The sequence below is a fragment of the Klebsiella sp. JN_Kp127 genome, from assembly GCF_040062505.1.
Taxonomy (GTDB): Bacteria; Pseudomonadota; Gammaproteobacteria; order Enterobacterales; family Enterobacteriaceae; genus Klebsiella; species Klebsiella quasipneumoniae.
In genome coordinates, this window is the sequence record NZ_JBEAHS010000008.1 from 57,318 (window position 1) to 114,327 (window position 57,010).

51 protein-coding genes and 1 riboswitch (1 of these 52 running past the window's edge) are annotated in these 57,010 nt (G+C 57.5%); of the genes, 26 read left to right on the forward strand and 25 right to left on the reverse strand.

Annotated elements, in window-relative coordinates; genetic code table 11:
• Positions 1-251 precede the first annotated feature (251 nt).
• Positions 252-2,510, reverse strand: a complete 2,259-nt coding sequence (locus ABLV04_RS05685; protein WP_023291640.1) for a TonB-dependent siderophore receptor — start codon at positions 2,508-2,510, stop codon at positions 252-254.
• 588 nt (positions 2,511-3,098) lie between these two features.
• Between ABLV04_RS05685 and ABLV04_RS05690 the strand changes: the two genes are divergently transcribed.
• Positions 3,099-4,679, forward strand: coding sequence for a lytic transglycosylase F (locus ABLV04_RS05690; protein WP_180266238.1), 1,581 nt, complete (start codon positions 3,099-3,101; stop codon positions 4,677-4,679).
• A 128-nt stretch (positions 4,680-4,807) separates the two neighbouring features.
• On the opposite strand, the gene ssb1 is transcribed toward ABLV04_RS05690, so the two are convergent.
• Entirely contained in the window at positions 4,808-5,332 is a 525-nt protein-coding gene (gene ssb1 / locus ABLV04_RS05695; protein WP_004151744.1) for a single-stranded DNA-binding protein SSB1, read from the reverse strand.
• A 254-nt stretch (positions 5,333-5,586) separates the two neighbouring features.
• Here ssb1 and uvrA point away from each other — a divergent pair, with 254 nt between their 5' ends.
• Complete coding sequence (uvrA, locus tag ABLV04_RS05700; protein WP_023291635.1) at positions 5,587-8,412, forward strand: excinuclease ABC subunit UvrA; 2,826 nt, start codon at positions 5,587-5,589, stop codon at positions 8,410-8,412.
• On the opposite strand, the gene ABLV04_RS05705 is transcribed toward uvrA, so the two are convergent.
• From ABLV04_RS05705 to dnaB, 6 genes are all read right to left on the reverse strand, one after another.
• Complete coding sequence (locus ABLV04_RS05705; RefSeq protein ID WP_023291634.1) at positions 8,413-8,769, reverse strand: MmcQ/YjbR family DNA-binding protein; 357 nt, start codon at positions 8,767-8,769, stop codon at positions 8,413-8,415.
• A gap of 3 nt (positions 8,770-8,772) precedes the next feature.
• Positions 8,773-9,189, reverse strand: coding sequence for a secondary thiamine-phosphate synthase enzyme YjbQ (locus ABLV04_RS05710; protein ID WP_004206303.1), 417 nt, complete (start codon positions 9,187-9,189; stop codon positions 8,773-8,775).
• 131 nt (positions 9,190-9,320) lie between these two features.
• Complete coding sequence (gene aphA, locus ABLV04_RS05715; RefSeq protein ID WP_004151745.1) at positions 9,321-10,034, reverse strand: acid phosphatase AphA; 714 nt, start codon at positions 10,032-10,034, stop codon at positions 9,321-9,323.
• 191 nt (positions 10,035-10,225) lie between these two features.
• Positions 10,226-11,419 carry an aromatic amino acid transaminase gene (gene tyrB, locus ABLV04_RS05720; RefSeq protein WP_048296433.1) on the reverse strand — a complete coding sequence of 398 codons (1,194 nt, stop codon included), beginning with the start codon at positions 11,417-11,419 and terminating at the stop codon, positions 10,226-10,228.
• A gap of 177 nt (positions 11,420-11,596) precedes the next feature.
• Positions 11,597-12,676 (reverse strand): alanine racemase, encoded by a 1,080-nt coding sequence (alr, locus tag ABLV04_RS05725; RefSeq protein ID WP_023291631.1) that lies wholly within the window; start codon positions 12,674-12,676, stop codon positions 11,597-11,599.
• Between the two features lie 31 nt (positions 12,677-12,707).
• The gene (dnaB, locus tag ABLV04_RS05730) at positions 12,708-14,123 is read right to left on the reverse strand and encodes a replicative DNA helicase (protein ID WP_002884942.1); all 1,416 of its coding nucleotides are present in this window, start codon (positions 14,121-14,123) and stop codon (positions 12,708-12,710) included.
• A 169-nt stretch (positions 14,124-14,292) separates the two neighbouring features.
• On the opposite strand from dnaB, the gene ABLV04_RS05735 reads away from it, so the two are divergent.
• On the forward strand, positions 14,293-15,276 hold the full coding sequence (locus ABLV04_RS05735; protein WP_023291630.1) for a quinone oxidoreductase: 984 nt from the start codon (positions 14,293-14,295) through the stop codon (positions 15,274-15,276).
• Positions 15,277-15,457: 181 nt separating this feature from the next.
• Here the strand turns inward: ABLV04_RS05735 and pspG are convergent, their stop codons facing one another.
• The 3 genes from pspG to ABLV04_RS05750 all read right to left on the reverse strand — a co-directional run bounded on the left by pspG (position 15,458) and on the right by ABLV04_RS05750 (position 17,428).
• The gene (gene pspG, locus ABLV04_RS05740) at positions 15,458-15,700 is read right to left on the reverse strand and encodes an envelope stress response protein PspG (RefSeq protein WP_004206297.1); all 243 of its coding nucleotides are present in this window, start codon (positions 15,698-15,700) and stop codon (positions 15,458-15,460) included.
• A 140-nt stretch (positions 15,701-15,840) separates the two neighbouring features.
• Positions 15,841-16,839: a tRNA dihydrouridine(20/20a) synthase DusA gene (dusA, locus tag ABLV04_RS05745; RefSeq protein WP_089503746.1), complete on the reverse strand. Its 999-nt coding sequence runs from the start codon at positions 16,837-16,839 to the stop codon at positions 15,841-15,843.
• 100 nt (positions 16,840-16,939) lie between these two features.
• Complete coding sequence (locus ABLV04_RS05750) at positions 16,940-17,428, reverse strand: cupin domain-containing protein (protein WP_023291628.1); 489 nt, start codon at positions 17,426-17,428, stop codon at positions 16,940-16,942.
• Between the two features lie 248 nt (positions 17,429-17,676).
• On the opposite strand from ABLV04_RS05750, the gene zur reads away from it, so the two are divergent.
• Positions 17,677-18,192 (forward strand): zinc uptake transcriptional repressor Zur, encoded by a 516-nt coding sequence (gene zur, locus ABLV04_RS05755; protein ID WP_023291627.1) that lies wholly within the window; start codon positions 17,677-17,679, stop codon positions 18,190-18,192.
• Positions 18,193-18,287: 95 nt separating this feature from the next.
• Here the strand turns inward: zur and ABLV04_RS05760 are convergent, their stop codons facing one another.
• The 4 genes from ABLV04_RS05760 to ABLV04_RS05775 form a co-directional block, all read right to left on the reverse strand.
• Positions 18,288-18,497: a CsbD family protein gene (locus ABLV04_RS05760; RefSeq protein WP_023291626.1), complete on the reverse strand. Its 210-nt coding sequence runs from the start codon at positions 18,495-18,497 to the stop codon at positions 18,288-18,290.
• A 237-nt stretch (positions 18,498-18,734) separates the two neighbouring features.
• A complete protein-coding gene (gene dinF / locus ABLV04_RS05765; protein WP_044525128.1) occupies positions 18,735-20,051 on the reverse strand; it encodes an MATE family efflux transporter DinF in 1,317 nt (438 codons plus the stop codon).
• A gap of 69 nt (positions 20,052-20,120) precedes the next feature.
• A complete protein-coding gene (gene lexA, locus ABLV04_RS05770) occupies positions 20,121-20,729 on the reverse strand; it encodes a transcriptional repressor LexA (RefSeq protein WP_004206291.1) in 609 nt (202 codons plus the stop codon).
• Between the two features lie 122 nt (positions 20,730-20,851).
• Positions 20,852-21,220, reverse strand: coding sequence for a diacylglycerol kinase (locus ABLV04_RS05775; RefSeq protein ID WP_004206290.1), 369 nt, complete (start codon positions 21,218-21,220; stop codon positions 20,852-20,854).
• 128 nt (positions 21,221-21,348) lie between these two features.
• Here ABLV04_RS05775 and plsB point away from each other — a divergent pair, with 128 nt between their 5' ends.
• Complete coding sequence (plsB, locus tag ABLV04_RS05780) at positions 21,349-23,772, forward strand: glycerol-3-phosphate 1-O-acyltransferase PlsB (RefSeq protein WP_017900122.1); 2,424 nt, start codon at positions 21,349-21,351, stop codon at positions 23,770-23,772.
• 63 nt (positions 23,773-23,835) lie between these two features.
• Here plsB and ubiA read toward each other — a convergent pair whose 3' ends face one another.
• The 5 genes from ubiA to malK form a co-directional block, all read right to left on the reverse strand.
• Complete coding sequence (ubiA, locus tag ABLV04_RS05785; RefSeq protein WP_002884808.1) at positions 23,836-24,702, reverse strand: 4-hydroxybenzoate octaprenyltransferase; 867 nt, start codon at positions 24,700-24,702, stop codon at positions 23,836-23,838.
• A 12-nt stretch (positions 24,703-24,714) separates the two neighbouring features.
• Positions 24,715-25,212: a chorismate lyase gene (ubiC, locus tag ABLV04_RS05790; RefSeq protein WP_017900123.1), complete on the reverse strand. Its 498-nt coding sequence runs from the start codon at positions 25,210-25,212 to the stop codon at positions 24,715-24,717.
• Positions 25,213-25,399: 187 nt separating this feature from the next.
• The gene (malM, locus tag ABLV04_RS05795; protein ID WP_147733931.1) at positions 25,400-26,329 is read right to left on the reverse strand and encodes a maltose operon protein MalM; all 930 of its coding nucleotides are present in this window, start codon (positions 26,327-26,329) and stop codon (positions 25,400-25,402) included.
• Positions 26,330-26,443: 114 nt separating this feature from the next.
• Positions 26,444-27,733 carry a maltoporin gene (locus ABLV04_RS05800; RefSeq protein WP_002884747.1) on the reverse strand — a complete coding sequence of 430 codons (1,290 nt, stop codon included), beginning with the start codon at positions 27,731-27,733 and terminating at the stop codon, positions 26,444-26,446.
• A gap of 85 nt (positions 27,734-27,818) precedes the next feature.
• A complete protein-coding gene (gene malK, locus ABLV04_RS05805; RefSeq protein ID WP_002884743.1) occupies positions 27,819-28,928 on the reverse strand; it encodes a maltose/maltodextrin ABC transporter ATP-binding protein MalK in 1,110 nt (369 codons plus the stop codon).
• Between the two features lie 370 nt (positions 28,929-29,298).
• On the opposite strand from malK, the gene malE reads away from it, so the two are divergent.
• The 3 genes from malE (at position 29,299) to malG (ending at position 33,068) form a co-directional block, all read left to right on the forward strand.
• Positions 29,299-30,489 carry a maltose/maltodextrin ABC transporter substrate-binding protein MalE gene (gene malE / locus ABLV04_RS05810; protein ID WP_004206285.1) on the forward strand — a complete coding sequence of 397 codons (1,191 nt, stop codon included), beginning with the start codon at positions 29,299-29,301 and terminating at the stop codon, positions 30,487-30,489.
• Positions 30,490-30,618: 129 nt separating this feature from the next.
• Entirely contained in the window at positions 30,619-32,163 is a 1,545-nt protein-coding gene (gene malF, locus ABLV04_RS05815) for a maltose ABC transporter permease MalF (protein WP_023291623.1), read from the forward strand.
• A gap of 14 nt (positions 32,164-32,177) precedes the next feature.
• Positions 32,178-33,068 carry a maltose ABC transporter permease MalG gene (malG, locus tag ABLV04_RS05820; protein ID WP_002884725.1) on the forward strand — a complete coding sequence of 297 codons (891 nt, stop codon included), beginning with the start codon at positions 32,178-32,180 and terminating at the stop codon, positions 33,066-33,068.
• 193 nt (positions 33,069-33,261) lie between these two features.
• On the opposite strand, the gene psiE is transcribed toward malG, so the two are convergent.
• Positions 33,262-33,672 (reverse strand): phosphate-starvation-inducible protein PsiE, encoded by a 411-nt coding sequence (gene psiE / locus ABLV04_RS05825; RefSeq protein ID WP_004206282.1) that lies wholly within the window; start codon positions 33,670-33,672, stop codon positions 33,262-33,264.
• Positions 33,673-34,042: 370 nt separating this feature from the next.
• Between psiE and ABLV04_RS05830 the strand changes: the two genes are divergently transcribed.
• The 6 genes from ABLV04_RS05830 (at position 34,043) to ABLV04_RS05855 (ending at position 37,920) form a co-directional block, all read left to right on the forward strand.
• The gene (locus ABLV04_RS05830) at positions 34,043-35,320 is read left to right on the forward strand and encodes an L-serine ammonia-lyase, iron-sulfur-dependent, subunit alpha (protein WP_087826880.1); all 1,278 of its coding nucleotides are present in this window, start codon (positions 34,043-34,045) and stop codon (positions 35,318-35,320) included.
• Between the two features lie 62 nt (positions 35,321-35,382).
• Complete coding sequence (locus tag ABLV04_RS05835) at positions 35,383-36,123, forward strand: AzlC family ABC transporter permease (protein WP_180266237.1); 741 nt, start codon at positions 35,383-35,385, stop codon at positions 36,121-36,123.
• Complete coding sequence (locus tag ABLV04_RS05840; protein ID WP_180266236.1) at positions 36,116-36,436, forward strand: AzlD domain-containing protein; 321 nt, start codon at positions 36,116-36,118, stop codon at positions 36,434-36,436. Before ABLV04_RS05835 ends, ABLV04_RS05840 begins: the two co-directional genes overlap by 8 nt.
• 20 nt (positions 36,437-36,456) lie before the next feature.
• Positions 36,457-36,837 (forward strand): Rid family detoxifying hydrolase, encoded by a 381-nt coding sequence (locus ABLV04_RS05845; protein ID WP_047718378.1) that lies wholly within the window; start codon positions 36,457-36,459, stop codon positions 36,835-36,837.
• A gap of 109 nt (positions 36,838-36,946) precedes the next feature.
• Positions 36,947-37,456 (forward strand): GNAT family N-acetyltransferase, encoded by a 510-nt coding sequence (locus ABLV04_RS05850; protein WP_101977424.1) that lies wholly within the window; start codon positions 36,947-36,949, stop codon positions 37,454-37,456.
• A gap of 8 nt (positions 37,457-37,464) precedes the next feature.
• Positions 37,465-37,920 carry an acyltransferase gene (locus tag ABLV04_RS05855; RefSeq protein WP_023291618.1) on the forward strand — a complete coding sequence of 152 codons (456 nt, stop codon included), beginning with the start codon at positions 37,465-37,467 and terminating at the stop codon, positions 37,918-37,920.
• Between the two features lie 48 nt (positions 37,921-37,968).
• Here ABLV04_RS05855 and pgi read toward each other — a convergent pair whose 3' ends face one another.
• The gene (gene pgi, locus ABLV04_RS05860) at positions 37,969-39,618 is read right to left on the reverse strand and encodes a glucose-6-phosphate isomerase (protein ID WP_023291617.1); all 1,650 of its coding nucleotides are present in this window, start codon (positions 39,616-39,618) and stop codon (positions 37,969-37,971) included.
• A gap of 348 nt (positions 39,619-39,966) precedes the next feature.
• A riboswitch (Lysine riboswitch) is annotated at positions 39,967-40,202 on the forward strand.
• A gap of 179 nt (positions 40,203-40,381) precedes the next feature.
• On the opposite strand from pgi, the gene lysC reads away from it, so the two are divergent.
• From lysC to ABLV04_RS05875, 3 genes are all read left to right on the forward strand, one after another.
• Complete coding sequence (lysC, locus tag ABLV04_RS05865; protein ID WP_032454552.1) at positions 40,382-41,731, forward strand: lysine-sensitive aspartokinase 3; 1,350 nt, start codon at positions 40,382-40,384, stop codon at positions 41,729-41,731.
• Positions 41,732-41,869: 138 nt separating this feature from the next.
• Positions 41,870-42,799, forward strand: a complete 930-nt coding sequence (gene panS, locus ABLV04_RS05870; protein WP_023291615.1) for a ketopantoate/pantoate/pantothenate transporter PanS — start codon at positions 41,870-41,872, stop codon at positions 42,797-42,799.
• A 116-nt stretch (positions 42,800-42,915) separates the two neighbouring features.
• Positions 42,916-43,188 (forward strand): DUF3811 domain-containing protein, encoded by a 273-nt coding sequence (locus tag ABLV04_RS05875; protein ID WP_004177859.1) that lies wholly within the window; start codon positions 42,916-42,918, stop codon positions 43,186-43,188.
• Here the strand turns inward: ABLV04_RS05875 and rluF are convergent.
• Entirely contained in the window at positions 43,185-44,060 is an 876-nt protein-coding gene (gene rluF, locus ABLV04_RS05880) for a 23S rRNA pseudouridine(2604) synthase RluF (protein WP_023291614.1), read from the reverse strand. The genes ABLV04_RS05875 and rluF overlap by 4 nt on opposite strands.
• 349 nt (positions 44,061-44,409) lie before the next feature.
• Here rluF and ABLV04_RS05885 point away from each other — a divergent pair, with 349 nt between their 5' ends.
• From ABLV04_RS05885 to ABLV04_RS05920, 8 genes are all read left to right on the forward strand, one after another.
• Positions 44,410-45,357, forward strand: a complete 948-nt coding sequence (locus ABLV04_RS05885) for a sugar-binding transcriptional regulator (protein ID WP_002884616.1) — start codon at positions 44,410-44,412, stop codon at positions 45,355-45,357.
• 70 nt (positions 45,358-45,427) lie between these two features.
• Entirely contained in the window at positions 45,428-46,231 is an 804-nt protein-coding gene (locus ABLV04_RS05890; RefSeq protein WP_044525122.1) for an SDR family oxidoreductase, read from the forward strand.
• Positions 46,232-46,240: 9 nt separating this feature from the next.
• Positions 46,241-46,648, forward strand: coding sequence for a mannose/fructose/sorbose PTS transporter subunit IIA (locus ABLV04_RS05895; RefSeq protein ID WP_072413974.1), 408 nt, complete (start codon positions 46,241-46,243; stop codon positions 46,646-46,648).
• Positions 46,648-47,142 (forward strand): mannose/fructose/sorbose PTS transporter subunit IIB, encoded by a 495-nt coding sequence (locus ABLV04_RS05900; RefSeq protein ID WP_044525120.1) that lies wholly within the window; start codon positions 46,648-46,650, stop codon positions 47,140-47,142. The genes ABLV04_RS05895 and ABLV04_RS05900 overlap by 1 nt, the downstream gene beginning before the upstream one ends.
• A 65-nt stretch (positions 47,143-47,207) precedes the next feature.
• A complete protein-coding gene (locus ABLV04_RS05905) occupies positions 47,208-48,017 on the forward strand; it encodes a PTS mannose/fructose/sorbose transporter subunit IIC (protein WP_032436572.1) in 810 nt (269 codons plus the stop codon).
• 11 nt (positions 48,018-48,028) lie between these two features.
• Positions 48,029-48,853: a PTS system mannose/fructose/sorbose family transporter subunit IID gene (locus ABLV04_RS05910; protein ID WP_002884590.1), complete on the forward strand. Its 825-nt coding sequence runs from the start codon at positions 48,029-48,031 to the stop codon at positions 48,851-48,853.
• Between the two features lie 72 nt (positions 48,854-48,925).
• Complete coding sequence (gene sorE / locus ABLV04_RS05915; protein ID WP_180266235.1) at positions 48,926-50,158, forward strand: L-sorbose 1-phosphate reductase; 1,233 nt, start codon at positions 48,926-48,928, stop codon at positions 50,156-50,158.
• Positions 50,151-50,960 carry a shikimate 5-dehydrogenase gene (locus tag ABLV04_RS05920; protein ID WP_044525118.1) on the forward strand — a complete coding sequence of 270 codons (810 nt, stop codon included), beginning with the start codon at positions 50,151-50,153 and terminating at the stop codon, positions 50,958-50,960. Before sorE ends, ABLV04_RS05920 begins: the two co-directional genes overlap by 8 nt.
• Before the next feature lie 87 nt (positions 50,961-51,047).
• On the opposite strand, the gene ABLV04_RS05925 is transcribed toward ABLV04_RS05920, so the two are convergent.
• Together ABLV04_RS05925 and metH are read right to left on the reverse strand one after the other, a co-directional pair.
• On the reverse strand, positions 51,048-52,679 hold the full coding sequence (locus tag ABLV04_RS05925; protein WP_348815472.1) for a Na/Pi cotransporter family protein: 1,632 nt from the start codon (positions 52,677-52,679) through the stop codon (positions 51,048-51,050).
• Between the two features lie 129 nt (positions 52,680-52,808).
• Positions 52,809-56,492: a methionine synthase gene (gene metH / locus ABLV04_RS05930; RefSeq protein WP_180266234.1), complete on the reverse strand. Its 3,684-nt coding sequence runs from the start codon at positions 56,490-56,492 to the stop codon at positions 52,809-52,811.
• A gap of 194 nt (positions 56,493-56,686) precedes the next feature.
• On the opposite strand from metH, the gene iclR reads away from it, so the two are divergent.
• Positions 56,687-57,010 carry the beginning of a glyoxylate bypass operon transcriptional repressor IclR gene (gene iclR, locus ABLV04_RS05935; protein ID WP_180266233.1) on the forward strand. Its footprint extends 507 nt past the window's final position, so 324 of the gene's 831 nt are visible here — the first part of the coding sequence; the start codon lies at positions 56,687-56,689; its stop codon lies off the right edge, out of view.

The following is a 57,010-nucleotide window of genomic DNA, read 5'->3' on the forward strand; positions in this document are numbered from 1 at the left end:
CTCCGCATCGCTGCGGTTGGGAATGGAAGGGGGACAGGGGGGTATTGCAGAAGGGAAATAGCAGGATGCTATTATCGAGCCCGGTCGGGATCAACGACCTTGCGCGACGGAAATCAGTATAAAAGGATATTTTGAGCTAATAATGTAGAGGGCGTGAAGATTTTGTCACCATTTATAACCGCTTCCACCACTTTTATCTGAAATAAAAAAACCGGGCCGCGCTGCACCCGGTTTCATTCTCATCAGCACCATTAGAAATGAGTATTTACGCTCATAAAGAAGGTTCGCCCCGACTCGTTATAGGTCTCAGCACCCGCACCGTAAAGGTAAGCCCCCGTCGTCGCGTTTCCAGTCGTTTGCGCATTCCCTGCCCGATAGTGGCGGATATCAAACAGGTTATCTATCCCACTGGTGAAGCTCAGATTTTTGTTCACATCCCAGGTCGCGCTGAGGCCGACAATGCTGTATGGGCTGACTTCGTTTAGTTCGCTGCCGCTGACCGCCTCGCCCTTATAATTAAAGCGTTTTGGTTTCTGACGGCCATACCAGGTAAAGGTGCTCTGCAGAGAGAGATCTTCACGAACCTGCCAGCTCAAAGTCGAGTTCAGGGTAAACTGCGGGATCACTGACAGCCGGTCGCCTGTCGTCTTATTCTTGCTCTGCAGCATCCATGTCAGGTTATTGCTCCAGTTAACCGTCTCCCCCACTGGAAGATTCAGCGTTCCTTCCAGGCCTTCCACTAACGCTTTTGGTACGTTTTCCCACTGATAGATATTGGTGGTACCGTTGCTGGCAGTGCCCACCGCCGCATACCCTGACTCAATCTTGTTGTGATAGTCGTTACGGAACCAGGTAATTCCCGCCTGATAGCCATCATGCTTGTACTCAATACCGATCTCTTTATTGACGCTGGTCTCCGCTTTCAGGTCGCTATTTCCCATCAGATAGCAGGCGGAACTACTGGCGTAACAGCCTTGACCATTGCTGTAGAGAATATAGTTCGGGTTCAACTGGTAGAGGTTAGGCGCCTTGTAAGCGCGGGCAATGCCCAGCTTAAGCGTCCAGTCATCCGTCAGTTCCTGGGACAGATTCAGCGACGGGCTCCAGTTATTACCGACGATGCTGTGGTGATCGAAGCGCAGAGCGGGTGTCAGCATGGTACTGTCCGTTAGCGCCATATTATCTTCGGTAAACAGCGAGAAAATCTCAGCGCTGGAGTACGGGCTACGATCGGTAGCCGATACACCGTCGATCGCCCCGTAAGAGAGCGCCTGGGCTGTCGACACGCCGTCTTTCATCCGCTGCTGGTTCCATTCGGTGCCCAGCGTCAGATTCTGATCGACCCCCAGCGTAAACGGAATATTCACTTCGCTATGTAGCAGAACATCGGCCAGATCGATATCTGAAAACTCGTTACTGGAGAAGATCCCTTCCGTACCGCCCGCCAGCCCTTCATTCATTCGCGAGTTGCGGGTGTGTTCGTACTGGGCATAGCTGTTGCTGGTCACGCCATTATCCCAGCCGCCGGTCCATGTTACGCCGTAAGTTTGCCGGTAGAGACGGTTAGTCTCTTTCCCGTACATACTCTTCACCAGCGTACTGGTATTGGTGTTTTGTGTGTCGCCGGCATAGAGGTTGCCCTGGCGGCTGTAGCCGGCCTCAAACTCCAGGGCCTGCATCGGGGCGAATTCCCAGCGCAGCTTACTGTGAATATCTTTGTTCACTACCCCTTCACGTCCGGCTGGATAAGAGCCTGCGTAGGAACCGGTACGCTCAGCTTCATGCCCGGCGTTAATGTCCTGAGCATCGGCCTGGGTTTTACTCAGATTACCCCAGAGATTGAAGCTAACACTGTCTGACAGCGGACCATTGAGGCTAAAGTTGGTACGTTTCGTCGACCCTTCTTTACGGTGCTGCGGAGCATTGATATAGGTATTCCACGACCCATGCCATTCAGGCGTGGTCGGTTTGGTTACGATGTTGACGACCCCGCCCATCGCGCCATTACCATAGCGCGCCGCCGCCGGGCCGCGGATCACATCGATATGATCGATCATCTCTGCCGGCACCCAGTTGGTATCGCCACGGGAATCACGATCGCCGCGCCAGCCATATCGTACCGAGTTACGGCTGGTGACCGGTTTTCCATCGACCAGCACCAGCGTATTCTCTGGCCCCATGCCACGGATATCAATTTGCCGGTTGTTGCCGCGCTGACCGCTAGTGGAGTTACCGGTCAGGTTGACCCCGGGTTGCGTGCGAATTAACTCCGACACATCGCGGGCGGGGGGATGTTTGCGAATCTCCTCTGCGGTAATGGTCGACACGCCCGGTGCCTGCAGGTTCTGCCTGGCAGCGGTCACCACCATCGTTTCCTCCTGGTTTTCGGCCGTTGGGGTGCTCTCGTCACGAGTCGATTGTTCAGTAATATTCTCTGCCGCCTGCAGCTGCACGCTACAGGCGAGCAAAGGAATGACGATCCCCAGCGGGAAGTGAGACGTGTATTTCATAGAATATGCCCTGTTTTCTGTTGCTGTCGGGCATAACGCCTTCCCCAATTGAAAAAACAAGGGGATAAAATACTCGCCTCAGCGCCTCGCCAGATTTTGGCGTAGGTCAGCCCCTTCCCGATAGTCATGGGAATAAGAAAACAGCATGAGGCATAATAAAATTAAGTGCCCTGTTTCATCATTAGAGAAAAAGCGCTTCGCGCTATTCTTTGATAGCGTAATCCAGACAGCGAATAATAAGAGTAATGTGCTGTGCTACGGTAATAAAAATGAGATTCATTATCAAGGTGATAATGATCAATATCGGATAAAAATAAAATAAACACTAATAATCAAAAGGTTAATACAAAACAGATGAGGAAGCATAAAATAAAAACATTATCATTACTTTCTATTTATCATTAAAAAAACACATTTCCGCCATATTATCTCCATAGTTAAAGTAAAGATAAAAGCACATTAATAGTAAGCGATAAAATGGGAGAAAATGATTTGTCAGCATCGTTATGTTTTTTACGCCCTTGTCGTGCCCGGCTAACGGCGGCCGTTCTGCTAAAATAAACACATCCCCCTGCGGAGTGTTCCTCCATGAACGCCAACTTGCTATCACGCCTGTTTATCGCCTGGCTCACCTGCCTCGCGATGCTGTTATTCGCCCCTATCCTGCTTGCGGCGGAGGCGGAAAAAGCGCCGCCGGTGGCAACCGAAGACAACACGCTGTCGATCCATATCGACGACATGCTGCAGCCGTGGAAAGGCGATCTGCCTGGCATGCTTGATCGGCGCACCATCCGGGTATTAACCACCTACAGCAAAACCTTCTTTTTTATTGATAAGGGAACCCAACGCGGAGCGACGCACGACATTTTCATGGCGCTGGAAAACGATCTGAATAAACAGCTGGCGAAAGATAAAAAGCTGAAACAGCGCCACCTGAAGCTGCATATCGTTTTCGTGCCGGTCAGCCGGGATAATCTCTTCACCGCGCTCAACGAAGGTAAAGGGGATATCGTCGCCGCCAACCTGACCATCACTTCGTCGCGGGAAGCCCAGGCCGCTTTCGCTCAGCCGCTCTACAGCGGCGTCAAAGAGTTGCTGATCTCCGGCCCGGCGTCGTCAAAGGTCGACAGCCTGGAGCAGCTCTCCGGTCAAACGGTCTTTGTTCGCCGCTCCTCCAGCTATTACGACAGTCTGCAAGCGCTGAACGCCCGATTTGCCAGTGAGTCAAGACCGCCGGTTACCCTGGAAGCGGCGCCGGAAGCGCTGGAGGATGAAGATCTGCTGGAAATGCTCAACGCCGGGCTGGTGCCGTTGATCGTCGTCGATCAGCATAAAGCTGTTTTCTGGAAACAGGTGTTTCCGAAAATCCAGGTCCATGACAACGTGGTGCTGCGTGACGGCGGCAACATTGCGTGGGCGGTACGCCAGGACAGTCCGCAGCTGCTGGCGCTGCTGAACAACTTTGTGAAAAAGAATCGTCAGGGCACCACGCTGGGCAATACTCTCCTGCTGCGTTACCTGAAAAACGCTAAATATGTCAAAAATGCCGCAGCGAGTCAGGAACGGCGCAAGTTCCTCGCCATGGTGGACGTCTTCCGCAAATATGGCGATCGCTACGATGTCGACTGGCTGCTGATGGCGGCCCAGGGATACCAGGAGTCGCGGCTGAACCAGTCGGTTCGAAGCCACGTCGGCGCCGTCGGGGTGATGCAGGTGATGCCCAGCACCGGAAGAGAGCTGAAGGTGGGCGATATTAAACAGCTGGATCCCAACATTCATGCTGGCGTGAAATATATGCGCTGGATGATAGATCGATACTATGCTGATGAGCCCATGACCCGGCTGGATAAAGCGCTATTTACCTTTGCTTCCTACAACGCCGGTCCAGCGCGTATCGCCCGCCTGCGCACCATGACCAAACAGCGCGGGTTTGATCCAAACGTCTGGTTCGGTAATGTCGAAAATCTGGCGGCAGAAAAAATCGGCGCGGAAACGGTGACCTACGTCAGCAATATCTATAAGTATTACATCGCCTATCGGCTGATCGTCGATGACATGGCCCGCAAACAGAAAGCGACGGCCGCGCCGCGGCAAAGGCCAGCGACACAGCCCGCCGCACCGCAGCCAGGCGTGGCGACGCCCGCAACCGCTCAGGTGCCCGCGGCCTGAAGCGCTCGCGATCCGCGATCAGTGGTCAAAACGACTCCTGAGGCGGTGGTGGAATAATCATAAAAAAAGCCCCGGCGAAACCGGGGCTTTCTGTTTTAACTACGCGGATATTGCGTCTAAGGCAAGCCTTAGAACGGAATATCGTCGTCGAAGTCCATCGGCGGTTCGTTGGAAGGCGCTGCCGGAGCCTGCTGCTGCGGACGGGACTGCGCGCCGCCGCTGAACTGGTTGCCGCCCTGCGGCTGCTGAGGCTGACCCCAACCGCCCTGCTGCTGGCCGCCGCCTGCCGGTGCGCCGCCGCCCTGACGGCCGCCCAGCATCTGCATGGTGCCGCCAACGTTCACCACCACTTCAGTGGTGTATTTGTCCTGACCGGATTGATCGGTCCACTTGCGGGTACGCAGCTGGCCCTCAATGTACACCTGAGAGCCTTTACGCAGGTACTCACCAGCGACTTCCGCCAGTTTGCCGAACAGCACAACGCGGTGCCATTCAGTCTGCTCTTTCATTTCGCCGGTCTGCTTGTCACGCCAGGATTCGGAAGTTGCCAGCGTGAAGTTGGCGACTGCGCCGCCACTTGGCATGTAGCGTACTTCCGGGTCCTGCCCCAGATTACCGACGAGAATCACCTTGTTTACGCCTCTGCTGGCCATGATCGAATCTCCTGAATAATACGTTTTGTATAAGTGTAAACCGGGAATTCTAACACCACAAAGGGACAATTTGATAGCTGCTAAGCCAATTCCAGAAAACATGCCGCCGCTATGCAAATTTTCACACGCTTCCCGCAGCGCCATTCCAATACTGTATATCCAGACAGGTTAAATTGTGTCATAATTAGCCGTTTCTGCCGTTTGTACTTCAAGCAAACCAGGCAATCCGTGTATCTACCTACCGGGAAAGGTGAATGGATAAGATCGAAGTTCGGGGCGCCCGCACCCATAATCTCAAAAACATCAACCTCGTTATCCCGCGCGACAAACTCATTGTCGTCACCGGGCTTTCCGGGTCTGGCAAATCTTCACTGGCTTTCGACACCCTGTATGCCGAAGGCCAGCGTCGCTACGTCGAATCGCTCTCCGCCTATGCGCGACAGTTCCTGTCGCTGATGGAGAAGCCGGACGTCGACCATATCGAAGGGCTGTCGCCGGCGATTTCCATCGAACAGAAATCAACCTCTCACAACCCCCGTTCGACGGTGGGTACTATTACCGAAATTCACGACTACCTGCGTCTGCTGTACGCCCGCGTCGGCGAGCCGCGCTGTCCGGACCACGACGTGCCGCTGGCGGCGCAGACCGTCAGCCAGATGGTCGATAACGTCCTCGCCCAGCCGGAAGGCCTGCGTCTGATGCTGCTGGCGCCCATTATTAAAGAGCGTAAGGGCGAGCACACCAAAACCCTGGAAAACCTCGCCAGCCAGGGCTATATCCGCGCACGGATCGACGGCGAAGTCTGCGATCTCTCGGATCCGCCGAAGCTGGAGCTGCAGAAGAAACACACCATCGAGGTGGTAATTGACCGCTTCAAGGTGCGCGACGATCTGGCGCAACGTCTGGCCGAGTCGTTTGAAACCGCGCTGGAGCTCTCCGGCGGTACCGCCATCGTGGCCAATATGGATGATGAGAAAGCGGAAGAACTGCTGTTTTCCGCCAACTTCGCCTGCCCGATCTGCGGCTACAGCATGCGCGAGCTGGAGCCGCGTCTATTCTCCTTCAACAACCCGGCGGGCGCCTGCCCGACCTGCGACGGCCTCGGCGTGCAGCAATATTTCGACCCCGATCGCGTGGTGCAAAATCCGGAGCTGTCGCTGGCGGGCGGCGCCATCCGCGGCTGGGATCGACGTAACTTCTACTACTTCCAGATGCTGAAGTCGCTAGCGGAGCACTACAAGTTCGACGTCGAAGCGCCGTGGGGCACTCTCAGCGCCAGCGTGCAGAAAGTGGTCCTGTACGGTTCCGGTAAAGAGAATATTGAATTCAAATACATGAACGACCGCGGCGACACCTCGGTACGCCGCCATCCGTTCGAAGGCGTGCTGCATAACATGGAGCGCCGCTACAAAGAGACGGAATCCAGCGCGGTGCGCGAAGAGCTGGCGAAGTTCATCAGCAATCGCCCGTGCGCCAGCTGCGACGGTACGCGTCTGCGCCGCGAGGCGCGCCACGTGTTTGTGGAAAACACCCCGCTGCCGACCATTTCCGATATGAGCATCGGCCACGCGATGGACTTCTTCAACAATCTGAAACTCTCCGGCCAGCGGGCGAAAATCGCCGAAAAAGTGCTGAAAGAGATTGGCGATCGCCTGAAGTTCCTCGTCAACGTCGGCCTCAACTACCTGACGCTCTCCCGTTCGGCGGAAACGCTCTCCGGCGGCGAGGCCCAGCGTATCCGTCTGGCGAGCCAGATTGGCGCCGGACTGGTTGGCGTGATGTACGTCCTGGATGAGCCCTCCATCGGCCTGCACCAGCGCGATAACGAGCGCCTGCTCGGGACCCTGATCCACCTGCGTAATTTAGGCAACACGGTGATCGTCGTTGAGCATGACGAAGACGCCATTCGCGCCGCCGACCATGTGATCGATATCGGCCCTGGGGCTGGGGTCCACGGCGGCCAGGTGGTGGCGGAAGGGCCGCTGGAGGCCATTATGGCCGTCCCGGAATCCCTGACCGGCCAGTTCATGAGCGGCAAGCGCAAAATTGAAGTGCCGAAGCAGCGCGTGCCCGCCGATCCGGAGAAAGTCCTCAAACTGACCGGCGCGCGCGGCAACAACCTGAAAGACGTGACGCTGACTCTGCCGGTGGGCCTGTTTACCTGCATTACCGGCGTCTCCGGCTCGGGTAAATCAACGCTGATCAACGATACCCTGTTCCCGATTGCCCAGCGTCAGCTTAACGGGGCGACCATCGCCGAACCGGCGCCGTATCGCGATATTCAGGGGCTGGAGCACTTCGATAAAGTCATCGATATCGACCAGAGCCCGATCGGCCGTACGCCGCGCTCCAATCCCGCGACCTATACCGGGGTGTTTACGCCGGTGCGCGAGCTCTTCGCCGGGGTGCCGGAATCACGTTCCCGCGGCTATACGCCGGGTCGTTTCAGTTTTAACGTCCGCGGCGGTCGCTGCGAAGCCTGCCAGGGCGACGGAGTGATCAAGGTCGAAATGCACTTCCTGCCGGATATCTACGTACCGTGCGACCAGTGCAAAGGTAAGCGTTATAACCGCGAAACGCTGGAGATTAAGTACAAAGGCAAAACCATCCACGAAGTGCTGGATATGACCATTGAAGAAGCGCGCGAGTTCTTTGATGCCGTACCGGCGCTGGCGCGTAAGCTGCAAACCCTGATGGATGTCGGCCTGACCTATATCCGTCTCGGCCAGTCGGCGACGACGCTGTCCGGCGGCGAGGCGCAGCGCGTGAAGCTGGCGCGCGAGCTGTCCAAGCGCGGTACCGGCCAGACGCTGTATATCCTCGATGAGCCGACCACCGGTCTGCACTTCGCCGATATCCAGCAGCTGCTGGAAGTGCTGCACCAGCTGCGCGATCAGGGCAATACCATCGTGGTGATTGAGCACAACCTCGACGTGATAAAAACTGCCGACTGGATTGTCGATCTCGGCCCGGAAGGCGGCAGCGGCGGCGGCGAAATTCTGGTTTCCGGTACGCCGGAAACCGTCGCTGAGTGCGAAGCCTCGCACACCGCGCGCTTCCTGAAGCCGATGCTGAAATAATTAGCGGGAAAGCTGCTGCCGGACCGGCTCCGGCAGCATTTTCACCGCCTGCTGGTAAGACGCATCGACCAGGTAGTAGATTTGCGAATCCGGCAGCGAGCCATCCAGAAAGACGGTGCTCCAGTGCGCTTTATTGAGATGCTTGCTGGGCCGGACGTCGCGATGCTGCTGCCGCAGGAGCTCCGCCAGCTCCGGACTCGCCTTCAACGCAACCGCCGGCCGCTGGTCTTCGACCTCCTTCACCATGGCAAACAGCACGTCCGAGACCTTAATCTGCGTGGCTTTCCAGTCGCTGTGGACGCTCTGCTCTGCTCCCGGCTTCGCCATGCAGTACTGCAATAACTCCGAAATTGTCATCTTTTATTCCCCCATGAGCGTCGCAACGATGTGCCGCGAACCGCCGTGTATCCGATGCTCCCCCAGCCAGATGCCCTGCCAGGTCCCCAGCCTGACGCGTCCGTCCTCGACCGGCAGCATCAGCGACACGCCAAGCATCGATGATTTGATGTGCGACGGCATATCGTCAGGGCCTTCATAATCATGTTCGTACGGCGCATTGTCCGGCACGGCGTTAAGAAAATACTGCTCCATGTCATACCGGACGGTGGGATCGCAGTTTTCGTTGAGCGTCAGGGAAGCGGAAGTATGCTGGAGCAGGAGGTGTAGCAGGCCGACCTTCACCCCGGACAGCCCGCGGATCTGGCCGAGGATTTCGTCGGTGACCAGATGAAAACCACGGGATTTGGGCCCAAGCGTCAGGGTTTGCTGATACCACATCATCGACTCCTTTTTGCGAATGAATCCCTCTAAGTGTGCAGCAATACGTGAAAAGGTAAAACCTTCCACCCCGGATTTTGCATAAAAAAACGGCAGCGTCACCGCTGCCGTTTATCCCGTTCAGGCGCCCATCAGTATTCGGAATTGACGATCACTTCTTCGCCCAGCGCGCCGGCCATCGGCAGCGGCTTGTAGGAGGAGTTGGCGGCGCGCAGCACGCGGATCCCGCGGGCGCCCGCCTCGCGGGCAGCGGTAATGTCGTTATCCGAGTCGCCATAGAAAACCTTTATCTGCTTCGCCTGCAGCCACTGGGTCTTGGTGTTCTGACCCGGCTTATCGCCAGCGAAAATCACCGGGTTCATATTGGCGGCCGGGATGAGGAAATCATCCTGCAGGGTTTTAGAAACGGTTTCTGTTTTGGTCTGGCTGCGGCCGGTGACGAACCAGATGCTGTCGCCACGCTTCACATGCATGGCAATCAGCTGGCGCGCCACCTCTTTTGGCATACTGAATTCGTCCCAGCCGTTGTTCATTTTTTCCCAGAACTGCGGGTTTTTCAGGTAATCCTCACTGCCGGGGGAGAAGGTTTTTTGCCCGCGCCAGAAACCGGGACTGGAGAAGAGGACGGTATCATCGATATCAAAACCGACGGCCATCGGCGGACGCCCCAGCAGGCTGTTCTCAATTTGCGCCACCGAAACCCAGTGGATCGGCGCCTGCTCGGCCAGCTGGGCCACGTTGGTACCGACCCACAGCGGCTGCGGCGTGGAGGCGCGCGCCACGACGGCGCTGTTCAGCGTGAACAGGAGAGAGGCCGCCGCAAGGGCGAGAGTAAGTTTGCGCATATTTATCCCTAAATCTATCAATCATTATTGTTTTCAATAATGTGCATGCTTAGTAACGTCCCGACCTTACCCGCAGGCGGCAGGGATGAAAAGCCTTTTTCGCGCAGATGTCATAGAAAAAGAGGATGATCACAATCAGAGGGGGTTGCCCCTGCCCGTTGACCGGCAGAGACAACCTGCTGGAGAGCGGCTTACATTACCGCGGCAAAGGCTTTCGCTACCTGCTGAACATTACGTGAGTTTAACCCCGCCACGCACATACGTCCGCTGGCAATCAGGTAGACGCCAAACTCGTCGCGCAGGCGATCCACCTGCGCCGCGCTGAAGCCGGTGTAGCTGAACATCCCGCGCTGCTTGAGCAGATAATCCACTTTGCTGCCCGGAGCAACCTGCTGCAGCGCGTCGACCAGCGCCTGACGCATGGTCAGGATATGCGCGCGCATGGCGTCCACTTCCGCCTGCCAGGTGGCTTTCAGCCCGGCATCGTTCAGCACCGTCGCCACCACCTGCGCGCCAAAGCTCGGCGGGCTGGAGTAGTTGCGGCGCACGGTGGCCTTCAGCTGGCCCAGCACGCGGCCTGCGGTTTCACTGTCTTCACAGACCACCGACAGGCCGCCGACGCGCTCCCCGTACAGGGAGAAAATTTTGGAGAAAGAGTTGCTGACCAGCATCGGCATCCCGGCGCTGGCGATGGCGCGAATGGCGTAGGCATCCTCTTCCAGCCCTGCGCCAAAGCCCTGGTAGGCGATATCGAGGAACGGGATCAGCTGACGCGCTTTCAGGATCTCCACCACACGATCCCACTGTTCCGGCGTCAGGTCGGCGCCGGTCGGGTTGTGGCAGCAGGGGTGCAGCAGCACAATGTCGCGCGCCGGCAGCGTTTGCAGCGTCGCCAGCAGCGCTTCAAAGCGCACGCCGTTGGTGGCTTTATCAAACCAGGGGTAAGTACTTACTTCGAAGCCAGCCCCTTCAAATATGGCGATGTGGTTTTCCCAGGTCGGGTCACTGACCCAGACATGAGACTCAGGAAAGTAGCGTTTGAGGAAGTCGGCCCCGACCTTCAGCGCGCCCGAACCGCCGACCGTCTGAATGGAGGCGATGCGGTTTTGCTTAAGCGCGGTATGCTCTGCGCCAAACAGCAGCGGGGCAATCGCCTGGCGGTAGCCGCTCAGCCCTTCCATCGGCAGATACAGCGAGGCGCCGTGCGGCTCGGCGTTCAGGCGCGCTTCCGCTTCCGCCACCGCCTGCAGCTGCGGGATAATGCCGTCATCGTTGTAATACAGCCCGATACTCAGGTTGACTTTGTCGCTTCGCGGGTCTTCTTTGAAGCGTTCCATCAGAGAAAGAATTGGGTCGCCGGCGTAGGCGTCAACTTTTTGAAACACGCGATGTATCTCCAGGTTTACATAGGGCAGGTTCTTACACAATAAACCGGATATGACGGCAGGTCGAGAGGATGTTGAGGGGAAAGTGACTGCGCAGCGGTATAAACCGCTTTTTTGTCCGCGGCTATACCGATTGCGTACCGGACCAGCGTCTGAGCTATCCGGTACGAACGAGGCTTAGTCGAGGTATTTCATGGCTACGCGGGAGGTCAGTCGCGTAATAAGTTCGTAAGCGCTCACTTTCGTTATCTCGGCGATGCGCTCTACCGGGAGTCCCTCTCCCCACAGCACCACCGCGTCGCCGGCTTTATCCTCGGCCTGCGGGCCGAGGTCAACACAGATCATATCCATCGCCACCCGGCCGACAATCGGCACTTCGCGGCCATTGACCAGCACTGGGGTGCCCGACGGCGCGGCGCGCGGATAACCGTCGCCATAGCCCATCGCGACCACGCCGAGCCGAGTGTCGCGTTCGCTGATCCAGGTGCCGCCGTAGCCGACGGGCTCCCCTGCTTTATGCTCGCGCACGGCAATCAGGCTGGACGTCAGGGTCATCACCGGCTGACAGCCAAAATCTTTCCCGGTGGAGCGATCGTCCAGCGGCGACACGCCATACAGGATAATGCCCGGACGCACCCAGTCATAATGCGACTGCGGCCACAGCAGGATGCCACCCGAGGCGGCAATAGAGCGCCATCCCGGCTTGCCATCGGTAAAGGTGGTGAAGATATCCAGCTGCCGTTCGGTGGCGCCGCAGGTCGGCTCATCGGCGCGGGCGAAGTGGCTCACCACGTTGACCGGCTGGCGGACGTTTTTGCACTGGCTCAGACGCTGATAAAACGCCTCAGCTTCCTCCGGGCGCACCCCTAAGCGATGCATACCGGTATCCAGTTTCATCCACACGGTCACCGGCTCGGGGAGGTCGGCTTGCTCCAGCGCCGCCAGCTGTTCGGGGCTATGCACCGCCGTATGCAGACGCTGAGCGGCGATCACCGCCAGGTCTTCCGCCGCAAAAAAGCCTTCCAGCAGGAGGATCGGCTGGGCGATCCCCCCCGCTCGCAGGCGCAGCGCCTCTTCCAGGCGGGCGACGCCAAAAGCGTCGGCGTCGGTCAGCGTTCGCGCGGTCTCAAGAAGACCGTGTCCGTAGGCGTTCGCTTTCACCACCGCAACCAGTTTGCTGGCAGGCGCCAGTTCACGCAGACGTTGCAGGTTGTGTCGCAGAGCGCGGCGGTTGATAACTACAGTTGCCGCTTGCATTTGAATTCCTTAATTAAAGAAGGAGGAAGGGTTACTCATCATCATACTGAGGGCCAGCATAATTATCGAAACGCGACCACTGGCCGTTGAAGGTCAGTCGCACGGTGCCGATCGGGCCGTTACGTTGTTTACCAATGATAATTTCCGCGATGCCCTTCAGATCGCTGTTCTCGTGATAGACCTCATCACGGTAAATGAACATGATTAAGTCGGCATCCTGTTCGATAGAGCCGGACTCACGCAGGTCGGAGTTGACCGGGCGTTTATCGGCACGTTGCTCCAGCGAGCGGTTCAGCTGCGACAGCGCCACCACCGGCACCTGCAGCTCTTTGGCCAGCGCCTTCAGCGAGCGGGAGATTTCGGCGATCTCGAGGGTACGGTTGTCGGAGAGCGACGGCACGCGCATCAGCTGCAGGTAGTCGATCATAATCAGCCCGATGCCGCCGTGCTCGCGAGCGATACGCCGCGCGCGGGAACGCACTTCCGTCGGCGTCAGGCCGGAGGAGTCATCGATATAGATGTTACGTTTTTCCAGCAGAATGCCCATGGTGCCGGAGATCCGCGCCCAGTCCTCATCGTCCAGCTGACCGGTACGAATGCGGGTCTGATCGACGCGCGACAGCGAGGCCAGAGAACGCATCATGATCTGTTCCGAGGGCATCTCGAGACTGAAGATGAGTACCGGCTTGTCCTGCAGCATCGCTGCGTTTTCCACGAGGTTCATGGCGAAGGTCGTTTTACCCATCGACGGACGGGCGGCGACGATAATCAGATCCGACGGCTGCAGGCCGGCGGTCTTTTTGTTGAGGTCGTCGTAGCCGGTGTTGACCCCGGTAACGCCGTCGTGGGGCTGCTGGAACAGCTGTTCGATACGGGCGACGGTGGCGTCGAGGACATCGGCGATGTTTTTCGGCCCTTCGTCTTTATTGGCCCGGCTTTCAGCGATTTTAAAGACGCGGGACTCGGCGAGGTCGAGCAGATCTTCGCTGGTTCGCCCCTGCGGGTCGAAACCGGCCTCGGCGATCTCATTGGCCACCGAGATCATCTCGCGCACGACCGCGCGTTCGCGCACGATGTCGGCATAGGCGCTGATGTTTGCCGCGCTGGGGGTATTTTTGGACAGTTCAGCCAGATAGGCGAAGCCGCCCACGCTGTCCAGCTGTCCCTGACGCTCCAGCGACTCCGCAAGGGTGATCAGGTCAATCGGGCTGCCCGACTCCTGCAGGCGCGCCATCTCGGTAAAGATATGACGATGCGGACGGGTATAAAAGTCGTCGGCAACGACGCGTTCGGCGACGTCGTCCCAGCGCTCGTTATCCAGCATTAAACCGCCCAACACCGACTGCTCCGCTTCAATCGAGTGCGGCGGGACTTTCAGCCCGGCGAGCTGCGGATCGCGTTCGCGGGTTTCTGTCTGTGGTTTGTTGAAGGGTTTATTTCCTGCCATAGCCTAACGTTTCACCGATACGGAAAAGAGCGTGACAGTATAGCGAGAAAGCCATTGCCGCTAAAGAACCCATTCAGCGTGACTGGCCTGAGGCGGGTAAGAAAATCCGTCGCCGCCGCCGCAGGCTGTTAAGCTTACTGGATAATCTCAGAACAACACAGGAGCGAACATGGCAACACGCATCGAATTTTCAAAACACGGGGGGCCGGAGGTGCTTCAGGCGGTTGAATTCACGCCCCGCGATCCCGCTGAGCATGAAATTCAGGTCGAAAACAAAGCCATCGGTATCAATTATATCGACACCTATGTTCGTGGCGGCCTCTATCCGCCGCCCTCGCTGCCGAGCGGCCTCGGCACCGAAGCGGCCGGCGTCGTCAGTAAAGTTGGCCATGGGGTATCGCACATTAAGGTAGGCGATCGGGTGGTGTATGCCCAGTCGGCGCTCGGCGCCTACAGCACGGTGCACAATGTGCTGGCCGACAAAGCGGCGGTCCTCCCGGACGCCATCTCTTTCGAACAGGCCGCCGCGTCATTCCTCAAGGGATTAACGGTCTGGTATCTGCTGCGCAAAACCTATGAAATTAAGCCTGATGAGATGTTCCTGTTTCACGCGGCCGCCGGCGGCGTGGGGCTGATAGCCTGTCAGTGGGCGAAAGCGCTGGGGGCGAAACTTATCGGCACCGTCGGCAGCGCGCAGAAGGCGCAGCGCGCCAAAGCGGCGGGCGCCTGGCAGGTGATTAACTATCGCGAAGAACCTATCGCGGAGCGGCTCAAAGCGCTCACCGACGGTAAGAAAGTCGCCGTGGTCTATGACTCGGTAGGGAAAGATACCTGGGAAGCCTCTCTGGACTGTCTGCAACGCCGCGGCCTGATGGTCAGCTTTGGCAACTCCTCCGGCCCGGTAACCGGCGTTAATCTGGGGATCCTGAACCAGAAAGGTTCTCTGTACGTCACCCGCCCATCGCTGCAGGGCTATATCACCAACCGGGAAGAGCTGGCGGAAGCCTGTAGTGAGCTGTTTTCGCTGATCGCCAGCGGCGTGATTAAAGTGGACGTGCCCGAGAGTCAGACCTATCCGCTGACCGAAGCGCGACGGGCGCATGAAGTTCTGGAGAGCCGGGTGACACAGGGGTCGAGTCTGCTGCTGCCGTAAGCGGACAAAGGGACAAAAGTTTAGGGCTTCCACCTGGGAAGCCCTTACTTTTTTTTAGTTCGGCTGTATGTAGGGTACAGCGCGATGAATTCGTTAACGCGCTAATAGTGACAGATTTGCGCAGTAATGCCTACGCGGTTCTGTGCAAAATTGTTCAGGTTGTGACATACCCCTCAATACCTTAGTAACGCCAACGGTTATTGTCGCGAAAAGCGTTTCCGTCCGGGGTTTTCAGTGCCCGAATAACCCACACCACCACCACCGCCAACAGCAGCCACGGCAGCAATTTAATCATTAAAGCAAACAAACCGCCGACGAACATCAGCGCCGTAGCCACCACGATGGCGGCGATAATCCCCAACAGCGATACGCCGGTGACCAGCAGCATGACAAAAAATCCGATGACAAATAACAGTTCCAGCATGGCTCTCTCCCCACAGTCATTAATACGTCGCTCTGCAGGTATTACAAAAAACATGCCAACAATAAATAATTGAATTTAAAAGAAAACGCCCCGCAATGGTGTGCGGGGCGTGGTCAATTTCACCAGGTTTTGGTGAGAAACTAACGCTTATCGGCCACCAGCTTCAGGGCCTGCTCCAGCACCGCAATGTCGGCGCCGGCTTTATGCGCATTCTCGCTCAGGTAGCGACGCCACTGGCGGGCGCCCGGGATACCCTGAAACAGTCCCAGCATATGACGGGTGATATGGCCCAGATAAGTACCCTTGCTGAGCTCGCGCTCAATATACGGGTACATGGCCCGCACGACGGCCACGGGATCGGCATCCGCACCGGCGACGCCGAAAATCTCCCGGTCGACCGAAGCCAGAATGCCCGGATTCTGATAGGCCTCACGCCCGACCATCACCCCATCCATATGCTCAAGCTGTGCTCTGACTTCATCCAGCGATTTGATGCCGCCGTTAATCGCCATCGTCAGATGGGGGAAGTCGCGCTTCAGCTGCCAGACGCGGGGGTAATCCAGCGGCGGGATCTCGCGGTTCTCTTTCGGGCTCAGACCGGAGAGCCAGGCTTTGCGGGCGTGAATAATAAACATCTCACATTCGCCCTTGCCGGAGACCGTCTCAATGAAATCGCAAAGGAATTCATAGCTATCCTGGTCGTCGATGCCGATACGGGTCTTCACCGTGACCGGGATCGACACCACATCGCGCATCGCTTTGATACAGTCGGCCACCAGCTGGGCATTCCCCATCAGACAGGCGCCAAACATCCCGTTCTGCACCCGATCGGAGGGGCAGCCGACGTTGAGATTGATCTCATCATAGCCGCGCGCCTCGGCCAGCTTCGCGCACTGCGCCAGGGCCTGCGGATCGCTGCCGCCGAGCTGCAGAGCAACCGGGTGTTCTTCTTCGCTATAGGCCAGATAGTCCCCTTTGCCGTGAATAATCGCCCCGGTGGTCACCATTTCGGTATACAGCAGCGTATGCCGCGACAGCAGCCGCAGGAAGTAGCGGCAATGCCGGTCAGTCCAGTCGAGCATCGGCGCGATGGAGAGGCGGTGAGCAGGAAAAACAGGTGACGTTGATTCAGGCATCATGGCGAATAAATAAGCATCCGGGTAAAAAGGGGCGCTACTATAGCATAAAGATAAACCACAGGCGCGTAGTGCGCCGCGCTTCGCCCCTTCCCGGTGTCGATTACTTTATCCGCGGTTTGCCATCATGTGGGCCAAAGAACTGCGGCGGATGATCAACCCAGCGATCCTGGCGCGTCGCGGCATAGCCGGGATTGAGCGGGTAGTAAATTCGGTTGTACTTTTTGTTGGCCTCACCCACCACCAACAGACGAACCTCCTGCTCGGTGTTATTGAGAAAGGTGTGGCAAACGCCGGTGCCGGCGGGGAAACCTACGCTATCGCCCGGCTCCAGCTTCCAGAGATAGCCGTTTATCCACACTTCCGGATAGCCCTCCAGCACATAGATGAACTCTTCCTCATCGCTCTCCGCGTGCGGGTAAGAGGTGCGCCGCCCGGGCGGCAGTCTCTCGTGGTGGATCCCCAGCCGGTTGAGGCGTAAACCGCGCCCCAGCGGCGCGCCAATGGAAAAACGCTCCGGGCTGTCGGGATAAGTGGCATCGTCGGGCCCTTCCAGTTCGCGCCAGTGGCGAATGCAATCAGGTCGTTTCATCGTTTTCTCCCGAAAATGAGACACTTCAGATATAGCATACCCTGGGTCAGGCGTGTTGCGATTAAATCGGGCATGACGATTTTAGCGACCGGCTAAGGCGCAGCCTCCACGAGCGTCAGCGGCCAGCGCCAGGGAGTGGACTGGCGCCGACAATCTGAAGTATGACCCGCATCACCCGTCGGGTCTCGGCGTTTTCCGCGGAACGTGATAAAGTAACAGATTCAATTTCACGCAACCTGAGGATGCTCATGGATAAGTCCCCTTCGCAAGAGATGTTAGCGCATGCTGAAAAGCTGTGTGCGCAACGCGGCGTACGCCTGACCCCACAGCGTCTGGAAGTGTTGCGCCTGATGAGCCTGCAGCAAGGGGCAATCAGCGCCTACGACCTGCTGGATCTGCTGCGTGAGAAAGAGCCGCAGGCGAAGCCGCCGACGGTCTACCGCGCGCTGGAGTTTTTACTCGAGCAGGGTTTTGTCCACAAGGTGGAATCGACCAACAGCTATGTGCTGTGTCATCTCTTTGACCAGCCAACCCACAGCTCGGCCATGTTTATCTGCGACCGCTGCGGCGTGGTGAAGGAAGAGGCGGCTGAAGGGGTGGAAGATATCATGCATACGCTGGCGGCCAGAATGGGCTTCGCCCTGCGCCACAACGTGATTGAAGCTCATGGCCTTTGCGCGAGCTGCGTGGAAGTGGAAGCCTGCAGCACGCCGGGACACTGCCAGCACGATCATACGATTCAGCTCAAAAAGAAAGCCCGCTGAGCGGCAGCCGCAGCGGGAAAAAGGGTTAACGGCGCGTCCCTGCGCCATTTAGACAGGCACTAACACAAATGCTTCATTCTTCGGATCAAGGAACGCTACCAGCGATAGTCGTTCTTATGCTCCCAGTCTGAGACTTCTTTCTCAGCCTGATCTTTCTCATAGCCGTAACGCTCCTGAATTTTGCCGACCAGCTGGTCGCGCTTCCCTTCGATTACGGTCATATCGTCATCGGTAAGTTTGCCCCACTGTTCCTTGGCTTTACCTTTCAACTGTTTCCAGTTACCGCCGATTTCGTCTTTATTCATGATAACGTCCTCATCATTCGGTGGGTTTACAGCCCGTTTTGTGCCGGACATGGTATTAACTATAGATGAGAATGCTGGCGCCGATTCGTTATTCGGAATTTTTAACCATAGCCCTCATTGGAGACGCTGAAGGTGGTTTTCCCGGCACGCGCTACGCTCGGCCGGGCTACTGAGTCGCTCCGGCAAGCCTGACGCGACCGGAGGACGTTCACCGATAATGGCGAGCTAGAGAAAGGGCTAACTAAACCAGGTGCCGCGTCGCCAGTGGCGGCGCCAGATCAGCGCCAGCGACAGGCCTCGCAGCGCGAGAAACACCGCCAGCGCCAGCCACAGGCCGTGATTGCCGAGCGCCGGGACCGTAAGCAGCGTCACGGCGAAGCCGGCCGCGGCGACCGCCATACTGTTCCGCATCTCCGCGCCGCGCGTCGCGCCGATAAACATGCCGTCCAGCAGATAGCACCAGACCCCGACCACCGGCAGGATGGTCTGCCAGATCAGATAGCGATCGGCCAGCTGCTGCAGGGAAGGCAGTGAGGTTAACAGCGCGATGATGTACTCCCCCGCCAGGCTGTAAACCAGGGCAAACGCAAGCGCCACCATACCGGACTGCCGGCAGGCCGCCCGCCACACCTCCAGCAGCTGGCTGCCGTCGCGCGCGCCGTAGGCCTGGCCGGAGTGGGCCTCCACGGCATAGGCAAAGCCATCCAGCGCGTAGGCGGTAAAGGTCAGCATGGTCATTAGTACGGCGTTGACCGCCACGATATCGCTGCCCAGACGGGCGCCGTAGACGGTCAGCGCGCCAAAGCACAGCTGCAGCAGCAGGGAGCGCAGCATGATGTCGCGATTCAACGCCAGCAGACGGCGCATGTCCCCGCGCCAGGCGTTTTTCAGCATCGCCAGCGACACGCCGCGCAGCGTCAGCACCCGCTTCGCCATCATCAGGCCGATAATGAGAGTGGCGTACTCCGCGGTGACCGTGGCCAGCGCCGCCCCCTGGACGTTCATCCGCAGGCCCATCACCAGCCACAGGTCGAGCACAATATTCAACAGATTACCGACCACCAGCAAAATCACCGGCGCCCGGGCGTACTGGACCCCCAGCAGCCAGCCGAGCAGCACAAGGTTGGCCAGCGACGCGGGAGCGCTGAGCCAGCGGATATCGAGAAACCGTCTCGCCTGCTCGAGAACCGCCTCGCTGCCGCCGACGATATGCAGGGCGAGGTTAATCAACGGCAGGCGAAACAGGATAATCAACACCCCGGCGCCCAGCGCCAGAGCCAGCGGCTGCACCAGCGCCCGTGCCAGTCGCAGCGGATCTTTGGCCCCCCAGGCCTGAGCGGTCAACCCGGTGGTGCTCATGCGAAGAAACAGCAGCAGCATAAACAGGAAACTGGTGGCCGTCGCTCCGACCGCGACGCCGCCGAGGTATACCGGGCTGTCAAGGTGGCCGATCACCGCGGTATCCACCAGCCCCAACAGCGGGACGGTGATATTGGAGAAAATCATGGGGAGTGCAAGGCGCCACAGCGCTTTATCGGCAGCGTTGAGCAGCATGTTCGGAGACCTGATTGAGGACAAACGTCGCAGCGTCATGCATCAGATGACGCTGCGCGGGGGCAGGCGTTACAGCCATTCTCCATTACGGATCACGCCAACGGCCAGACCCTCAATGGTAAAACTCTGCTGACGCAGATCGACAACGATAGGGGTAAATTCGCTGTTTTCTGGCAACAGTTCGACGACGTTGCCCTGCTTTTTCAGGCGCTTCACCGTCACTTCATCGTCAATGCGCGCTACCACCACCTGGCCGTTACGCACATCCTGGGTTTTGTGGACCGCCAGCAGATCGCCATCCAGAATACCGATGTCTTTCATCGACATCCCGCTGACGCGCAGCAGAAAATCGGCGTTGGGCTTGAACATCGACGGGTCGACCTGATAGTGGCCTTCAATATGCTGCTGCGCCAGCAGCGGCTCGCCGGCGGCGACGCGGCCGATCAGCGGCAGGCCGTGCTCTTCTTCCGTCAGCAGGCGGATACCGCGCGAGGCGCCGGAGACGATCTCGATTGCGCCTTTACGCGCCAGCGCTTTCAGGTGTTCTTCCGCCGCGTTTGGGGAACGGAACCCCAAGCGCTGAGCAATCTCCGCACGCGTCGGCGGCATGCCCGTCTGGCTGATATGATCCCGAATGAGATCAAACACCTCTTGCTGCCTGGTCGTTAACGCTTTCATTCCGCCCCCTGGGTGTATATACAGTTATGCTGTGAGTATATACAGCTAACGGTGATTTTGGAACCACATGGCACACAAAAATCGGCAGATTGTTTATATTTTGCGAGGGTTAGCGAAGAACGTTAGTGATAATGGCTCCACAGCAGCGTTCCCCAGGTGATCAGCGCGATGATAATCGCCAGCAGGACCGCCGCCGACCCCATGTCTTTGGCGCGCCCTGAAAGCTCGTGATAATCCGAGCCAATACGGTCCACGACCGCCTCAATCGCGCTGTTGAGAATTTCGACTATCATCACTAGCAGGACCGAGCCAATCAGCAATACGCGGGTGATGGCGTCGACGTCCAGCCAGCAGGCTATCGCGACGGCCACGATGGCGGCGACACCTTCCTGACGAAACGCGGCCTCGTTGATCCACGCCGCGCGAAATCCTTTCCAGGAGTAACCTGCCGCCTTAATGATTCGGGTTAACCCGGTGGTATTATTGGCCATCACAAAACCTTTTTATGTAAATGACGTCGATGAGTGTACGCGTTTGCCGCGCGGTAACGGAAATTTTGCCCGCTTTCTGTTATTCTTGCCGCGCATTTGCATGATTAACCAGAGGCTTCACATCGTTTATGTCCGGCTGGCAACGAATTTACTATAAATTACTGAATTTACCATTACGGGTGCTGGTAAAAAGCAAGTCTATTCCGGCAGAGCCTGCTCAGGAATTAGGACTCGATACCTCGCGTCCGGTCATGTACGTCCTGCCCTATAACTCCAAGGCGGACCTGCTGACGCTGCGCGCCCAATGTCTGGCGCATGATTTACCTGACCCGCTTGAACCGCTGGAAATCGACGGCGCCCTGCTGCCGCGCTACGTATTCATCCACGGCGGGCCGCGCGTATTCACCTACTACACGCCAAAAGAAGAGTCCATCAAGCTGTTCCACGACTACCTCGATCTGCACCGCAACCATCCGGATCTCGATGTGCAAATGGTGCCGGTGTCGGTGATGTTCGGCCGCTCGCCGGGTCGTGAGAAAGGGGAAGTTAATCCGCCGCTGCGGATGCTTAACGGCATTCAGAAATTTTTCGCCGTCTCCTGGCTCGGCCGCGACAGCTTCGTGCGCTTCTCGCCTTCCGTATCGCTGCGCCGCATGGCGGATGAGCACGGTACCGATAAGATCATCGCCCAGAAACTGGCTCGCGTCGCGCGGATGCATTTTGCCCGCCAGCGCCTGGCCGCCGTCGGCCCGCGTCTGCCGGCCCGCCAGGATCTGTTTAACAAGCTGCTGGCGTCGAAGGCCATTGCCCGGGCGGTGGAAGACGAAGCGCGCAGCAAGAAAATTTCCCACGAGAAGGCCCAGCAGAACGCGATTGCGCTGATGGAAGAGATTGCCGCGAACTTCTCTTACGAGATGATCCGTCTGACCGACCGCATTCTCGGCTTCACCTGGAACCGCCTGTACCAGGGCATCAACGTGCATAACGCCGAGCGCGTACGCCAGCTGGCGCACGATGGCCATGAGATTGTCTATGTCCCCTGCCACCGCAGCCACATGGACTATCTGCTGCTCTCTTACGTCCTGTACCACCAGGGGCTGGTGCCTCCGCATATCGCGGCGGGTATCAACCTTAACTTCTGGCCAGCCGGGCCAATCTTCCGCCGCCTCGGCGCATTCTTTATTCGCCGCACCTTTAAGGGCAATAAGCTCTACTCCACGGTGTTCCGCGAGTACCTTGGCGAACTGTTCAGCCGCGGCTATTCCGTAGAGTATTTCGTCGAAGGCGGCCGCTCCCGTACCGGCCGTCTGCTCGATCCGAAGACCGGTACGCTGTCGATGACTATCCAGGCGATGCTGCGCGGCGGCACCCGGCCGATCACCCTGGTGCCGATTTACATCGGCTACGAGCACGTGATGGAGGTAGGGACCTATGCCAAAGAGCTGCGCGGCGCCACCAAAGAGAAAGAGAGTCTGCCGCAGATGGTGCGCGGCTTAAGCAAGCTGCGCAATCTTGGCCAGGGCTACGTTAACTTCGGCGAACCGCTGCCGCTGATGACCTATCTGAACCACCATGTGCCGGAGTGGCGGGAAGCGATTGACCCGATCGAAGCGGTCCGCCCTTCCTGGCTGACGCCGACGGTGAATAACATCGCCGCTGACCTGATGGTACGCATCAACAACGCCGGCGCGGCCAACGCCATGAACCTCTGCTGTACGGCGCTGCTGGCCTCCCGCCAGCGTTCGCTGACCCGTGAGCAGCTCACCCAGCAGCTGGAGTGTTACCTCGCGCTGCTGCGCAATGTGCCCTATTCGCCGGATGCCACCGCGCCGTCCGCTTCGGCCAGCGAACTTATCGACCACGCGCTGCAGATGAACAAGTTCGAAGTCGAGAAAGACACCATTGGCGACATCATCATTCTGCCGCGCGAGCAGGCGGTGCTGATGACCTACTATCGCAACAACATCGCCCATATGCTGGTGATGCCGTCGCTGTTAGCCGCCCTGGTGACTCAGCATCGTCATCTCAGCCGCGCCGAAGTGCTGCGCCATGTGGAAACGCTCTATCCGTTCCTCAAAGCCGAGCTGTTCCTGCGCTGGGAGAAAGCGGAGCTGGCCGGAGTGATGGATGCGCTGATTGCCGAGATGCTGCGTCAGGAGCTGATCGTCATCGATGGCGATGTGATGAGCCTCAACCCGTCGCACTCTCGCTCTCTGCAGCTGTTGGCCGCAGGCGCCCGCGAGACGCTGCAGCGTTACGCCATTACCTTCTGGCTGCTGAGCGCTAACCCGTCTATCAACCGCAGCTCGCTGGAGAAAGAGAGCCGTACCGTGGCTCAGCGCCTGTCGGTGCTGCATGGCATCAACGCGCCGGAGTTCTTCGATAAAGCGGTATTCAGTACCCTGGTGCTGACTCTGCGCGATGAAGGCTATATCAGCGATACGGGCGATGCCGAGCCGGAAGAGACCCTGAAGGTCTATCGGATGCTGGCGGATTTGATTACGTCGGATGTACGTCTGACGATCGAAAGCGTCACGCAGGACGACGCGTAACGCGGCGTTTGCTGTCCTCCTCGCCCCCCGGCAAACCGGGGGGCAAGGATGGGGACAGGGATTTTACAGGTAGCTCATCGCCAGGCCGAGGAACAGCACCAGCCCGACGTAGTTATTGTTCATAAACGCTTTAAAGCAGTTATCGCGGTCGCGATTGAAGATAAGCTTCTGCTGCCAGCCAAACAGACCCGCCGCCACGAACAGCGACCAGTAGTATTCCCAGCCCAGCCCGTTCAGCCAGCCTACCGCGCCCATCAGCGCCAGCACGGCCACCTGCAGGATACCGATAATCAGACGATCGTTTTCGCCGAACAGGATCGCCGTCGATTTAATGCCGATCTTGACGTCGTCATCGCGATCCACCATCGCATACTGGGTATCGTAGGCCACCGCCCACAGAATGTTGGCGAGGAACATCAGCCAGCAGCTCAGCGGCAGCGATTCGCTGACGGCCGAGAAGGCCATTGGGATCGACCAGCCAAAGGCCGCCCCCAGCACCACCTGCGGCAGATGGGTGTAGCGCTTCATAAACGGATAGACCCACGCCAGCGCCAGCGCCGCCACCGACAGCAAAATCGTCATGGTGTTGAGGGTGAGCACCAGCAGGAAGGAGAGCAGCACCAGAACGATAAACAGCGTTCGCGCCTCTTTCTCGGTGACGTCGCCGCTCGGCAGCGGACGGCGGGCGGTACGCTTTACGTGACCATCAAATTTTCGATCGGCATAGTCATTCACCACGCAGCCGGCGGCGCGCATCAGCCAGACGCCGGCGACGAATACCGCCAGGATCCACAGCGGCGGGACGCCCGGCGAGGCCACCCACAGCGCCCACAGCGTCGGCCACAGCAGCAGCAAGGCGCCGATCGGTTTGTCAGTGCGCATCAGGCGATGAAACGCCAACAGCTTATTCTGCGACAGACTCCACTCCATTTTTTCTTCCTCTTAGTACAACGGCGACGCAGGCAAAAACAGCTCGGTCAGCAGCAGGGGTTTGCCGCTCAGCCGCAGGCGGGAACGACGCCCCCACAGCGCTGCATCGCGACCAATTTCAATAAAATCGCGGGTTAACGTCGACGACGTGAACAGGTATCGGCCCAGCGGGGTCTGCCCGAGCTGCTGTAGCGCCAGCTCCGGCCCACACAGCGTCGACTCCGGCACCACCGTGCGCCCGGCCAGCCAGGGCTCGCCATCGGCATTGAGTATAATCTCCCGCAGCCAGTAGCGCGGCTCGTCGGGCAACAGCGCCGCTTCGTCAGCCAGCGCCTCACGCCCGATATACCCTTCGTTAACCAGGGTGACGGTGACCTGCTTTCCTTGTTGCTCAAAACGCTGGGTCATTGAGTCCTCCAGCAGCAGCCAGTCACTCAGGGGCGGCGCCAGGGGCGGCATAACGGCAAAATAGCGCAGCGCACGCAGTCGCGTAAGCGCAGGATGGGACATGCCTGATTCTCCGGTACATAACGTGAGAGCATTGTATCGCAGAATAGGCGGTTGGTGGCGGGCAAACGTCAATATACGATCATTCACGCAACAGCCATGCAACAGACCGCCGCGCGTGCAAAAAAAGGTGCATCCCGGAGGATGCACCTAAAGGCTGTGCCTAAACATCAGCATTGTGGGGAGACGATTACCCCTTGCCTTTTACACTGCTGATAAAGGTGGAACGAGCGGATTTGGAGCCGAGGCGCTCAGCTTCGTTCATCAATTTCAGGGCTTTGTCGATGTCACCTTGTTTCACCGCCTGCTTAATACCGTTGTTGAAGTAGGTCTCGGTATCGCTGAGCATCGGTTCGCTTTTGGCGGCCGGCGCCGCAGCGGCTGCGGCGGCTGGCGCAGCTACCGGCGCCGCGGTGTTACCGACGGTGACCGGGCCCGGGCCGGAGGAGCCGAACAGCGGCCCCACCAGCACGCTGGAGGTGCTGTTGGTTTTCACTTTCAGCTTCAGCACGCCATCGGTGGTATGTTTGGCGATCGGATCCGGGATGTCCGGCGCCGCATTGCCTGCGCCTTTGGCATAGGCCTTCGCCGGATCCAGCAGGGTGGTGGTCTGCTGGAGATCTTTTTCAGTGGTAAACACCAGCACATAGAGCTTCTGCTGGCCCAGCGCCGGGGTCAGGCGCATCACTCCGCCCAGGCGATCGGCAGTCATCACGCCCGGCTGCTGATAGGTAAAGTAGTTGCTGGGAAAGAACGCCGCTGGCGTCATGTTCTGGTCGAGAATCAGCACGTTCGGCGCAAAAATCTGTTTATGTTTGTTCAGTTCGCTGTCGAGGGTCAGGGTCAGCTCACCGATATTGGCCGGCACGCTCCAGGCGGCGACCGGTCCGACGATCCCTGGAACATCCAGGCGTTGACCGCCGGTGGTTAAATCTACGCTCTGCGTCTTCGATTGATCGGCAGGCGTCCAGATCAGCTGCTGCAGCACGCTGGCTGGAATAGACGGCGCGGCGCTGGTGTTCTGCGGTACAAAGTTAACATCGGCAAGGCTCATCCCCGGCACGCATGCCAACATCCCTGCGGATAAACACAGAGCGACGAGAGTTTTCTTCATTTTCATTCTTCTCACCTTGGATAGCATCGGTTTAGCGGTAGCCAGGCAATAGCGCGCTAACCCTGAATAGTCAGGAGGGGCCGATGCCCCTCCCAGGTTACACCCGTCCTGCGGACGGTATTACCACCACACTTCCATCTGGGCACCGAAGGTAACTTCGCTGTCGTCACCGCGGCTGGAGGTGAAAGCGCCGCTTCCGCTGCTGTCTTTCGTCTGCAGACCAGAGGTGTTGCTGTAGCCCCAGTTTTCATCCCACTTCGCGTAGGTTGCGAAGATACGGATAGCCGGACGAGACCAGACGCTGTTGCCTGCCTGCCACTGTTGAGCCAGAGTAATTTTGTACTGGTTGTTGTTTTCGCTGGTACGCTGAGATTTCACGTTGTCGTAACCGATTTCCAGCTGGGTGCTCATGATCGGCGTCCATTTGTACATCGGACGAACACCCACGGTGTACCAGGTGGAGCCGTTTTTGCTGTCCAGATCCACGTCCTGGTACATCGCAACGTACATCAGGCCCCAGTCATCGTTGAAGTCCATCGCGCCGTGATCCAGAACGCGGATCATGCTGCCGTTGTTATCGATGCTGGTTCCCTGAGAGTGGCCGCTGTTCCAGGAGGTCATTGCGTCAGTGGCGTACTGAACCACAAACTTGTTGAAGCCGCCCCAGATGGACTGAGTATGTTCACCGGTCCACATCCAGCCGTCTTTCGACGCGCCGTCTTCCAGGCGATAGTCATCCTGCGGGTTCGCACGGCCGTAATCGACGCCTAACTCCAGCACGCCGCCCGGGTTGGTTTCCAGGCCCGCCAGACGGATGTCAAAGACGTCGTTGGCAGTTTTCGCAGCATATTTCTTGGTGTCATCGCTGGAGAAAGTATAAGAGCCGCCGCTTTCTGAGTTACGGGTAGCGGCCAGAGAGAGCTTACCGAAGCCAAGGTCAACGTTTTCCAGACCTGCACCCGGGCCGGAGATATCCCAGTAGTAGAAGTCGATCATGTGAACGTCATGACGCTGATAGAAGCGTTTACCCGCCCACAGCGTGGAGCCCGGCAGCCAGTCGATCAGGTTTTTACCCTGGATGTTGGCTTCACGGAACGCCGGAGAGGTGCTTTCCCAGTCATCTTCCTGATTCACGGAATAGGCAACGTTAGTATCGAAATAAAAACTCTTATCTCCTTCCTTCCACAGCTCCTGGCCCAGCTTCAGTTCCGCATAGGTTTCACATTCGTTACCAAGACGGTATTTACTTTGAGCGCCGGTCGCTTTGAAGCACTGTTGCTCGCCGCCGCTGCCGGTCCAGCCAATGCCGGAACGCGCGTAGCCATGGAAATCGACAGCCAGCGCCTGAGCAGACATAACGCCTGCCGCGACGGCGACCGCCAGTGGAAGTTTGCGCAGAGTAATCATCATTCTATCTCCTGAGATCATTGCTTTTCTTTGCACGCTTCGCCGGTGTACCGCCAGCCGGGTTCGCGCCTTTTTTTAATGGGAAGCCTTACACGCCCGGCTCTTTATGCAGCCGACGACAAGCGGTGCCATCCTCACGGAATAAATGGCAACGTTCTGGCGGCAAACCGATAGCGAATGTGGCTCCCTCTTCTACCAACACCACGTCGTTCTGGCGGTAGACCAGGTTTTGACGGATGGCGGGGATCTGGATATGAATTTGCGTTTCGTGACCTAACTGCTCGACAACCTGAACCTCGCCTTCGAGGGTCACATCGGCGATATCGCTGGGCAGTAAATGCTCCGGGCGGATACCTAAGGACATGTTGGCGCCCGCCTGAACGTTGGCGCTGTCCACCGGTAGCCAGATTTGCTGACGGTTTGGCAGTTCAACCTGCACCTGATCGATAGCCGTCGCGGTAACTTTGACCGGCAGGAAGTTCATCTTCGGTGAACCGATAAAGCCGGCGACGAAGCGGTCAGCCGGATAGTGATAGAGTTCCAGCGGTTTCCCGACCTGCGCCACACGGCCGGCGTCGAGGACCACAATCTTGTCCGCGAGGGTCATCGCTTCCACCTGATCGTGGGTCACATAGATCATGGTGCGGCCCAGTCGCTTATGCAGACGGGAGATTTCGATACGCATCTGAACGCGCAGGGCGGCATCGAGGTTGGAGAGCGGCTCATCCAGCAGGAAGACGCTCGGCTCAGCCACCAGCGTACGGCCAATCGCCACACGCTGGCGCTGACCGCCGGAGAGGGCTTTCGGTTTACGCTCCAGCAGATGGGCCAGCTGCAGCACTTCCGCCACCTGGGTCACCCGCTGGTTAATCAGATCTTTTTTCGCGCCGGCCAGCTTCAGGCCAAACGACATATTTTCCGCAACGGAAAGGTGGGGATAGAGCGCATAAGACTGGAATACCATCCCAACGCCGCGTTCTGCCGGTGGGATCTCGTTCATGCGGGTGTCACCGATAAACAGGTCCCCGCTGGTAATAGTTTCTAACCCGGCAATCATACGCAGCAGGGTAGATTTGCCGCAGCCCGATGGCCCGACAAACACGACGAATTCCCCTTCGTGGATATCGAGATTGATATCTTTCGATACCACCACGTCACCCCAGGCTTTCGTTACATTTCGCAGCTGTACGCTCGCCATGCCCTTCTCCCTTCGTTACAACCTGTCACTAACAGTCACATTCAAGATGGGTCGACTATGCGGCATTCATTAGCCGGGCAAATCCTCCACCCCCCGGCTTTTTTATGGGGGAGGAGATGGGAGGATGAGAGATTGGCTCTCGCCGCGGGGGATGGCGGGCAGCGGGTGATTTCGTGATGGAGGCGACAAAATTGGGCGCTTTTTTCTGTGCTCCAGGACGCAATACGGCCGTTTTTGCAATGGAGATCACACAACCAGCGGGTGGGGCGTAGACCTGGGGAGGATGGAAAGGGGTTGTTAAAAAAGGAAACTCATCATCGTTAAGCCACCGAAGTGTATCCACGAGTACAACACCAAAAAGGACGGGTATATGAAAATCAAAACTGGCGCTCGCATCCTCGCGCTGTCGGCACTGACCACGATGATGTTTTCCGCCTCTGCCCTCGCGAAAATTGAAGAAGGTAAGCTGGTTATCTGGATTAACGGCGACAAAGGCTACAACGGCCTCGCTGAAGTGGGTAAAAAGTTTGAAAAAGACACCGGCATTAAAGTTTCTGTAGAACACCCGGACAAGCTGGAAGAGAAATTCCCGCAGGTTGCGGCGACCGGCGACGGCCCGGACATCATCTTCTGGGCGCATGACCGTTTCGGCGGCTACGCGCAGTCCGGCCTGCTGGCGGAAATCACCCCGGACAAAGCGTTCCAGGACAAACTCTATCCGTTCACCTGGGATGCCGTTCGCTATAACGGCAAACTGATCGCCTACCCGATCGCGGTGGAAGCGCTGTCCCTGATTTACAACAAAGACCTGGTGCCGAACCCGCCGAAGACCTGGGAAGAGATCCCGGCGCTGGATAAAGAACTGAAAGCGAAAGGTAAGAGCGCGCTGATGTTCAACCTGCAGGAACCGTACTTCACCTGGCCGCTGATCGCTGCCGACGGCGGATACGCGTTCAAGTTTGAAAACGGCAAGTACGATGTGAAAGACGTCGGCGTGGACAGCGCAGGCGCGAAAGCGGGCCTGACCTTCCTGGTTGACCTGATCAAGAACAAGCACATGAATGCCGATACCGATTACTCCATCGCGGAAGCGGCCTTCAACAAAGGTGAAACCGCGATGACCATCAACGGTCCGTGGGCGTGGTCTAACATCGATAAGAGCAAGGTTAACTACGGCGTGACCCTGCTGCCGACTTTTAAAGGCAAACCATCGAAACCGTTCGTTGGCGTGCTGAGCGCGGGGATCAACGCCGCCAGCCCGAACAAAGAGCTGGCGAAAGAGTTCCTCGAAAACTACCTGATGACCGATCAGGGTCTGGAATCCGTTAACAACGACAAACCGCTGGGTGCGGTGGCGCTGAAATCCTTCCAGGAAAAACTGGAAAAAGATCCGCGCATCGCTGCCACCATGGCGAACGCCCAGAAAGGCGAAATTATGCCTAACATCCCGCAGATGTCTGCCTTCTGGTATGCCGTTCGTACCGCGGTTATCAACGCCGCCAGCGGCCGTCAGACTGTCGATGCTGCGCTGAAGGATGCCCAGAGCCGTATCACTAAGTAATGCTGTAGCGCACGTGCCGGATGGCGGCATGAATGCCTTATCCGGCCTACACAATCCGTAGGCCGGATAAGCGCAGCGCCATCAGGCACTGACGCCGACAGATGTTTAACGCTGTAGAGGATGATCCCCATGGATGCCGTTAAAAAGAGACACTGGTGGCAAAGTCCGCAACTCACATGGTCTGTGATTGGCTTACTGTGCCTGCTGGTGGGTTACCTTGTTGTTTTGATGTACGCCCAGGGGGAGTACCTGTTCGCCATCATGACGCTGATTTTAAGCTCAGTTGGCCTGTATATTTTCGCTAATCGCAAGGCCTATGCCTGGCGCTATGTCTATCCCGGCCTCGCCGGCATGGGCCTGTTTGTCCTGTTTCCGCTGATCTGTACTATCGCTATCGCGTTCACCAACTACAGCAGCACCAACCAGCTGACCTTTGAGCGCGCGCAGCAGGTGCTGATGGATCGCTCCTTCCAGGCCGGCAAAGCCTATAACTTCACGCTGATCCCGGCAGGCGACGAGTGGAAGCTGGCCCTGACCGATGGCGAGAGCGGTAAAAACTACCTTTCCGATGCCTTTAAATTCGGCGGCGAGCAGAAGCTGGCGTTAAAAGAAACTGACGCCCTGCCGGAAGGCGAGCGCGCCAACCTGCGCGTCATTACCCAGAACCGCACCGCGCTGAACCAGCTGACCGCCGTACTGCCTGATGACAGCAAAGTGATCATGAGCTCGCTGCGCCAGTTCTCCGGCACCCAACCGCTGTATACGCTTGGCGAAAACGGCGAGCTGACCAACAATCAAACCCACGTCAAATACCGCCCGAACAACGACGTTGGTTTCTACCAGGCAATCAACGCCGACGGTAGCTGGGGCACAGAAAAGCTGAGCCCGGGCTACACCGTGACTATCGGCTGGGATAACTTTACCCGCGTCTTCCACGATGAAGGCATCCAGAAACCGTTCTTCGCCATCTTCGTCTGGACGGTGGTGTTCTCGGTTCTGACCGTGGTGCTGACCGTCGCGGTGGGGATGATCCTCGCCTGCCTGGTGCAGTGGGAAGCGCTGAAAGGCAAAGCGATTTACCGTGTCCTGCTGATTCTGCCGTATGCCGTACCGTCATTTATTTCGATTCTGATTTTCAAAGGCCTGTTCAACCAGAGCTTTGGTGAAATCAACATGATGCTCAGCGCGCTGTTCGGCATTAAACCGGCGTGGTTTAGCGACCCGACCACCGCGCGCACCATGATCATCATCGTCAACACCTGGCTGGGCTACCCGTACATGATGATCCTGTGCATGGGGCTGCTGAAGGCGATTCCGGACGATCTGTACGAAGCGTCGGCAATGGATGGCGCCGGCCCGTTCCAGAACTTCTTTAAAATTACCTTCCCGCTGCTGATTAAGCCGCTGACGCCGCTGATGATCGCCAGCTTCGCCTTTAACTTTAACAACTTCGTCCTGATTCAACTGTTGACCAACGGCGGTCCGGACCGTCTCGGCACCACCACCCCGGCCGGTTATACCGACCTGCTGGTGAGCTACACCTACCGTATCGCCTTTGAAGGCGGCGGCGGTCAGGACTTCGGCCTGGCGGCGGCTATCGCAACGCTTATCTTCCTGCTGGTTGGCGCGTTAGCGATTGTGAACCTGAAAGCCACACGCATGAAGTTTGATTAAGGGAGATAACGATAATGGCTATGGTCCAACCCAAATCGCAGAAGCTACGTTTATTTACCACGCATCTCCTGCTACTGATTTTTATCGCGGCGATTATGTTTCCGCTGCTGATGGTTATCGCTATCTCGCTGCGCGAAGGCAACTTCGCCACCGGCAGCCTGATCCCGGATACCATCTCCTGGGAACACTGGCGTCTGGCGTTAGGCTTCAGCGTCGAACACGCGGATGGCCGCGTCACGCCGCCGCCGTTCCCGGTCCTGCTGTGGCTGTGGAACTCGATTAAGGTCGCCGGGATTACCGCGATCGGCATCGTCGCCCTCTCCACCACCTGCGCCTACGCTTTTGCCCGTATGCGCTTCCCGGGGAAAGCGACCCTGCTGAAAGGGATGCTGATTTTCCAGATGTTCCCGGCGGTGCTGTCGCTGGTTGCCCTGTACGCGTTGTTTGACCGCCTGGGCCAGTACATCCCGTTCGTCGGCCTCAACACCCACGGCGGCGTGATCTTTGCCTACATGGGCGGTATCGCCCTGCACGTCTGGACGATTAAAGGCTACTTCGAAACCATCGATGGCTCGCTGGAAGAAGCGGCGGCGCTGGATGGCGCGACCCCATGGCAGGCGTTCCGCCTCGTGCTGCTGCCGCTGTCGGTGCCGATTCTGGCGGTGGTCTTTATTCTGTCGTTCATCGCCGCCATCACCGAAGTGCCGGTCGCCTCGCTGCTGCTGCGCGATGTGAACAGCTATACCCTGGCGGTAGGCATGCAACAGTATCTCAACCCGCAGAACTATCTGTGGGGCGATTTTGCCGCCGCGGCGGTACTCTCCGCCATCCCAATCACGGTAGTGTTCCTGCTGGCGCAGCGCTGGCTGGTGAACGGCCTGACGGCGGGTGGGGTGAAAGGTTAAGTTTTTTTTGTAACACCGGCCCCAAATTTCAGATGGGGGCCGACGGTCTAGCCGCAATACACGACCCCAACCGGGTATTGTCGCCGTCGCCCTCAGCTGAAAAAGTAAGGCCAATGCCACTGCTATCCTCAACTGGACCCTACATAAATTCTATTTGTGACTGTTGGTCAGCGGCCCTGGAGGCCGCTTTTTTTTATTCGCGTTTCAGGCGATTGGAGTTACACAGCCAGAGCGTAATCACCAGGATCAGGATCGCGGCGGAGTATATGAGCACCGCCATCGGCGATTCATGATCGATGATGATCAAACGCACAATCGCGGTGATGCCGATATAGACGAAATAGCGCAGCGGGAAGTGGAACCCCGACTGAAAATACTTGACGATCAGCGCGATAAATTCGAAGTAGAGAAAGTAGACCACCAGTCCTTCCACCAGCCGGTACTTACTGGTCGGCTCCGGGGTAAAGAGGACATCGGCCAGATGCAGCGTCTCTTTACCGAGGAAGACGATCAGGATAATCCCCAGGCACAGCAGCCCCAGATTCAAAACCGTTTGCATCGCAGTGGCGATAAAATTCACCAGTGGGCGATAAACCGACGACATATTCACACCTCATAATCAGTCCTTGTTGCGTCCGGTATAGCGCAAAAGTGTGATCCAGATCTACAGTTACCCCTCACCGCGTGGGCTTTCCACGTTTGCACCCTCAGGACAGGATTTCGGCAAAAGAGAAAAATCCCCTCCTTAACGGCGTGTGATCGACATAACTGAATCCCCTTTTTTGTATAAAACTATCCCTGCACAATCATTGTTAATCAATAAGTTAATTTACATACAGGCCTGCATGTTTAGATAAGGCTAAAAATAAAATTTTTCTCCAGACCTCAATAAATAAAGGGTTATTTGAGAAAGTTTTTTTCTGCCGATTCCCTTAGCATATTTCCTCATCATCTTACGTCCAGGAATCATAATAATGTCTGACCAAGCATCCTCACTTTTTATTCGCTGGCTACAGCGAGAAGTCGCACCAGCATTAGGTTGTACGGAACCTGTTGCTATTTCATTTACCACCGCTTACGCCGCGAAATATTTAGCGACACCCTGCGAAAAAATTAGCGGTTTTATTTCTGCCAACCTGTATAAAAACGCCACGGGCGTCACAATTCCCGGCACGACAGTTAATGGCGTCGCGCTGGCCGCCGCCATCGGCGCCTTTGGTGGCGATGCCGATAAGGGATTACAGACCCTGGCAGGCATTACTTCACAGCATGTGGAACAGGCACAAGCGCTGGTGGATGCCGGCCACGTTACTATTGACGTCCAGGATACGCCTGACTTTATTCATCTCGATCTCACCCTCAGCGCCGGTGACCAGACCTGTCGCGTCGTGGTAAAAGGCACGCATACCAATGTGGTCGAGTTATATATTAATGGCGAACAGCAACCATTACACGCCGGGGAAAATAGCGCCACAGCGCAGACTGAACTGCCAACTTTCTCTCTCCAGGAAGCGTATGACTTTATTATCTCCACGCCGGTTGAGAATATTACGTTTATTCTGGAAGCCGCCCGCCTCAATAGCGCACTGGCTGCAGAAGGCAAATCGAAAAAGTATGGGTTGAATATTAACGGAACATTCTCTGAAGCCGTTAAAAATGGTTTGTTAAGTAATGACTTAATGAGCGAGGTCATTATCAACACCGTCGCAGCTTCCGATGCGCGTATGGGCGGAGCCCCGGTGGTCGCCATGTCGAACTTCGGCTCTGGCAACCAGGGGATCGCAGCGACCATGCCGGTAGTTACCGTCGCCGAGCATCTGAATGCCGATGAAGAGACGCTCGCTCGCGCGCTGGCGCTCTCGCATCTGACGGCCATTTCCATCCATTCGCGCTATACCCGCCTGTCCGCACTGTGCGCGGCCTCCACCGCCGCCATGGGCGCCGCCGCCGGTATGGCATGGCTGTTTACCCGTAATATCGAAACCATCAACACCGCCATCATCAATATGATTAGCGATGTTACCGGCATGATTTGCGATGGCGCTTCCAACAGCTGCGCGATGAAGGTCTCCTCGGTGGTTTCCAGCGCCTTTAAATCTGTGTTGATGGCGATGCAAAACCGCTGCGCCAGCGCCAACGACGGCATTGTCTGCGCCGACGTCGAACAGTCGATTAATAACCTGTGCCGCCTCGTGATTAAGCCTATGGCGCAAACCGATAAAGAGATCATTCGCATTATGGTCAGCAAATAAGACCAGCCCTTTTGTACCCTACGCAATAATGATTTATTGCCTGCACCAACAGGTATTTTACGATGAATAAAAAAGTCATATTACGCGGCGCCAGCGCCATTATGCCCCTGTGCATCGGGGACTTTCCTTTCTCGTTCATTGTTGGCGCATTAAGCGTCAGCGCCGGCATGAGCGTCTGGCAAAGTACCGCGTGGTCGGCGATTGTGATTGCCGGTTCGGCGCAAATGCTGGCACTGAATATGTTAAAAACCGGTGCCACGCTCGGCGTGATTATTTTCACCACATTAATTATTAATCTTCGCCATGTGCTGTATAGCGCCTCTATTTCCGGCACTGTGCGCGAAGCCTCATTCTTTAAAAAATGCTTTATGTCCTATGCGCTCACCGACGAGGTGTATGCCACTACCGTCAAAGAGATGGAAGGAAATAAAAAGGAAAAATATCTGTTTTATGGTTCGGCGATGGTCACCTTCTGGGCGATTTGGGTGCTGGCCGATTTTCTTGGCGCGCTGGTCGGCGCCTCGTTTCCCCACATTGAGAAATACGGTCTCGATTTCGCCATGGTCGCCGCCTTTATCGCCATCGTGGTGCCGCAAATTAAAAGCCAGGCCTGCACCGTCGCCGCGGTAGTGGCCGCCGTTTCCGGCGTGCTGTTAGTGGTCCTGCCCTACTCGCTGGGTATCGTCGTCGCCTCCGTGCTCGGCGTCCTTGCCGGCCTGTGCGTCGACCTGGCGGAAGAGCGCAAGCAGATGGCAACAACCGAATCCAATATGCCGTTAGTGGAGGCGCTGGAAAATGAGTAATAGCTATTTTATCGCCCTGACGCTGGGCATGGCCGCGGTCACTTTTCTTATTCGTTTCTCGTTTATCGGACTGGCCGGCAAGATCCAGATGTCTGAGCGCGTGATCAAAACATTGCGCTTCGTGCCGGTCACCGTCCTGCCGGCCATCATCACAATTCAGATCCTGAGCGTGAATTCCAGCATGGAGTTCGACTTAAAAAACCCGAAGGTGATCGCCGCCATTATCTGTACGCTCGCCAGCTTCCGTTTAGGTCTGGTGTGGGTGGTGGTGAGCGGCGTCGGCTCGCTGGTGCTATTGAATTATTTTCTGTAACTGTTTGAAGGGGTAACCACATGATTATTACTACCGCTGACGCGCCCGCCGCGATTGGTCCGTACGTTCAGGGCGTCAATCTCGGCGCGATGACCCTCACCTCCGGCCAGCTGCCCATTAATCCGCAGGACGGCACCATGCCCGACGACATCGCCGAACAGGCGCGCCAGTCGCTGGAGAACGTGAAAGCCATCGTCGAAGCCGCCGGCCTCACCGTTGGTCAGATCGTCAAAACCACGGTGTTTGTGAAAGACCTGGCGGATTTTGCCGCCATCAATGCCGCCTACGAGGCCTTCTTTACCGAACATCAGGCGGCCTTTCCGGCGCGCTCCTGCGTGGAAGTGGCCAGGTTACCGAAAGACGCTGGCGTCGAAATCGAAGCGATCGCTTTCGCCCGTTAATCCCCCCGGCTGGAGGAAGAACCTCCAGCCCCTTCCCCACCGATTTTTGTCGTTCCACGTTGTTCATATTACAGGCACTATAGCCACTGAACGACCCGAGGAACGCAGCATGTTAACTATCCGAAAGGCATTGCCCGAGGACGCGCCACAACTGAGCGCGATGGGTTATGCCAGTTACCAGCACCACTTCGCCCATCTCTGGCGCAATGCCGATGAACTGGCGTTATTTCTTAAGCAAGAATATGCCGAAGATGCGCTACGTCGGAGTCTTACCGATGCCAACCATCATTGGCTCATCGCCGAAGCCGCCTCCCCCGTTGGTTTCGCTAAATATAGCTATCAGCAGCGAATGGCTGAAGATGGCACGATGGGTACGCTGCTGCATAAGCTCTACCTGATGCCGGGGGAGACTGGCCACCGCTACGGCGAGCAGATTTTTCACGCCGTCGAGACGCGAGCAAAAACGGCTGGCGAACGCTGGCTGTGGCTGGAAGTACTCGCCGCGAATCCCGCCGCGCGCCGTTTTTACGAACGCCAGGGGATGCAGCACATCAGAGACACGACTTTCCATTCCGCCAGCCAGCAAAGCACCTTACATATTCTGGCCAAACCGCTGTGAGAGGAACTATGCCTGAGCTTCGTGATACCGGCGTACGTAACGTCGTCTGTGGGAAAAATGTCGTTATTTATCAGCCCGCCAACCTGTACGACTGCACGCTGGGTGATAACGTCTTCGTTGGACCGTTCGTTGAGATCCAGGGGAATACCCGCATCGGCGCGGAGAGTAAAATCCAGTCGCATACCTTTATCTGCGAGTACGTCACCATTGGCCGGCGTTGTTTTATCGGTCACGGGGTGATGTTCGCCAACGACCTGTTTCGCGACGGCAAACCAAACGCCGACCGCGCCAGCTGGGGGCGGATTGAGATTGGCGATGACGTGTCGATCGGTAGCGGCGCCACGATTCTGGCCGTCAACATCTGCGACGGCGTGGTGATTGGCGCGGGCAGCGTGGTGACGAAGTCCATCACCGAGAAAGGCGTGTGGGCGGGGAATCCAGCCCGCCTGCTGCGGCGGCTGTAAAAAAAATGCCGACCATAAGGTCGGCATTCCGTCTTAACGGCACAAGCGTTATGCGCGCCAGGCTTTATAACGGTTAATCAGACCGTTAGTGGAGCTGTCGTGGCTGCTGACTTCGCTGCCGTCTTTCAGCTCCGGCAGGATGCGGTTAGCCAGCTGTTTGCCTAGCTCAACGCCCCACTGGTCGAAAGTGAAGATGTTAAGGATCGCGCCCTGGGTGAAGATTTTGTGCTCGTACAGAGCAATCAGCGCCCCGAGGCTGAACGGGGTGATCTCACGCAGCAGGATAGAGTTAGTCGGGCGGTTGCCTTCGAACACTTTGAACGGCACCACGTGCTCCAGGGTCGCCGGATCTTTACCCTGATCGCGATATTCCTGCTCCACCACTTCACGGGATTTACCGAAGGCCAGGGCCTCGGTCTGGGCGAAGAAGTTGGACAGCAGCTTCGGATGATGATCGGAGAGCGGGTTGTGGGTGATAGCCGGGGCGATGAAATCGCACGGTACCATTTTGGTGCCCTGATGGATCAGCTGGTAGAACGCGTGCTGACCGTTGGTGCCCGGCTCGCCCCAGATAATCGGGCCAGTCTGGTAGTCCACGGCGTGGCCGTTACGGTCGACATACTTACCATTGGACTCCATGTTGCCCTGCTGGAAGTAGGCGGCAAAACGGTGCATGTACTGGTCGTACGGCAGAATCGCTTCGGTTTCCGCACCGAAGAAGTTGTTGTACCAGATACCGATCAGCGCCAGCAGCACCGGCAGGTTTTTCTCCGCCGGGGTGGTGGAGAAGTGTTTATCCATCGCATGCGCGCCAGACAGCAGCTCAACGAAGTTGTCGAAGCCCACGGAGAGAATGATGGACAGGCCAATCGCCGACCACAGGGAGTAACGGCCGCCAACCCAGTCCCAGAATTCGAACATGTTGGCGGTGTCGATGCCGAACTCGCCAACCGCTTTCGCGTTGGTGGAGAGCGCCGCGAAGTGTTTAGCCACATGCTTGTCGTCGCCCGCGGTCGCCAGGAACCAGTCGCGCGCGCTGTGGGCGTTGGTCATGGTCTCCTGAGTGGTGAAGGTTTTGGACGCGACCAGGAACAGGGTGGTTTCCGGGTTGACGTTCTTCAGCACTTCGGCGATGTGGGTGCCATCGACGTTGGAGACAAAGTGCATGTTGAGGTGATTTTTATACGGACGCAGCGCTTCGGTGACCATGAACGGACCGAGGTCGGAGCCACCGATACCAATGTTGACCACGTCGGTGATCGGTTTGCCGGTGTAGCCTTTCCAGCTACCGGAGATAATCGCTTCAGAGAAGGCTTTCATCTTCTCCAGCACAGCGTTCACTTCCGGCATCACATCTTTGCCATCAACCACAATCGGCGTATTGCTGCGGTTGCGCAGCGCGACGTGGAGTACCGCACGATCTTCGGTGCGGTTGATCTTTTCACCGGAGAACATCGACTTGATGGCGCCTGCGAGATCGGTCTCTTTCGCCAGATCCTGCAGTTTAGCCAGCGTCTCTTCGGTGATGCGGTTTTTGGAGAAGTCCACCAGCATCAGATCGTCGAACGTCGCGGAAAACTTAGAAAAACGGTCGCTATCTTTGGCGAACAGCTCGCTGATAGTGACATCTTTCATTTCGTCGAAGTGTTTCTGTAATGCCTGCCAGGCAGAGGTCTGCGTTGGGTTGATGTTTTTCATTAGCAATACTCTTCTGATTTGAGATTGTGACTTCGGTCGATTGTAGCGCCGGTGACGGAAAATTGTGATGATTTTTGTGACTTGTCCCTGACGCCGGTCAGGAATCGGGTCAAAACGGAGTAAAAAGCCCCATTAGTATAGCTATCATAAGGCTTTTTTCTGTTAGCCGCAGGGGCATGAAAAATCCGCATAACCGCAGCGTTGACATAGCTGGCGTTAAGCCTTTATATATCCGCAGTGCTTACGTATTGTAAGTATCTATTGCTCGCGCATTTCACGCTACAGCGAAAGGGTATTCGCGGGGGATATAATGTCCTTATTCCCCCGGCCAGGTGAAAGACGTCGGTAATTGCCAGAAGAGGTGCGTTGCCCAGGTAACCGTATTGGAGGAACCAGTCCGGCGAAAATACGTGAGGGGGAGCAACGCCGAGGTGAAAGAGCGTCTGGTTACGCTCCTCACCGGCCACAGGGGCTGAATCCCCTGGGTTGTCACCAGAAACGTTCGCAGTCGGGCGTTTCATACCCGAACACTTCAGCGCCCAGAGCGGTGAGTCGGGTCTACAAGGTGGAGCACTTCTGGGTGACATCGTAGTTGTTTATCATTCTGCGCCACCCTGTTTATCGCTCTTCCCTTGTGCCATGGCTGAATAATTTGGCCTGGCTTATTAAGACATTTTGTTGCGATCCGGCGGCATCCAGCCCCTGCCAGGATCGGTGTTCAGGAATCGTTTTAATAAGTCAGGCCCCCTGACACGAGGTTGTTATGACAGATTTAGTCGTCGCCAAATTTGGCGGCACCAGCGTTGCTGATTTTGACGCGATGAACCGCAGCATCGATGTGGCGCTGCTCGATGCCAATACCCGTATTGTTGTGCTCTCCGCCTCTGCCGGCGTGACCAACATTCTGGTGGCCTTAGCGGAAGGGCTGGAACCCACCGAACGTTTTGCCCAGCTGGACGCTCTGCGCCAGATCCAGTTCAATATTCTGGAGCGTTTGCGCTATCCCAACGTGATCCGCGAAGAGATTGAGCGCCTGCTGGAAAATATCACCACGCTGGCGGAAGCCGCCGCGCTCGCCTCCTCTAGCGCGCTGACTGACGAACTGGTCAGCCATGGCGAACTGATGTCCACCCTGCTGTTTGTGGAGATTCTGCGCGAGCGCGGAATTCAGGCGCAGTGGTTTGACGCCCGTAAAGTGCTGCGCACTAACGATCGCTTTGGTCGCGCCGAACCGGATATCGCCGCCGTCGCCGAACTGACTCAGCAGCAGCTGACGCCGCGTCTGGCGGAAGGCCTGGTGGTGACGCAGGGCTTTATCGGCAGCGAAGCGAAAGGCCGCACCACCACCCTCGGCCGCGGCGGCAGCGACTATACCGCCGCTCTGCTCGGCGAAGCGCTGAATGCCACCCGCGTCGATATCTGGACCGATGTGCCCGGGATCTATACGACCGACCCGCGCGTCGCGCCTGCGGCGAAACGCATCGACGTCATCGCCTTTGAAGAGGCGGCGGAAATGGCCACCTTTGGCGCCAAAGTGCTGCACCCGGCGACCCTGCTGCCTGCCGTGCGCAGCGATATCCCGGTATTTGTCGGCTCCAGTAAAGAACCTAAAGCGGGCGGTACGCTGGTGTGTAAAACCACCGAGAACCCGCCGCTGTTCCGCGCGCTGGCGCTGCGTCGCCGCCAGACGCTGCTGACGCTGCACAGCCTGAATATGCTGCACTCCCGCGGCTTCCTCGCCGAAGTGTTCGGTATTCTGGCGCGCCATAACATCTCCGTCGATTTGATCACCACCTCCGAAGTGAGCGTGGCCCTGACCATGGACACCACTGGCTCAACCTCTGCGGGCGATACCCTGCTGACCCAGGCGCTGCTGACCGAGCTCTCCTCGCTGTGCCGCGTGGAAGTGGAAGAAGACCTGGCGCTGGTTGCCCTGATCGGCAACGAGCTGTCGAAAGCCTGCGGCGTCGGCAAAGAGGTGTTTGGCGTCCTTGATCCGTTTAACATCCGCATGATCTGCTATGGCGCGTCCAGCCACAATCTCTGCTTCCTGGTGCCTGGCGCCGATGCGGAGAAGGTGGTGCAGACGTTGCATCATAATTTGTTTGAATAAAATTCCTTAGCACGATAAACAATACCTATAGCCGGGCTCGAACCCGGCTTTTTTATAACAACATCAACACAACCAGCTGACCTGCTCGCCGCCCTACCGGGACGGCGCGGCCGGTTTGCGTATCGCAAGGAACACAACATGCTCGCAACTCTGACGCGGCTGTTCCCGTTATGGGCACTGCTGCTCTCCGTTCTGGCCTATTACACACCCACCACCTTCACCCCGATCGGCCCGTGGGTTACCACCCTGCTGATGCTGATTATGTTCGGTATGGGGGTACATCTGAAGCTGGCGGATTTCAAACGCGTCCTGTCGCGTCCGGCGCCGGTCGCCGCAGGGATATTTCTGCACTATCTGGTGATGCCGCTCGCCGCCTGGCTGCTGGCGCTGCTGTTTCATATGCCGCCGGAGCTCTCCGCCGGGATGGTGCTGGTGGGCAGCGTCGCCAGCGGGACGGCCTCCAACGTGATGATCTTTCTGGCCAAAGGGGATGTGGCCCTGTCGGTGACCATCTCCTCGGTCTCCACCCTGGTCGGCGTCATCGCGACGCCGCTGCTGACCCGTCTGTACGTCGACGCGCACATTCAGGTCGACGTCATGGGGATGTTGCTGAGCATTCTGCAGATTGTGGTCATTCCCATCGCCCTGGGGCTGATTGTCCATCATCTGCTGCCGAAGGTGGTGAAAGCGGTGGAGCCGTTCCTGCCCGCTTTCTCGATGGTGTGCATTTTGGCGATCATCAGCGCGGTGGTGGCGGGTTCCGCGGCCCATATCGCGTCCGTCGGCCTGGTGGTGATTATCGCAGTGATCCTGCATAACACCATTGGCCTGCTCGGCGGCTACTGGGGCGGACGTCTGTTTGGTTTTGATGAATCCACCTGCCGTACGCTGGCGATCGAGGTGGGGATGCAGAACTCCGGCCTGGCGGCCGCGCTGGGTAAAATTTACTTCGGCCCGCTGGCGGCGCTGCCGGGAGCCCTGTTCTCCGTCTGGCATAACCTGTCCGGTTCGCTGCTGGCCGGATACTGGTCAGGGAAGCCCATCGCCAAAAAAACCAGCAAGCGCTGAGCGTGACACGTCCGGGCGCCGGCCCGGACGTGTGCCTGCTTTAGTTGCCATACAGGCTATCAGTAAAATATTCATTGCCGTACACTGGGTGCTCTGGTCTGACTGAGGGCACCACCATGGCACTCCCCCGTATTACACAAAAAGAGATGACCGAGCGCGAACAGCGCGAATTGAAAACGCTGCTTGACCGCGCGCGCATTGCGCACGGCCGCCCGCTGAGCAATGCGGAAACGAACAGCGTAAAAAAGGAATATATCGATAAGCTGATGGCCCAGCGTGAAGCGGAAGCGAAGAAAGCCCGCCAGGTGAAAAAACAGCAGGCTTATAAGACGGATAAGGAAGCGACCTTTTCCTGGTCGGCGAATACGCCGACCCGCGGCAGGCGTTAACGCCCTTTCTTTTTACGTCCCGGCTGGGTGAAACGCTTGCCGTTGCCAGCCGGGCGGCCCTTATCGTTGCTATTTTCCATCTTCACCACCGGGCGCTTGATGCCGGGGGTCGCCGCTTTGGCCTTCGGCTTAGCTTTCGGCTTCGCTTCGGAAGAAGAGTTTTCAATCAGCTTGAACAGATCGATCAGCTCGTCATCGGTCAGATCGCGCCACTCACCCAGCGGGATCCCCGTCAGGCTGACGTTCATAATCCGCGTACGCTCAAGCTTCGTCACTTCATAGCCAAAGTGCTCGCACATGCGACGGATCTGGCGATTCAGCCCCTGCACCAGAGTGATGCGGAAAACGAACGGCGCTTCTTTCTTTACCTTACATTTTTTGGTCACGGTCCCGAGAATCGGTACCCCCGCGCCCATGCCGCGAATGAACTCATCGGTCACCGGCTTATCGACCGTAACCAGATACTCTTTTTCGTGGTCGTTGCCGGCGCGCAGGATCTTATTCACCAGGTCGCCGTGATTGGTGAGGAAGATCAGCCCCTGGGAGTCTTTATCCAGACGGCCGATAGGGAAGATACGCTTGCTGTGGTTGACGAAATCGACAATGTTGTCGCGCTCGCCGTCCTCCGTGGTGCTCACAATGCCGACCGGCTTATTCAGCGCAATCAGCACCAGATCATCCGCTTCGCGCGGCTCAATCAACCGTCCGTTAACTTTGACCAGGTCGCCAGGCTTCACCTGATCGCCAATCGTGGCGCGTTTGCCATTGATAAAGACGTTGCCTTGTTCAATAAAGCGGTCCGCTTCGCGACGCGAGCAGATGCCGCTTTCACTGATGTATTTGTTTAATCGGGTTGATGAGTCGGGCAGCATAGATTCTCCTGTAAAAGCGAAATATACCCTACCTTGCGGGCGAGAAAAAAGATGTGCCTTTGCGCCCTCCGGCGCAAGGTGTGATCGACTACGCCTTTTTTCACAAAAGTGTCTCGCTCAACGCCTGGCAACTTTGCATGATGAAATATCACAGAATCAGCGAGTTAGCGTGCAATGCACAAAGGTGCCAACAACCAGCTATTGATAACGCAAATGTGCAAGATTATTCGCCAGATTAGGGTGATGAAATAAAAGAAAATCGCTTTAAACGGTGGCTCTAATAGGGTTATATCAGATCAACAGCACAAACCCGCGATTTGCACAAATGTGCAGGAGTCTGCAGATGACCATGGAAAACAGCGATGATATCCGGTTGATTGTCAAAATCGCCCAGCTCTATTACGAGCAGGATATGACTCAGGCGCAAATTGCTCGCGAGCTGGGGATCTATCGCACCACCATCAGTCGCCTGCTGAAGCGCGGCCGCGAGCAGGGCATTGTTACCATCGCCATCAACTATGACTACAATGAAAACCTGTGGCTCGAGCAACAGCTCAAGCAAAAATTTGGCCTGAAAGAGGCGGTGGTTGCCAGTAGCGATGGGCTGCTGGAAGAAGAACAGCTGAGTGCGATGGGCCAGCATGGCGCCCTGCTTGTCGACCGATTGCTGGAGCCAGGCGATATCATCGGTTTTTCATGGGGCCGCGCCGTGCGTTCGCTGGTGGAGAACCTGCCGCAGGCCAGCCAGTCACGCCAGGTGATCTGTGTCCCCATCATCGGTGGTCCTTCCGGTAAACTGGAGAGCCGCTACCATGTGAACACTTTAACCTACGGCGCGGCAGCCAGGCTGAAAGCGGAATCCCACCTTGCCGATTTTCCAGCCCTGCTGGATAACCCGCTGATCCGCAACGGCATCATGCAGTCCCAGCATTTTAAAACCATCTCATCCTACTGGGACAGCCTGGATGTGGCGCTGGTGGGTATTGGTTCACCGGCCATTCGCGACGGCGCAAACTGGCATGCCTTCTACGGCAGCGAAGAGAGCGACGATCTCAACGCCCGCCACGTCGCCGGGGATATCTGCTCGCGTTTCTACGATATTAACGGCGGGTTAGTCGATACCAATATGAGCGAAAAAACCCTGTCGATCGAAATGGCGAAGCTGCGCCAGGCTCGCTATTCCATCGGCATCGCCATGGGTGAAGAGAAATACTCTGGCATTCTTGGCGCATTGCACGGACGCTATATTAATTGTCTGGTGACAAACAGAGAAACGGCTGAGTTATTACTGAAATAACACACAGGATATGATTTCACGCAGCACCCGCTGCGGGGGATCCCTTTATCTAAAGAAATGGGAGTAAATAATGAATACATGGTTAAATTTAAAAGATAACGTCATTATCGTGACCGGCGGCGCCTCGGGAATTGGGCTGGCCATTGTCGATGAATTATTATCACAAGGTGCTCATGTCCAGATGATTGATATTCATGGCGGCGATCGTCATCACAATGGCGATAATTATCACTTCTGGCCGACGGATATTTCCAGCGCGACAGAGGTGCAACAGACTATCGATGCCATTATTCAGCGCTGGTCGCGAATTGATGGTTTGGTCAATAACGCCGGCGTGAATTTCCCGCGTTTATTAGTCGACGAAAAAGCACCGGCCGGCCGCTATGAATTAAACGAAGCCGCTTTTGAAAAAATGGTCAATATCAACCAGAAAGGGGTGTTTTTCATGTCGCAGGCGGTGGCGCGTCAAATGATCAAACAGCGCGCCGGTGTGATTGTCAATGTCTCTTCGGAGAGCGGCCTGGAAGGCTCTGAAGGTCAAAGCTGCTACGCCGCGACCAAGGCCGCGCTCAACAGTTTTACCCGCTCCTGGTCCAAAGAATTGGGTAAATATGGGATCCGCGTGGTCGGCGTTGCGCCGGGGATCCTCGAAAAAACCGGCCTGCGGACACCGGAATATGAAGAGGCGCTGGCCTGGACGCGCAATATCACCGTCGAGCAACTTCGCGAGGGATATACCAAAAACGCCATTCCCATCGGGCGGGCAGGAAAGCTCTCGGAAGTGGCTGATTTTGTTTGCTATCTCTTGTCAGCGCGCGCCAGCTACATCACCGGAGTCACCACTAACATTGCCGGCGGAAAAACGCGCGGTTAAGGAGGCAGTATGGTTCACGCTATCTTCTGCGCCCACGGCCAGCTGGCCGGGGCCATGCTTGATTCGGTACGCATGGTCTACGGCGAGGTTAACGTCAGCGCCGTCGCGTTTGTCCCCGGCGAAAACGCGGCGGATATCGCCATTAACCTGGAAAAGTTAGTAAGCGCCCACACCGATGGGGAGTGGGTAATCGCGGTAGATTTGCAGTGCGGAAGCCCATGGAATGCCGCAGCCGGGCTGGCAATGCGTCACCCGCAGATCCGGGTGATTAGCGGCCTGTCGCTACCGCTGGCGCTCGAGCTGGTGGATAACCAGCATACCCTGAGCGCCGATGACTTATGCCAGCATCTGCAGGCCATCGCCAGTCAGTGCTGTGTGGTCTGGCAGCAGCCAGAAACCGTTGAGGAGGAGTTCTGATGCAAATTACCCTCGCCCGTATTGATGACCGACTGATTCATGGCCAGGTTACCACCGTGTGGTCAAAAGTCGCCAACGCCCAGCGGATAATTATCTGCAATGACGATGTATTTAACGATGAGGTTCGCCGGACCCTGTTGCGCCAGGCGGCTCCGCCAGGCATGAAGGTAAACGTTGTCAGTCTGGAAAAAGCGGTTGCGGTCTATCATAACCCGCAATATCAGGACGAGACCGTCTTTTATTTATTTACCAATCCACACGATGTTTTAATGATGGTGCGCCAGGGCGTGCAGATCGCCACGTTAAATATTGGTGGCATGGCCTGGCGACCCGGGAAAAAACAGCTAACCAAAGCCGTTTCTTTGGATCCGCAGGATATTCAGGCATTCCGTGAACTCGATAAACTGGGCGTAAAACTCGATTTACGCGTGGTCGCATCAGATCCGTCAGTCAATATTCTCGACAAAATTAACGAAACAGCTTTCTGCGAATAAAAAATAGCGCCTGTTGTGATATGCCGTAGCAGGCAGGATGACTCACACCTTAAAGGTCATAAATTATGGAAATTAGTACCCTACAGATAATAGCCATATTTATTTTTTCCTGTATTGCCGGAATGGGCAGCGTGCTGGATGAATTTCAGACCCATCGGCCCCTTATCGCCTGTACCGTGATTGGCCTCATCCTGGGTGATTTAAAAACCGGGGTTATGCTCGGCGGTACGCTGGAGCTGATCGCCCTCGGCTGGATGAACGTGGGGGCAGCGCAGTCGCCAGATTCGGCGCTGGCCAGCATTATCTCCGCCATTCTGGTGATTGTGGGCCACCAGAGCATTGCCACCGGTATCGCCATTGCTCTGCCGGTGGCCGCCGCCGGGCAGGTGCTGACCGTTTTCGCCCGTACCATTACCGTGGTGTTCCAGCACGCCGCGGACAAAGCGGCCGAGGAGGCGCGCTTTCGCACAATCGACCTGCTGCATGTCTCCGCACTGGGGGTGCAGGCACTGCGCGTGGCAATCCCGGCGCTGGTGGTCTCGCTGTTCGTTAGCGCGGATATGGTCAGCAGTATGCTCAGCGCGATCCCGGAATTCGTCACCCGCGGCCTGCAGATTGCCGGTGGTTTCATTGTCGTCGTGGGCTACGCGATGGTGCTGCGAATGATGGGTGTGAAGTACCTGATGCCCTTCTTTTTCCTCGGTTTTCTCGCCGGGGGTTATCTCGACTTCAGTCTGCTGGCCTTCGGCGGCGTGGGCGTCATCATCGCGCTGATCTACATCCAGCTCAATCCACAGTGGCGTAAGGCTGAACCCGCCGCCTCCACTGCCCCCTCTGCCCCCTCTGCCCCCGCCCTTGACCAGCTTGACGACTAATGGAGCCGAAAATGGAACAGAAAAAAATCACGCAAGGCGACCTGGTGAGCATGTTTCTCCGCTCCAACCTCCAGCAGGCCTCCTTTAACTTCGAACGTATTCATGGCCTGGGATTTTGCTACGACATGATCCCGGCGATCAAACGCCTGTATCCGCTCAAAGCCGATCAGGTCGCGGCGCTGAAGCGTCATCTGGTGTTCTTTAATACCACGCCGGCGGTGTGTGGCCCGGTGATCGGCGTCACCGCCGCCATGGAGGAGGCCCGGGCTAACGGCGCGGCCATTGACGATGGCGCTATCAACGGCATCAAAGTGGGTCTGATGGGCCCGCTGGCCGGCGTCGGCGACCCGCTGGTCTGGGGCACGCTGCGGCCGATTACCGCGGCCCTTGGCGCCTCGCTGGCCCTCTCCGGAAATATTCTGGGACCTTTGTTATTTTTCTTTATTTTCAATGCAGTGCGGCTGGCAATGAAGTGGTACGGCCTGCAACTGGGCTTCCGTAAAGGGGTCAATATCGTCAGCGATATGGGCGGTAACCTGCTGCAGAAGCTGACCGAAGGCGCCTCCATTCTCGGCCTGTTTGTCATGGGGGTGCTGGTGACCAAATGGACCACCATCAATGTGCCGCTGGTGGTGTCCCAAACGCCCGGTGCAGACGGCGCCACCGTCACGATGACCGTCCAGAACATCCTCGATCAGCTCTGCCCCGGCCTGCTGGCGCTGGGCCTGACGCTACTGATGGTGCGTCTGCTGAACAAGAAAGTGAATCCGGTCTGGCTGATTTTCGCCCTTTTCGGCTTAGGCATTATCGGCAACGCCCTCGGCTTTCTGTCCTGATTATTCCGCCCCGGCGATGCCGGGGTGACGTCAACAACATAGCCCCGAAAGATGAAGGGGATGAGGTGGTTTATGCAAACAACAACGGCTCTGCGCCTGTATGGCAAACGTGACCTGCGCCTGGAAACCTTTACCCTCCCGGCGATGCAGGACGATGAGATCCTCGCCCGGGTGGTCACTGACAGCCTGTGCCTTTCTTCATGGAAAGAGGCCAATCAGGGTGCCGATCATAAAAAGGTGCCTGATGATGTGGCCACCAGGCCTATTATTATCGGCCATGAATTCTGCGGCGAAATCCTTGCCGTCGGTAAAAAGTGGCAGCATAAGTTTCAGCCGGGGCAGCGCTACGTGATCCAGGCCAACCTGCAGTTGCCCGACCGACCCGACTGCCCCGGCTACTCATTCCCATGGATCGGTGGCGAAGCCACGCATGTGGTGATCCCCAATGAGGTGATGGCGCAGGATTGCCTGCTCACCTGGGAGGGGGATACCTGGTTTGAAGGATCGCTGGTGGAGCCGCTCTCCTGCGTCATTGGCGCCTTCAACGCCAACTATCATCTGCAGGAGGGGAGTTACAACCACGTGATGGGGATCCGTCCTCAGGGACGCACCCTGATCCTGGGCGGGACGGGGCCGATGGGGCTGCTGGCCATCGACTATGCGCTGCACGGCCCCATCAATCCTTCACTACTGGTAGTGACCGATACCAATAAGCCGAAGCTCAGCTACGCCCGCCGTCATTACCCCTCTGAGCCGCAGACGCTGATCCACTACCTCGACGGCCATGAGGCCAGTCGCGATACGCTGCTGGCGCTCAGCGGCGGCCATGGCTTCGACGATATCTTCGTGTTTGTGCCAAACGAACAGCTGATCACCCTGGCCTCCTCGTTGCTGGCCCCGGACGGCTGCCTGAATTTCTTTGCTGGCCCCCAGGATAAGCAATTCAGCGCCCCGATCAACTTCTACGACGTGCACTACGCCTTTACCCACTACGTCGGCACCTCCGGCGGTAATACTGACGATATGCGCGCCGCGGTGGCGCTGATGCAGGCGAAAAAGGTCCAGACGGCGAAAGTGGTCACCCATATTCTCGGCCTGAACGCTGCGGGCGAAACCACCCTCGATCTGCCTGCCATCGGCGGGGGAAAAAAGCTGGTGTATACCGGAAAAGCCTTCCCGCTCACGCCGCTGGGCGAGATCGCCGATCCCGAACTGGCAGCGATTGTGTCGCGTCACCATGGGATCTGGTCCCAGGAGGCTGAAGCGTATCTGCTGGCCCACGCGGAGGATATTATGCATGATTAACCGCGATACGCTGTTGTGCATCTCCCTGGCGGGTCGCCCCGGCAACTTCGGCACCCGCTTTCATAACTATCTGTATGACAAGCTGGGGTTGAACTACCTCTACAAAGCCTTTACGACTAAGGATATTGAGGCGGCGGTAAAAGGGGTTCGCGCATTGGGTATCCGCGGCTGTGCGGTCTCCATGCCGTTTAAAGAGAGCTGCATACCGTTTCTTGACGCTATCGATCCGTCGGCAAAAGTCATCGACTCCGTCAACACCATCGTCAATGACGACGGGAAGTTAACTGGGCTGAACACCGATTACATCGCGGTCAAAAGCCTGATCGCCAGCCATCGGCTCGATACCAACGCCAGAGTGATGATTCAGGGTAGCGGCGGCATGGGGAAAGCCGTCATTGCCGCCTTCCGTGATGCCGGTTTCCGTGACGTGATCATTGCGGCCCGCAATCGCCAGCGCGGCCTGGCGCTGGCAAAACAGTATGGCTTTCAGTGGCAGCCCCTGCCGGAAGGGATCGCAGCCGAGATTCTGGTCAATGTCACACCGCTGGGCATGGCGGGGGGAGCGGAAAGCAACACGCTGGCGTTCAGCGAGGCCATGGTGGCCCAGGCCAGCGTCGTGTTTGACGTGGTCGCGTTGCCGGCGGAAACCCCGCTGATCCGCCTGGCGCAACAACGGGGTAAGCAAACCATCAGCGGTGCGGAAGTCATTGCCCTGCAAGCCGTCGAGCAGTTCGCCCTTTATACCGGCGTACGACCGGATAACGTGCTGGTGGCAGAGGCCTCGGCGTTTGCCAGAAGCTAGGATGTCCCTCCCGGGAAGGCGTCAGCCACGTCCCGGGAGGGCTACCTCGCCAGAAAAGAAGCGACATAGACGGAAAAATAATCCGTCTCAGTAGTCATCCCTTTCGTCGTCTTCATCCGGTTGCTCCATCACGCTGTAAGCCACCGAGCAGAACAGGCTGTTCAGACGCTTCATATCTCCCAGCAGCGCCAGGTGCAACGTACTGGTTTCGATACTCTGCACGTTCTGCTGATGCAGACGGTCAACGTGCGCATGCGAGTAACGGCGGTTAAAAATGCGGAACCGGTGTTTACTGCGCCGCAGGCGACGGGCGCTGGGCACATCGCTGGAGAAGAAGACCGACATCGCCAGCTGCAGGTTGCTGAGCAACAGATCGTACAGGGCGTCCAGCTCCTTTAACCCTTCCACCGAGAAGGCGCGCCGCGCCGCCAGCGATTTATCAGCGATCTCGCTGCCCATCCGCTCGACGATATCGGAGGCCTGCTCGAGGTTTAACGACATCTCAATAATTTCCGCCCAGCGCCGGGACTCCTCTTCCGCCAGCTCATCCTTTGGCATTCGCGCCAGATAGAGCTTAATGGCGGTGTAGAGCACGTTGATATCGTCCGCCATGCGGCGTAGCTCTTTCTCCTGACGCGGTTCGCCATGCATCACCTTATGCAGGCTCTCCAGCATTTGCTCCATCGCGTCACCAATGCGCAGCGTCTCGCGCGCGGCATTGGCCAGCGCCAGCGCCGGGGTGTCCAGCGCCGACGGGTCGAGATGCTTGGGTTTGAGATGGTTATCCAGCTCGGGTTCATCGCGGATCATGCGCTGGCACAGCTTCGCCATCGGTCCGGCAAAAGGCACCATCGCGATGCAGCGCAGCAGGTTGTAAAAAACGTGGAAGTAGATAACCAGCTCGGACTCGGCCAACGGCAGCTTATGCATCGCCGCGGCCAGCGGATGCACGAACGGCAGAATGATCAGGCTCCCCACCAGCTTAAACAGCAGGCTGCCCAGCGCCACCCGGCGCGCCGCCGCGTTCGCCGCGCTGTTGTTGAGCATCGCCAACAGCCCCGATCCCAGGTTGGCGCCAATCACCAGGCACAGCGCCACCGGGAAAGAGATCGCTCCTGCCGCGGTCAGCGTCGCGGTCAGCAGCACCGCCGCCAGGCTGGAGTAGCTGATGATCGCGAATACGGCGCCAATCAAGGCATCCAGCATAATATCCCCGGTCAGCGAGGCAAAAATCACCTGCACGCCGTTGGCCTGGGTAATGGGGTGGACGGCCTGCACAATCAGCTCCAGGGCCAACAGGATCAGCCCAAGGCCAATCCCCACTCGCCCCAGCTGCCCGGCGCGGGTCTGCTTACGGCCGAGGAAGAAAATCACCCCGATAAATATCAACAACGGCGACAGCCACGACAGGTCGAAGGTCAGCACCCTCGCCATCAGCGCCGTCCCGACGTCGGCCCCCAGCACCATCACCAGCGCCGGCGTGAGGCCCACTAAATCCTGGGCGACAAACGAAGTCACCAGCATGGTGGTGGCATTGCTGCTTTGCACCAGCGCAGTCACGCCAAGACCCGCGCAGAAGGCGAGCGGCTTTTTCTCTACGCTGCTACTGAGAACGGTACGCAGGCGAGCGCCATAGACGCGCATCACCCCGGTACGCACGATATGCGTGCCCCACACCAGCAGAGCGACCGCGGACAACAGGTGTAGCAGAGTTAACACGGAATCAGCTTCTCCTTATCGTTATAGGTGTTCCGACGTTCTGGAACCTATCTCAGTATAAGGGGTTAACCTCAATAAAGAGACAAGGCGCTCACAGAGCGCCTTGTTTGTTGTAAGGAAAGATGACGACTAGTCCGCATCATAGCCCAGATTAGGGGCTAACCAGCGCTCGACTTCCGCCGGGGTCATCCCTTTACGCAGCGCGTAGTCTTCGACCTGGTCGCGCTGGATCTGCGCCACGGCGAAGTATTTGCTGTCAGGATGGCTGAAGTACCAGCCGGAAACCGATGCCCCCGGCCACATGGCGAACGATTCGGTGAGCTTCATGCCGGTATGGGCTTCGACGTCCAGCAGCTGCCAGATGGTGCCTTTTTCGGTGTGCTCCGGACAGGCCGGATACCCCGGCGCCGGACGGATCCCCTGGTAATTCTCGCGAATAAGCTCCTCATTGCTGAGGTTCTCATTGGCCGCATACCCCCAGTAGACCTTGCGCACTTTCTCGTGCAGATACTCGGCGAAGGCTTCGGCCAGACGATCGGCGATGGCCTTGATCATGATCTTGTTATAGTCATCATGCTGCGCTTCATAGGCTTCCGCCAGCGCGTCCTCTTCCAGGCCGCCGGTGACGGCGAAGGCGCCGATGTAGTCCGCTTTGCCGCTCAGCTTCGGCGCCACAAAGTCGGCGAGGCAGTAGTTGGCGAAGCCGACCTTCTCCGTCTGCTGGCGCAGGTGATGGCTCACCGTCAGCACGTGGGTGCGGGTTTCATCGCGATAGATTTCAATATCGTCGCCCACGCGGTTGGCCGGGAAGAGGCCCACCACGCCGCGCGGGTTGAGGGTTTTCTCTGCGCTCAGCTTATCCAGCAGCTCGTTAGCGTCTTTGAACAGGCGCTGCGCCTCTTCCCCTACCACTTCATCTTCCAGAATGCGCGGATATTTGCCCGCCAGCGACCAGGTCATAAAGAACGGCGTCCAGTCGATGTAGTTGCGTAGCGTCTCGATACTGGCTTCCACCTCCTGAATCCCCAGGCGATGGGCCACCGGCGGAGTGTAGCTCTCCCAGTCAAAGGCCAGATCGTTTTCCCGTGCGGCGGCCAGGGTCACCGGCGGGGTGCGCGGTTTTTTACGCCCATGCTGGATACGCACGGTTTCATACTCTTTGCGCGTACGGGCGACAAACTCATCGCGCTGCGTGTCCGAGAGCAGCGCAGCCACCACCCCGACGGTACGCGAAGCGTTCTGTACGTAAACGGTCGGGCCGCTGTAGTTCTGCTCGATTTTCACCGCCGTATGCGCTTTAGAGGTGGTCGCGCCGCCGATCAGCAGCGGGATGGTAAAGCCCTGGCGCTCCATCTCTTTCGCCACGTTAACCATTTCGTCGAGCGACGGGGTAATCAACCCGGAAAGGCCGATGAGATCCGCGTTCACCTCTTTGGCGGTTTTGAGAATTTTATCCGCCGGGACCATCACGCCAAGATCGATTATTTCGTAGTTATTGCACTGCAGCACCACGCCGACGATGTTTTTGCCGATGTCATGAACGTCGCCTTTTACCGTGGCAATCACCATTTTGCCGTTACTGGAGCCCTGCTCTTTACTGGCTTCAATAAACGGCTCCAGGTAGGCCACCGCCTGTTTCATGACGCGGGCGGATTTCACCACCTGCGGCAGGAACATTTTGCCTTCGCCGAACAGATCGCCGACCACGTTCATGCCGTCCATCAGCGGCCCTTCGATCACCTCAATCGGGCGAGCGGCCTGCTGACGCGCTTCTTCGGTGTCCTGTTCAATAAATTCGGTAATGCCCTTCACCAGCGAATATTCGAGGCGTTTTTTCACCTCCCAGCTGCGCCATTCCGCCTGCTGGGCATTGGCGCCGTCGTCAACTTTACTGCCGCGATATTTTTCCGCCAGCTCGAGCAATCTTTCGGTGCTGTCATCGCGGCGGTTGAGGATCACATCTTCAACCGCGTCACGCAACTCGGCGGGAAGGTCGTCGTAAATCGCCAGCTGGCCGGCGTTGACGATGCCCATGTCCATGCCGTTGCGGATCGCGTAGTAGAGGAATACCGCGTGGATCGCCTCACGTACCGGGTCATTGCCGCGGAAAGAGAAAGAGACGTTGGAGACGCCACCGGAGATCAGCGCGTGCGGCAGCTCGCGTTTGATGTCTTCGCAGGCGCCGATAAAGTCCTGGGCATAGTTATTGTGTTCTTCGATACCGGTCGCCACCGCGAAGATATTCGGGTCAAAGATAATATCTTCTGGCGGGAAGCCGACCTCTTCGGTGAGGATTTTGTAGGCGCGACGGCAAATCTCAATTTTACGTTCGCGGGTATCGGCCTGGCCCACTTCGTCAAAGGCCATCACCACCACCGCGGCGCCGTAGCGGCGAACCAGTTTCGCATGGTGGATAAAGGGTTCGACGCCCTCTTTCATCGAAATAGAGTTAACGATGCCTTTGCCCTGAATGCATTTCAGGCCCTTTTCAATGACCTCCCACTTGGAGGAGTCGATCATGATCGGCACGCGGGCAATGTCCGGCTCGCCGGCAATCAGGTTGAGGAAGCGCACCATCGCCGCTTCGGCGTCGAGCATCCCCTCGTCCATGTTGATATCGATGATCTGCGCGCCGCTTTCCACCTGCTGACGCGCCACGTCCAGCGCTTCGCTGTACTTCTCTTCTTTGATTAAGCGTTTAAATTTCGCCGAGCCGGTAACGTTGGTACGTTCGCCGACGTTCACAAACAGGCTGTCATCGCCGATATTCAGCGGCTCCAGGCCGGAAAGACGGCAGGCGACGGGGATCTCCGGCAGCTGGCGCGGCGGCAGGCCGGCCACCGCGCGGCTCATGGCGGCGATATGTTCCGGCGTGGTGCCGCAGCAGCCGCCGACGATATTGAGGAAACCGGCTTCCGCCCATTCGCGGATCTGCGCCGCCATGGTATCGGCATCCAGATCGTATTCGCCGAAGGCATTGGGCAGGCCAGCGTTCGGGTGCGCGGTAACGTAGCATTCAGCGATACGCGACAGCTCCTGGACGTACTGGCGCAGTTCGTCCGGCCCGAGGGCGCAGTTCAGACCAAACGATAAGGCTTCGGCGTGACGCAGCGAGTTATAGAAAGCTTCGGTGGTCTGCCCGGACAGCGTGCGGCCGGAGGCATCGGTAATGGTCCCGGAGATCATCAGCGGCAGGTCAACGCCCAGCGCCTCCAGCTCCTCTTTCACCGCATAGATGGCCGCTTTGGCGTTCAGGGTGTCAAATACCGTTTCAATCAGGAGCAGATCCACGCCGCCTTCCACCAGCGCTCGGGTGGATTCGCGATAGGCAGCCACCAGCTGGTCAAAGGTAATATTGCGGAACGCCGGATCGTTCACATCAGGCGAAATAGAGGCGGTGCGGTTGGTTGGGCCAAGCACGCCCGCGACGTAGCGCGGTTTTTCCGGCGTGCGGGCCGTCCAGGCGTCGGCGCTGGCGCGGGCCAGCTTCGCCGCCGCAAAGTTGATCTCTGCCGACAGGGATTCCATCTGGTAATCCGCCATCGCAATGGTCGTCGAGTTGAAGGTGTTGGTCTCAATGATATCCGCGCCGGCCTCGAAGTAGGCGTCGTGGATCTCGCGGATCACCTCGGGCTTGCTGAGCACCAGCAGGTCGTTGTTGCCTTTCAGGTCGCACGGCCAGTCAGCAAAGCGCTCACCGCGAAAGTCCTGCTCACTCAGACGGTAGCCCTGGATCATGGTGCCCATGCCCCCATCCAGAACCAGAATACGTTCTTTTAACTGCTGATGCAGTTGCTCAACTTTGCTGCTCACACTTGCTCCCGACAACGCTCAACACAGGCCAAATAGCCAACAAACCATACTGGCATAAACCACCGGAGCGGAAAAGACAACAACGGGCAATATGAGACATGTTCAGCTTCACTCCTCCGATGAGTCCGGTTGTGATTGCATTATCGCCAAATAAAACGAAAATCATTTCCACGATACAGAAAAAGGAGTCCGCGATGGCCACTACCCCCGTTCCCGCGAGACGCGGCAGAAAACCCGCGGCTGCCACCGCCCAGCAGGCTGGCGGTCAGGTTCAGTCGCTGACCCGCGGCCTGAAATTGCTCGAATGGATTGCCGAGTCCCACAGCAGCGTCGCGCTGACCGAGCTGGCGCAGCAGGCGGGTCTGCCCAACTCAACCACTCACCGCCTGCTGACCACCATGCAGCAGCTGGGTTTCGTTCGCCAGGTCGGCGAGCTGGGCCACTGGGCCGTCGGCGCGCATGCCTTCGTGGTCGGCAGCAGCTTTCTGCAAAGCCGCAATCTGCTGGCGATTGTCCAC

What these genes read in the sequence shown, in the direction of transcription:
- ABLV04_RS05705 (WP_023291634.1), bottom strand. Translation starts at nt 8,769, where the DNA reads ATGACAATTTCGGAGTTATTGCAGTACTGCATGGCGAAGCCGGGAGCA.
- ABLV04_RS05840 (WP_180266236.1), top strand. Translation starts at nt 36,116, where the DNA reads ATGAGTAATAGCTATTTTATCGCCCTGACGCTGGGCATGGCCGCGGTC.
- lexA (WP_004206291.1), bottom strand. Translation starts at nt 20,729, where the DNA reads ATGAAAGCGTTAACGACCAGGCAGCAAGAGGTGTTTGATCTCATTCGG.
- ssb1 (WP_004151744.1), bottom strand. Translation starts at nt 5,332, where the DNA reads ATGGCCAGCAGAGGCGTAAACAAGGTGATTCTCGTCGGTAATCTGGGG.
- sorE (WP_180266235.1), top strand. Translation starts at nt 48,926, where the DNA reads ATGCAAACAACAACGGCTCTGCGCCTGTATGGCAAACGTGACCTGCGC.
- ABLV04_RS05875 (WP_004177859.1), top strand. Translation starts at nt 42,916, where the DNA reads ATGGCACTCCCCCGTATTACACAAAAAGAGATGACCGAGCGCGAACAG.
- ABLV04_RS05885 (WP_002884616.1), top strand. Translation starts at nt 44,410, where the DNA reads ATGGAAAACAGCGATGATATCCGGTTGATTGTCAAAATCGCCCAGCTC.
- pspG (WP_004206297.1), bottom strand. Translation starts at nt 15,700, where the DNA reads ATGCTGGAACTGTTATTTGTCATCGGATTTTTTGTCATGCTGCTGGTC.
- ABLV04_RS05750 (WP_023291628.1), bottom strand. Translation starts at nt 17,428, where the DNA reads ATGAAACGACCTGATTGCATTCGCCACTGGCGCGAACTGGAAGGGCCC.
- ABLV04_RS05735 (WP_023291630.1), top strand. Translation starts at nt 14,293, where the DNA reads ATGGCAACACGCATCGAATTTTCAAAACACGGGGGGCCGGAGGTGCTT.
- ubiA (WP_002884808.1), bottom strand. Translation starts at nt 24,702, where the DNA reads ATGGAGTGGAGTCTGTCGCAGAATAAGCTGTTGGCGTTTCATCGCCTG.
- ABLV04_RS05760 (WP_023291626.1), bottom strand. Translation starts at nt 18,497, where the DNA reads ATGAATAAAGACGAAATCGGCGGTAACTGGAAACAGTTGAAAGGTAAA.
- malK (WP_002884743.1), bottom strand. Translation starts at nt 28,928, where the DNA reads ATGGCGAGCGTACAGCTGCGAAATGTAACGAAAGCCTGGGGTGACGTG.
- ABLV04_RS05850 (WP_101977424.1), top strand. Translation starts at nt 36,947, where the DNA reads ATGTTAACTATCCGAAAGGCATTGCCCGAGGACGCGCCACAACTGAGC.
- dusA (WP_089503746.1), bottom strand. Translation starts at nt 16,839, where the DNA reads ATGATGCCTGAATCAACGTCACCTGTTTTTCCTGCTCACCGCCTCTCC.
- ABLV04_RS05690 (WP_180266238.1), top strand. Translation starts at nt 3,099, where the DNA reads ATGAACGCCAACTTGCTATCACGCCTGTTTATCGCCTGGCTCACCTGC.
- ABLV04_RS05845 (WP_047718378.1), top strand. Translation starts at nt 36,457, where the DNA reads ATGATTATTACTACCGCTGACGCGCCCGCCGCGATTGGTCCGTACGTT.
- ABLV04_RS05800 (WP_002884747.1), bottom strand. Translation starts at nt 27,733, where the DNA reads ATGATGATTACTCTGCGCAAACTTCCACTGGCGGTCGCCGTCGCGGCA.
- malE (WP_004206285.1), top strand. Translation starts at nt 29,299, where the DNA reads ATGAAAATCAAAACTGGCGCTCGCATCCTCGCGCTGTCGGCACTGACC.
- lysC (WP_032454552.1), top strand. Translation starts at nt 40,382, where the DNA reads ATGACAGATTTAGTCGTCGCCAAATTTGGCGGCACCAGCGTTGCTGAT.
- dinF (WP_044525128.1), bottom strand. Translation starts at nt 20,051, where the DNA reads ATGCTGCTCAACGCTGCCGATAAAGCGCTGTGGCGCCTTGCACTCCCC.
- ABLV04_RS05775 (WP_004206290.1), bottom strand. Translation starts at nt 21,220, where the DNA reads ATGGCCAATAATACCACCGGGTTAACCCGAATCATTAAGGCGGCAGGT.
- ABLV04_RS05685 (WP_023291640.1), bottom strand. Translation starts at nt 2,510, where the DNA reads ATGAAATACACGTCTCACTTCCCGCTGGGGATCGTCATTCCTTTGCTC.
- ABLV04_RS05710 (WP_004206303.1), bottom strand. Translation starts at nt 9,189, where the DNA reads ATGTGGTATCAGCAAACCCTGACGCTTGGGCCCAAATCCCGTGGTTTT.
- dnaB (WP_002884942.1), bottom strand. Translation starts at nt 14,123, where the DNA reads ATGGCAGGAAATAAACCCTTCAACAAACCACAGACAGAAACCCGCGAA.
- aphA (WP_004151745.1), bottom strand. Translation starts at nt 10,034, where the DNA reads ATGCGCAAACTTACTCTCGCCCTTGCGGCGGCCTCTCTCCTGTTCACG.
- ABLV04_RS05895 (WP_072413974.1), top strand. Translation starts at nt 46,241, where the DNA reads ATGGTTCACGCTATCTTCTGCGCCCACGGCCAGCTGGCCGGGGCCATG.
- malF (WP_023291623.1), top strand. Translation starts at nt 30,619, where the DNA reads ATGGATGCCGTTAAAAAGAGACACTGGTGGCAAAGTCCGCAACTCACA.
- zur (WP_023291627.1), top strand. Translation starts at nt 17,677, where the DNA reads ATGGATAAGTCCCCTTCGCAAGAGATGTTAGCGCATGCTGAAAAGCTG.
- psiE (WP_004206282.1), bottom strand. Translation starts at nt 33,672, where the DNA reads ATGTCGTCGGTTTATCGCCCACTGGTGAATTTTATCGCCACTGCGATG.
- ubiC (WP_017900123.1), bottom strand. Translation starts at nt 25,212, where the DNA reads ATGTCCCATCCTGCGCTTACGCGACTGCGTGCGCTGCGCTATTTTGCC.
- ABLV04_RS05835 (WP_180266237.1), top strand. Translation starts at nt 35,383, where the DNA reads ATGAATAAAAAAGTCATATTACGCGGCGCCAGCGCCATTATGCCCCTG.
- ABLV04_RS05855 (WP_023291618.1), top strand. Translation starts at nt 37,465, where the DNA reads ATGCCTGAGCTTCGTGATACCGGCGTACGTAACGTCGTCTGTGGGAAA.
- ABLV04_RS05920 (WP_044525118.1), top strand. Translation starts at nt 50,151, where the DNA reads ATGATTAACCGCGATACGCTGTTGTGCATCTCCCTGGCGGGTCGCCCC.
- malM (WP_147733931.1), bottom strand. Translation starts at nt 26,329, where the DNA reads ATGAAAATGAAGAAAACTCTCGTCGCTCTGTGTTTATCCGCAGGGATG.
- ABLV04_RS05905 (WP_032436572.1), top strand. Translation starts at nt 47,208, where the DNA reads ATGGAAATTAGTACCCTACAGATAATAGCCATATTTATTTTTTCCTGT.
- ABLV04_RS05890 (WP_044525122.1), top strand. Translation starts at nt 45,428, where the DNA reads ATGAATACATGGTTAAATTTAAAAGATAACGTCATTATCGTGACCGGC.
- pgi (WP_023291617.1), bottom strand. Translation starts at nt 39,618, where the DNA reads ATGAAAAACATCAACCCAACGCAGACCTCTGCCTGGCAGGCATTACAG.
- ABLV04_RS05830 (WP_087826880.1), top strand. Translation starts at nt 34,043, where the DNA reads ATGTCTGACCAAGCATCCTCACTTTTTATTCGCTGGCTACAGCGAGAA.
- malG (WP_002884725.1), top strand. Translation starts at nt 32,178, where the DNA reads ATGGCTATGGTCCAACCCAAATCGCAGAAGCTACGTTTATTTACCACG.
- ABLV04_RS05900 (WP_044525120.1), top strand. Translation starts at nt 46,648, where the DNA reads ATGCAAATTACCCTCGCCCGTATTGATGACCGACTGATTCATGGCCAG.
- ABLV04_RS05910 (WP_002884590.1), top strand. Translation starts at nt 48,029, where the DNA reads ATGGAACAGAAAAAAATCACGCAAGGCGACCTGGTGAGCATGTTTCTC.
- alr (WP_023291631.1), bottom strand. Translation starts at nt 12,676, where the DNA reads ATGCAAGCGGCAACTGTAGTTATCAACCGCCGCGCTCTGCGACACAAC.
- plsB (WP_017900122.1), top strand. Translation starts at nt 21,349, where the DNA reads ATGTCCGGCTGGCAACGAATTTACTATAAATTACTGAATTTACCATTA.
- uvrA (WP_023291635.1), top strand. Translation starts at nt 5,587, where the DNA reads ATGGATAAGATCGAAGTTCGGGGCGCCCGCACCCATAATCTCAAAAAC.
- rluF (WP_023291614.1), bottom strand. Translation starts at nt 44,060, where the DNA reads ATGCTGCCCGACTCATCAACCCGATTAAACAAATACATCAGTGAAAGC.
- panS (WP_023291615.1), top strand. Translation starts at nt 41,870, where the DNA reads ATGCTCGCAACTCTGACGCGGCTGTTCCCGTTATGGGCACTGCTGCTC.